The sequence below is a fragment of the Bacillus sp. 5RYD7K genome, from assembly GCF_059831465.1.
In genome coordinates this window covers 1,354,045-1,411,715 of sequence record NZ_CP191200.1, presented here as the reverse complement: position 1 = coordinate 1,411,715, position 57,671 = coordinate 1,354,045, and the positions used below count along the sequence as shown (strand labels likewise).

27 protein-coding genes (2 of these 27 only partly in view) are annotated in these 57,671 nt (G+C 41.0%); 4 read left to right on the top strand and 23 right to left on the bottom strand.

Annotated features, from left to right (window positions below):
* Positions 1 to 54 carry the 5' end (the start) of a CsbA family protein gene (locus ACQE26_RS06960; protein WP_003151438.1) on the bottom strand. The gene continues 183 nt to the left of window position 1, outside the view, so only the first 54 of its 237 coding nucleotides appear in the window; it begins with the start codon at positions 52 to 54; the stop codon falls past the left edge of the window.
* A gap of 298 nt (positions 55 to 352) precedes the next feature.
* Between ACQE26_RS06960 and ACQE26_RS06955 the strand changes: the two genes are divergently transcribed.
* The 3 genes from ACQE26_RS06955 (at position 353) to ACQE26_RS06945 (ending at position 4,858) form a co-directional block, all read left to right on the top strand.
* Positions 353 to 2,854, top strand: coding sequence for a PEP/pyruvate-binding domain-containing protein (locus ACQE26_RS06955; RefSeq protein WP_500471097.1), 2,502 nt, complete (start codon positions 353 to 355; stop codon positions 2,852 to 2,854).
* A 71-nt stretch (positions 2,855 to 2,925) separates the two neighbouring features.
* A complete protein-coding gene (locus tag ACQE26_RS06950) occupies positions 2,926 to 3,495 on the top strand; it encodes a TetR/AcrR family transcriptional regulator (RefSeq protein ID WP_438420732.1) in 570 nt (189 codons plus the stop codon).
* Between the two features lie 25 nt (positions 3,496 to 3,520).
* Positions 3,521 to 4,858, top strand: coding sequence for an MFS transporter (locus tag ACQE26_RS06945; RefSeq protein ID WP_500471095.1), 1,338 nt, complete (start codon positions 3,521 to 3,523; stop codon positions 4,856 to 4,858).
* A gap of 363 nt (positions 4,859 to 5,221) precedes the next feature.
* On the opposite strand, the gene ACQE26_RS06940 is transcribed toward ACQE26_RS06945, so the two are convergent.
* The 10 genes from ACQE26_RS06940 to ctpB form a co-directional block, all read right to left on the bottom strand.
* The gene (locus tag ACQE26_RS06940) at positions 5,222 to 5,995 is read right to left on the bottom strand and encodes a thioesterase II family protein (RefSeq protein ID WP_415305688.1); all 774 of its coding nucleotides are present in this window, start codon (positions 5,993 to 5,995) and stop codon (positions 5,222 to 5,224) included.
* A 50-nt stretch (positions 5,996 to 6,045) separates the two neighbouring features.
* On the bottom strand, positions 6,046 to 7,113 hold the full coding sequence (locus tag ACQE26_RS06935; protein WP_500471094.1) for a DUF3810 domain-containing protein: 1,068 nt from the start codon (positions 7,111 to 7,113) through the stop codon (positions 6,046 to 6,048).
* Positions 7,114 to 7,198: 85 nt separating this feature from the next.
* Positions 7,199 to 8,263, bottom strand: a complete 1,065-nt coding sequence (locus tag ACQE26_RS06930; protein WP_014418993.1) for a saccharopine dehydrogenase NADP-binding domain-containing protein — start codon at positions 8,261 to 8,263, stop codon at positions 7,199 to 7,201.
* A gap of 73 nt (positions 8,264 to 8,336) precedes the next feature.
* Entirely contained in the window at positions 8,337 to 10,079 is a 1,743-nt protein-coding gene (locus ACQE26_RS06925; RefSeq protein ID WP_500471092.1) for an ABC transporter ATP-binding protein, read from the bottom strand.
* A gap of 196 nt (positions 10,080 to 10,275) precedes the next feature.
* Positions 10,276 to 21,675 carry an amino acid adenylation domain-containing protein gene (locus tag ACQE26_RS06920; RefSeq protein ID WP_500471091.1) on the bottom strand — a complete coding sequence of 3,800 codons (11,400 nt, stop codon included), beginning with the start codon at positions 21,673 to 21,675 and terminating at the stop codon, positions 10,276 to 10,278.
* 11 nt (positions 21,676 to 21,686) lie between these two features.
* Complete coding sequence (locus tag ACQE26_RS06915; RefSeq protein ID WP_500471090.1) at positions 21,687 to 38,789, bottom strand: non-ribosomal peptide synthetase; 17,103 nt, start codon at positions 38,787 to 38,789, stop codon at positions 21,687 to 21,689.
* 505 nt (positions 38,790 to 39,294) lie between these two features.
* Positions 39,295 to 40,854 (bottom strand): Rossmann-fold NAD(P)-binding domain-containing protein, encoded by a 1,560-nt coding sequence (locus tag ACQE26_RS06910; RefSeq protein ID WP_500471088.1) that lies wholly within the window; start codon positions 40,852 to 40,854, stop codon positions 39,295 to 39,297.
* A gap of 354 nt (positions 40,855 to 41,208) precedes the next feature.
* Positions 41,209 to 42,399, bottom strand: coding sequence for a cell division topological determinant MinJ (gene minJ, locus ACQE26_RS06905; RefSeq protein ID WP_500471086.1), 1,191 nt, complete (start codon positions 42,397 to 42,399; stop codon positions 41,209 to 41,211).
* A 74-nt stretch (positions 42,400 to 42,473) separates the two neighbouring features.
* Complete coding sequence (gene swrA / locus ACQE26_RS06900) at positions 42,474 to 42,827, bottom strand: swarming motility protein SwrAA (RefSeq protein WP_012118562.1); 354 nt, start codon at positions 42,825 to 42,827, stop codon at positions 42,474 to 42,476.
* A 374-nt stretch (positions 42,828 to 43,201) separates the two neighbouring features.
* Positions 43,202 to 44,560 carry a carboxy-terminal processing protease CtpB gene (ctpB, locus tag ACQE26_RS06895; protein WP_416135394.1) on the bottom strand — a complete coding sequence of 453 codons (1,359 nt, stop codon included), beginning with the start codon at positions 44,558 to 44,560 and terminating at the stop codon, positions 43,202 to 43,204.
* 209 nt (positions 44,561 to 44,769) lie between these two features.
* On the opposite strand from ctpB, the gene ACQE26_RS06890 reads away from it, so the two are divergent.
* The gene (locus tag ACQE26_RS06890; protein ID WP_500471085.1) at positions 44,770 to 46,176 is read left to right on the top strand and encodes a right-handed parallel beta-helix repeat-containing protein; all 1,407 of its coding nucleotides are present in this window, start codon (positions 44,770 to 44,772) and stop codon (positions 46,174 to 46,176) included.
* A gap of 46 nt (positions 46,177 to 46,222) precedes the next feature.
* On the opposite strand, the gene ftsX is transcribed toward ACQE26_RS06890, so the two are convergent.
* From ftsX to ACQE26_RS06830, 12 genes are all read right to left on the bottom strand, one after another.
* Positions 46,223 to 47,113 carry a permease-like cell division protein FtsX gene (gene ftsX, locus ACQE26_RS06885; RefSeq protein WP_013353766.1) on the bottom strand — a complete coding sequence of 297 codons (891 nt, stop codon included), beginning with the start codon at positions 47,111 to 47,113 and terminating at the stop codon, positions 46,223 to 46,225.
* Positions 47,106 to 47,792, bottom strand: coding sequence for a cell division ATP-binding protein FtsE (ftsE, locus tag ACQE26_RS06880; protein ID WP_003151418.1), 687 nt, complete (start codon positions 47,790 to 47,792; stop codon positions 47,106 to 47,108). The genes ftsX and ftsE overlap by 8 nt, the downstream gene beginning before the upstream one ends.
* 218 nt (positions 47,793 to 48,010) lie before the next feature.
* On the bottom strand, positions 48,011 to 48,352 hold the full coding sequence (gene cccB / locus ACQE26_RS06875) for a cytochrome c551 (RefSeq protein ID WP_016937788.1): 342 nt from the start codon (positions 48,350 to 48,352) through the stop codon (positions 48,011 to 48,013).
* Positions 48,353 to 48,387: 35 nt separating this feature from the next.
* A complete protein-coding gene (locus ACQE26_RS06870; protein ID WP_060964157.1) occupies positions 48,388 to 49,236 on the bottom strand; it encodes a YitT family protein in 849 nt (282 codons plus the stop codon).
* Between the two features lie 170 nt (positions 49,237 to 49,406).
* A protein-coding gene (prfB, locus tag ACQE26_RS06865) for a peptide chain release factor 2 (RefSeq protein ID WP_500471084.1) occupies positions 49,407 to 50,508 on the bottom strand; the annotation gives its coding sequence in 2 pieces (ribosomal slippage) (positions 49,407 to 50,435 and positions 50,437 to 50,508; 1,101 coding nt in all).
* A 74-nt stretch (positions 50,509 to 50,582) separates the two neighbouring features.
* Entirely contained in the window at positions 50,583 to 53,108 is a 2,526-nt protein-coding gene (gene secA, locus ACQE26_RS06860) for a preprotein translocase subunit SecA (RefSeq protein WP_047475776.1), read from the bottom strand.
* 165 nt (positions 53,109 to 53,273) lie between these two features.
* On the bottom strand, positions 53,274 to 53,840 hold the full coding sequence (gene hpf / locus ACQE26_RS06855) for a ribosome hibernation-promoting factor, HPF/YfiA family (RefSeq protein ID WP_500471083.1): 567 nt from the start codon (positions 53,838 to 53,840) through the stop codon (positions 53,274 to 53,276).
* 194 nt (positions 53,841 to 54,034) lie between these two features.
* Positions 54,035 to 54,412 carry a DUF8042 domain-containing protein gene (locus tag ACQE26_RS06850; RefSeq protein WP_060964154.1) on the bottom strand — a complete coding sequence of 126 codons (378 nt, stop codon included), beginning with the start codon at positions 54,410 to 54,412 and terminating at the stop codon, positions 54,035 to 54,037.
* A gap of 9 nt (positions 54,413 to 54,421) precedes the next feature.
* Complete coding sequence (gene fliT, locus ACQE26_RS06845) at positions 54,422 to 54,766, bottom strand: flagella biosynthesis regulatory protein FliT (RefSeq protein ID WP_060964153.1); 345 nt, start codon at positions 54,764 to 54,766, stop codon at positions 54,422 to 54,424.
* On the bottom strand, positions 54,766 to 55,167 hold the full coding sequence (fliS, locus tag ACQE26_RS06840) for a flagellar export chaperone FliS (protein ID WP_045926616.1): 402 nt from the start codon (positions 55,165 to 55,167) through the stop codon (positions 54,766 to 54,768). Before fliS ends, fliT begins: the two co-directional genes overlap by 1 nt.
* Positions 55,168 to 55,186: 19 nt before the next feature.
* On the bottom strand, positions 55,187 to 56,707 hold the full coding sequence (locus ACQE26_RS06835; protein ID WP_500471082.1) for a flagellar hook-associated protein 2: 1,521 nt from the start codon (positions 56,705 to 56,707) through the stop codon (positions 55,187 to 55,189).
* 247 nt (positions 56,708 to 56,954) lie between these two features.
* Positions 56,955 to 57,671 carry the 3' portion of a flagellin N-terminal helical domain-containing protein gene (locus ACQE26_RS06830; protein WP_438420743.1) on the bottom strand. It continues 438 nt past the right edge of the window, so 717 of the gene's 1,155 nt are visible here — the last part of the coding sequence; its start codon lies off the right edge, out of view — the gene reads right to left on this strand; the stop codon is at positions 56,955 to 56,957.

Below are 57,671 nucleotides of genomic sequence, written 5' to 3'. Positions count from 1 at the left end.
AAGGACGACCAGCATAAAAGGGAAACATAATGCAAAAACGGCTTTTGTAATCACAAAAACCCTCCTCGGGAATTCTTCATCTCATCTGATTATAGTAAAAAATGAAGAATCGGACAATCGTTCCCCTGCTATCACAATACCCTTTTTCAGCAGTCTTCAATCATCTGTCAGAAAAAATGTGAATGTAAATCTATTGAACCATTAATGAAATGAACCAAATTGCCTTTCTTCAGCCGAAAGGAGGAGAAGGATTAGGTCTTTGTGTCTTTGACAGTTTCTTCCTCTCTCTTTACAATGTAATGATAGTGTTTACTATCATTTTCTTGGATGAAGAAAAAGGGGGTTATACCGCATGTATTCAGTACGATTTCAAAAAGCGGAAGAATCGAGCCGCTCAGCAGGCGCAAAAGGAATGAACCTGATTAAACTGACGAAAAACGGCCTGCCCGTTCCCGATGGTTTTGTCATTCAGACAAATGCCCTGACGCGTTTTATGGAAGATAACCGGCTTCAGGCAGATGAGGAAGAGATGGAGCGCGCCATTTTAAACGGCACGTTTTCAAAAGAGCTCCGCGATGAGCTGATTGCCTCTTTTTATGAATTGAGAGAATCATACGCCTCTGTTGCCGTACGTTCCTCGTCTGCGTCCGAAGATCTTGAAGGCGCTTCTTTCGCGGGCCAGTACGAAACCTATTTAAATATCAAAACAGAAGAAGAGTTTCTCGGAAAAGTGAAAGAATGCTGGGCTTCCTTCTTTTCGGCGCGGGTCAGCGGTTATAAAGAGAAAATGAACAATGACACTGCAGAACCGCTAATGGGTGTTGTCGTCCAAGGACTGATCAATTCTGAGGTGTCAGGGGTCATTTTCAGCCGAAACCCCGTCACACATGATGACGGAGAACTGATGATCAGCGCGAGCTACGGTCTCGGAGAAGCAATCGTGTCCGGAAGCGTGACACCCGACACATTTATCGTCAATAAAGACACATTCCGGATTGACAAAGAAATCGGCTTAAAAGAAATGTATATCGTTTCCCAAAAGGAAGGCGTGACCGAAAAAGAAACGTCCGCTGACATGAGAAACCGCTTCTGCCTCGATGACGAGAGCATCAAAGAACTTGCCATGCTGACGATAAAGACGGAAGAACTGTACGGTTATCCTGTGGATCTCGAATTCGGATTTGCCGAAAATAAGCTGTATCTGCTTCAGGCCAGACCGATTACAACGATCGCGCAGGATCAGAAAGCGGCAGATGAAGAACGGGAATTTATCATGACGCCTCGGGACCAGAAAGATTTTTGGATCAATATGGAGTCTAATATTGAAGGCCCAATCAGCCCGTTATTCGCCTCTCTCATTGTGCCTGCTTTAGAATACGGCCTCAAAGAAGGCACGAAGACATTCCCTGTGATGGGCATCGAGATTGAGCGTGTCAAGCTCCACCAGGGCCATGTTTTTTCCAGACAGCATAAGACGGACGATAACCTGCCCGCAGAACAGTTAGAAGCGCTTTTTCCCGTTTTGGCTGACCGCATGTATGATATTATTCATGAAACCTTTCTGCCTTTTTATCAAAAGCTGGACGGACTGGCGCATAAAAATCATACACCGGAGACTGCCCTTGAGGCGTTCCGAAACCTGAAAGAATTCTATTTAAAAGGATATGAAGAACATTTCAGCATTGTCTTTCCGCAGATTGCGTTAAATATGACACTGGAGTCCCTGTACGGACAGGTTGAGAAAGACAACGCCTCCCTTCTGTATGAAATGCTGGCCGGCGTCATGAATAAATCACTGGAAACCGACAGACAGCTTTGGCTGCTTTCCGGACAAGTAAAAGATAACCCTGAACTGTTGCGTGTCTTTACGGCTTCCCAGGCCGACGAGCTTCATCAGACGCTTCTGCAATCAGATGAAGGAAAACGCTTTCTCGAACAAGTCGGCGAATTTTTACAAGAATATGGCTGGAGATCAGTAAAAAGCCATGATCTGATCGAAGAAACGTGGGCGGAAAATCCTTATTTCGCATTGGCTAACATTCAAAACTATGTCCGGAACGGCTACGATTTTGACAGTGAGTTTCATAAAACGATAGAAAAACGCAAACAGCTTTACGCCGCCTTCATGAATAGAATTGAAGATGACGGCTTCCGAGAGACGTTTGACCGTTATTATCAGTGGGCGTTATCTGCATCTGTCATCATAGATGATCACCATTTTTATATCGATGCGATGCTGGACGCCAAAGCGCGCCTTTGTCTCTTGAAAATCGGCGAGTTGCTGCAAAAACAAGGCGTGATCGATGACCGGGAGGATATGTGGTACTTATACAGCGATGAAGTCGAGAAAGCGCTGGTGACGCCTGTTCCGATGAAGGAAAAAACCGCTGAACGTAAACAGCTTTTCCAGCAATATCAGCTGCTTGAAGCGCCCGCTTATCTCGGCACACCGACGCCCGAACAGCTGAAAGCCGCTGAGCAGGTTACAGGCTCCATCACAGAAGATGAAAAAAACACTGAACATCATATTTACGGACTTGCAGCGTCAAGCGGAATCGCAAGCGGCCCGGTGAAAGTCATTCGAGACGCAAGTGATTTTTCCCGTTTTTCATCAGGAGATGTGCTTGTCTGCAAAATGACGACACCGCTTTGGACCAGTCTGTTTCAGGATGCAAAGGCCGTCATTACGGATACGGGCGGCATCCTCTCACATGCGGCGATCATCGCAAGAGAATACGGGCTTCCCGCTGTTCTCGGCACACGTGTCGCGACTGACAGGCTCAATGACGGAGATATCGTCTCGGTAGACGGCACAAACGGACAGATTACGATAGTCAAACGCGCTTCATGCTAGGTTTCCCTCTTTATTGACGGGCAGGGCGGGTGTATACTTGTCCTGCCAGTATTTACGCGAGGTGAAACAAGTTGAGAACGACGAACAAGAGAATTCTTGACGCTGCGATGAATCTTATCATTCAAAAAGGATACCGCGCCGCGACAACAAAAGAAATCGCAGAAAAAGCGAATGTAAGCGAAGCAACGATTTTTCGTAATTTTAAAAACAAACAAGGACTAATGAAAGCCATGATTGAGCAGCACACGCCGGTTCCGGAAAGCGTGATCACCAAGGCGGAAGGCAATCTGTATGAGGATCTTCTTCATTTCGCCACGACCCTTTTGCAGCGATTGGAACAAAAAAAAGAGGTGTTCCGCATCTGCCTGCGCGAACCGGAATTATTCGAAGACGTCCTGCAGGATATTGTCGTATATCCGCAATCCGTGAAAAAGGATTTAATCGTTTACTTTAAGGAACTGACAAAGAAGAATAGTATAAGCCCCGGCAGCGAAGAAGCTAATGCAGACGTCTTTATGACGATGATTTTCGGTTATTTTATGCACCGGCTGCAGCTGGGGAAAAGAGTCATCACTCTTTCTGAAGAAACGATGCTGAAACACAGCACTGAGATTTTTATTAAAGGAATTATCAGCCGGTAATGTCCGGCTCCTAGGAGGATGAAGGATGAGTTCAAAGAAAGAATGGGCGCTGATCGTTTCGCTTTTGCTGGGAGCCATACTCGTTCCTATCAATTCGACGATGATCGCAGTCGCTCTTTCATCCATTTCCCGCTCATTCAGCGAATCAATTGCCAGCATCACATGGGTCGTGACGGTGTATTTAATTGTGATGGCCGTGACACAGCCTATTGCCGGCAAGCTCGGTGATATGTACGGAAACAAAAAAATGTATTTATGGGGTGTCGGCCTTTTTCTGATCGCTTCATTGGGGTGCGCCCTCTCGCCAAGTCTTTTCTTATTGATTTTCTTCCGGGCGCTTCAGGCTGCCGGCGGCGCTTTGCTTACACCAAACAGCATCGCCATCATCCGCCATGTCGTGTCCGAAAAACGGCTTCCGAAAGTATTTGGTTTTTTCGGCCTCGGTGCCGGGCTGGGCGCAGCTCTCGGTCCGTTTATCGGGTCACTTTTAATCGAGAGTTTCAGCTGGCATTCTATTTTTTGGGTCAACATTCCGTTTCTGGCGATCGCACTCGGGACGGCATTTATCATGTTTCCTAAATATAAAGAAGAAACCTCTGACGCGCCGCTTGATATCATCGGGTCCGTTCTGCTTGCCGGGAGCATTGTATCTATTATTCTTCTGACGAAAAATGAAAGCTCCTTGGGCTATTGGGTGTACGCGCTGCTCATTCTTTTATTTGTTCCGTTATTTTTCAGGCGGGAGCTGCGTACGAAACATCCGATTATTGATTTTGACCTGTTTAAAAACACAACCTTTACAAGCGCCAATCTGTCCGTTCTGTTAAGCAATTTAATGATGTATGCCGTGTTATTGATGATGCCGCTCTTTATGACCGGCCACTTCAGCATGAATACGTCGCACAGCGGTATGGCTCTTTCAGTCTTTTCCATTTTTATGTCCGCCAGCAACTGGGGCGGAGCTCAGCTGCATCACAAATGGGGCGCGCGAAGAATGATTTTTCTGTCGTTCGGGCTGATGGCCGGAGCCAATCTTTTATTTCTGCTTTTGGTTTATTCCCATTCCGTCCCGTTCCTTATGGCATCGCTTATTGTAGGGGGCATCGCGTCCGGTGCGGGGCTGACGAGCATGCAGGTGTCTTCTCTGGCGACGGTAGAACCGGGCATGTCCGGTATCGCATCCGGGATTTTTTCCACCTTCCGTTATTTCGGAAGCATTATTTCTTCAGCACTGATCGGTTTAATCTCCGGATTTCACATTCTGTTTATGATATTGATCGGCGTATCTGTGATCGGCTTGTTCGTATCGCTTGGAATTAAGTCCGGCGAAACCGTTGATACGAAAAAAAGCCATTCGGCGTAAACAAAAAAAGGTTCCGTGAGCATCCGCTTTCCGGAACCTTTTTTCGTTTTCCTTCTTATTTTTCTCTCTCGAAGTGTCACCGCACTCCCCCGGTGCATAGAGTATCGCAATGCCGTTTGCTCTATGAGAATCTTTTTATTTAAAAGAGAAAAGGGAAATGTAAATCGCTAAGAGCTCAGATCAAGTTCGGCCGCTTGCGCCGTAATCCGGCCGTAAAAAAAGCCCGGCCGCCGTGTTGTTAGCGGCGTAGAATCATACTTGTGGCTTCCCTTGTCAAAAGGCACAGTTCTTTTTTACACCACTACTTGAGACTTTAACGTTTCTCTCATTTGAATTAATTCAAAATAGAATTAATGGGGGAGATTACCCCCGTATTTCCAGGCGATCCAGGTGGGTGGCCTGGTAAATATTTTGAGTCTCTGTATCTTTAACAATAGTATTTACAATATCATTAGGATACCGATTCAAAAAAAAATGTTCTCCTTTAAACTTATGAAATTTCACGTTTCCTTCAACAACTTCACTCCATTTATGCATTTCATTGATATGAGTCGAAAAATCGCTATCCGCATAAAAAACGCTTACTCCACAACTTATTTTTTCTGCTTTGGACTGAAACTTATAATTGTCCAAAATTATAAAATCTGCTCGCAAAATCGGAAGAAACATATCCATAATCTCTTTTGTATAAAACTCCTCTGGTATTCCCCCATATTGTTCCACCTTTGTCAAGAAAGTTTCATTAGTCATATTTTCAATGTCTTCCCTCTTTTCAAAAATATGTGGAGCATCTCGCCCAGAAAAAAACAGATGCCTTGGTTCCTTAGTTCCCATTTGCTTAAGTTTATAATATATCTCATAAGTCAATAAGGCTCCCATGCTGTGTCCAAATATAACATATTCATCGTCATATTCTAATTGTTCACTTATTCTTTTGGCGATATCTTCACTTGCTTCACCAACAGACTGGTAACAAGGCTCTGTGAATCGAGTTCCTCTTCCAGCCAATTCACATATACACAATTCATATCTATCCGGCAGTAGTTTTTTCCATTCATAATATGCATTTACCGACGCTCCAGCATATGGAATAGGAAATACTTTTATTTTATTTATTTCACTCACTCCTATGTTCAACTTGAGCCCACTATCATTACTATATAAACCTATAAGTATTCAAGATACATTTAATTGTACTTCTCTATCTCTCGCTGCTCTGCCAGCAACAAATTCACCATATCACTATAGCTATTCAAACCGTCTGTCTGATTATTTGCCTTCAGATATACGTCATTTACATTTCTTGAAATACTTGAAATAACACCCTCATACTTATCCCGGTACTGCTCATTTTGTTCTATATCATGCCGCACCGCTTTGGACAGACTGGACATTATATCAGACGCCTGATCTGGATCCACTTTCTTTAGCTCAGATATAGAATAATCAAATGCCAGAAATAAACCACTGTATAGTATCATTGGATCATCCTGCTGCTTACATGCCAGATAAGCTATAAAATTAGCCTCATCCTCATGCATGAAACCACTCTGATGTGCCAATTCATGCGCCATAGTAGCAGGCACCAAAAAAACTGGCACATTAACATTGATATTGGATTCATAAGTAAAAGGGACAAAAATACCATGTATCCCTGCATGCGACATTAGTTTTGACATCACCACTGGTTTTGGTGTTGAATATGAATGCTCCAAAACAGGATATTTCTTTGATAACATTTGCATCGAGAACACTGCGTGTTGTGCATAATAATCAAAAACCTCTGGTACATGAGCCAAAAGATCAGTATCCGCTAACTTTTCCCTTGCCAATTCCATTTCAACGGCAAGTGACTTACTCAATTTGACCAGTTCCTCCTTGCTGTAGTTCTCTTCTTTATATTCGGTATAAGACAAAAAAGAATATCTGTAATAGTTTATTCCACCCAAAATAGTATAACAAAAATATATCACGCTACAGATCGTAACGATTCCTAGAGCACCACGATAAACTACCATCCTACGTGCACCTTTACTCATGATGACCTTGCGCACATAATAAACGATATAAAATAGAAATAGTAACACAACCAACACTACGAGCCATTCACTAACAGAAAATGTGACCCAAGAAGGTACAAGTCCTACTGTTTTTGACAATAACGGATATACAGACCTACTGTATTTCTCCGCCCAATCCTGATGGTTCTGCGCGTATTTTGTCAGTATATAAGCTATAACTCCAAGTGAGATCAACGGCAATCTCTTAAGTAAAAGCTTTTTAATAATGTACTCCTCCTATCCAATAAATATCAGATGTACGCCATGTAACCTAGTCATATCATTTCTTTATTTCAACATACTTTTCCTCATAAAAATCATGCTTATTAGAAAAAACATATTGATTCATAAAATCTATAGGAAGCACTTCATAAGCCCAGTAGGTACCATTAGGTCTATTACTCGAAACAGCTTGTCGGGCGATTTCGGCAGCCACTGTACCCGTTAACTCTGAACTCGTTTCCATTTGTAAATTCAATCTGCACCTAACATTCTTTCCATCTTTCACTCCTGTAGCATCAATGACTAAAGCTATCCATTCCTCTTTAGGTTGCTCCTCTAAGCTAATGTCTAGTTTTTTCATTGCTTCTTCAACCGAAGACTCAAGTTGCATTTGATAAAATTGCATTGCCAAACGGAAAATATAATCATTTGCCGCTATATTGTACCAGTGAAGTTCTTGTACCGAACTAACTTCCAGAATATCAATGATCTCTTGACTTAAATACGGTTTCTTATAGACAGGAACATCCACTTCAGGTACAAATTCTTTCTGCATCATATTTATATTTTCCGTTTTAACACAATGATCACTCCAATAAGAGTCTGTTTTTCCAATTACACTATGGCCACTCATTAATATATCTGAGATAGAAGTTTTCGTATAATGTTCCGCACCACCAATATAACAATTCACATGCTTAGTTTCGTCTAATAAATGATTTATCACTCGTTTTAATAGCAGACCTGTAATTCCAGGACAAAAACCAGCTCCTATGTAATTTACACCGTTAGCTTTAAGCTCTAGCTTTTGCTCCTGATTCAATAATAAAGCATTGGAAGCATCAACATATTTTGCTCCTACTTTCATGGCTGCCTGAGCAACTCTATCTTTAATTACAAATTCAGGCCCTGCACAATTAATGACAACCGTACAATCAGTACAGAACGCAATCAAGTTCTCCCAGTCAGAAACATCCAGGAATTGGTAGTTAAAATTATTAAGGTTCATTAATGCTGTAGGTTCACGCCGCTGTCCGCCCTTAACAATAAAGTCTTTACATAAGTTCTTACAGATGACTTCACCGATCATTCCGCCACACCCAACAACTGCGATTTGCTCCATCCGTACGACACCCCTTTCATCTTATACAAGCATCAAAACTGTCCAAAAACTTATTTCATACAACCATTGAGATTTAAAATACAAGACTAGTTATACCTTTCTCTATTAAAAGATCATTATTATGTCTACTCAACATACTCAATGCATAAAATCTTTGTTTGGCTTCCATTAATTTATGATACGTGCCGTGTTCTTCAATTTTCCCATTATTCAATAAGACAATTTCATCATATCCACTAAGAATTGATTCATCCAGCCTATGAGTAATGGAAATTCTCGTAATGCCCTGCATTTCACTTAACATACACTCAAGGTCACTAGCTGTTTGATTGTCCAACGCTGAAGTCGCCTCGTCCATAAGTAATATAGGTGATTTTCTCAGGAGTGCTCTTGCTATAGAAATTCTCTGTTTTTCCCCACCTGAAAAATGGATTCCATTTTCTCCACATAATACATCAAAGCCGCCTCTGTCATGAATCAATTTCTGTAACATACTCTTCTTTATGACTTGCTCAAACTCATCTGTGTCACATTCACGAAACAATTTAATATTTTGTTCAATCGTATCATCAAAGATAAAACAGTCCTGATGAATAAAACTAACATTTTGGAAAATGGACTGATCACTTATTTTCTCAAGATCAACCCCGTCATACCTGATATTTCCTTCATACCCATCATAAAACCCAGTCAACATCTTTAATAAGGTTGTCTTTCCACTCCCACTTGTTCCTACAATGGCATAAGACTTTCCATATTCAAATTCAAAATTAATATCATCTAAAATTTTTTTCCCATCTACGCTTAACGAAAGCCCATTTAGAGAAATTTTATTACTGAATTTAGGGATATCAATTCTTTGAGTTTGATCCGTTTTTGCCTCTCCAATTTTATTGAAATTCATTAATAAAGCCCGACTGGCCTGCCTTTTGGTAAAACCGGTTATGAGTCTATTAATGGGAACTGTTACGCAATTTAACAATTGAATAAAAGCCATAATCTCTCCTACTGTAATTTCTCCTTTCATTAGCTGCTGAGTACCCACAATAAATATGACTACAGCAACAAGAAAAGTTGAAATATCAGTAAGTGACATAATGAGTGACAACAGATTTTCGTATACCATTTTTGCTTTTTCCTGCTTGTTCGCCTTTGCCTTTGCCCTTTCAAAAATCTCCTTTTCGATGTTAAAGCTCTTAACAACCTGATTTCCAGACAATATATCTTTAATGAAAGATACATAATTTTTATTTTGCTCAGCCACTTCACCTTGTGCTTTTTGCATACGATTATTAAATATACTCGAAACTGCAAGTGGAATGATACAAGTGAGTAATATACTCAATGCAAGGAATGAATTAATGATAAACATCGCAAGCACTCCACCTACAAGCATAGCTAGCTGAACAAATATTTCCACGGTCCCTTTTATATAATCGTTTTGAATTATCGTTATATCATTTGACAATCGTGATATGTAGGTTCCATTACTCTCCTTGTTGAAACTTCTCATATCTAACCGCAAAATATTTTCAACAAGGGTATTTTTCAGGTTTAACGTTGCCCTTTTTGTATATAAATTTTTAACAGCATACCCCACATACATTCCCACTGCACCTAAAGGCAATAAAATAACTGAAACAGTAGTCACCTTAATGATATTGTCAATATCTTTATTAATAGAATAATCAATAAACTTTTGTAGTATAAACGCCAGTGCAATAAACAGAATAGATGTCACGATACCAAGTAAGCAGGACAAAATAAATAAGCCTATATTCTTTTTGTATATGCTTTTTGAAATATTTTCGTTCATACTATAAGCCCTCTTCTTATTAATTTCATTTAGAGCATGTCTAATTTACACTCCAATTGTTTATTGCTGGACCATGTGCATATTTCAGATATTTTGGGTGGGACCGCCACGAGCATATGCACATGATCCGGTATCATATGTCCTTTTATGCCCCCTCCACCTGCATAGCAGGTGGCTTTACGGGGAAGATCCAACATTAAATATTCTTCATGACATCATTAATGAGCTCTTCTTCAATTGTAATGCCTGAAACACGTGCACTCAGAATATCGTTATGAGTGTAGAAGTGCATTCCAACTCCGAGGTCTTCACCATCTACAACCATTGTTTCTAAAGAAATCTCCTCTGATAATATGACATCTTTACTTGCATATTTATGAAGTATTCCTTGATAGTTAATAATTGGAACTAGATTTATCATGGTATCAACACCATACTTTTGCGATATGAGCAACAGCTTCTCTGTGATTGCACGTTTATCAACACTATTTTTACCTAATGCTAATAGAACTTGCGCTTGCGTTTTGGTATTAATATCAAATAACAAATAATCCAAATTTAAAGATAATCCCAACATTTCCTTATTTAGATCGTTTCTGTTATGTTCCATAATGGCAAATGGTATTCTAGGTAATTTTTCAAATAAATCACTGTACATAAGCCCTGATAAGAATTCCATTGCTGTTTCATTAGGATATTCGTTAAACTTTTGGATTTGTAAATCATTTAGTTTTATATCAATTTTTGTAACTATTTTAGGATCTCTTCGAGAGTTCAACCTAGATGCCTTCTTAGCAACTTCAAGATATCTTTCAATCTCCATCTCTTGCTCCCCAGAGATTTCTAAACTCTTAACTTGATTTTGAATTATTTTGCAATAATTTATATAAGAATACTCTTTTTGCGTGTTAAATCTGTTCGTTAAAGCTTCATAAATCTTTGTCTGTAACAAATCTTGCGAAAATCCGTCCCATACAAGATGATGAATTGCACTAAGTACCAAGCAATTATTCTCATCTATTTCACAAATCAAGAATCTAGATAATAGCTTGCCATCTGCTAAAAAATCTAATTCATTAACAATTTTTTGGAGATTTTCAACAGATAATAACCCTAAACTACCTTTTATAATTGGAATTTCCCAATCATCGGTAAATTCGTATTCTTCTAAATAACGCATGTTCTGATTGAGCTTTGTTCTTAATGCACCATGCATGGAAATTATGCTCTTTATTGCCAAATAAGCACTTCTCGCACTGCTTTCTATGCTTATTATGTTAGTGATAGCCTCAGTATCTTGACGTAAAAACACTTCCTGACCAGCTAGTAATTTGCAAGTTGAAAAACAACGTGCTTTAAGATAATTTTTTCCATAATGATTCAATTCCTTCTGGATGGCGATCCTCCAATCACTGTCACGGTTATCCTCAAACCAATTATTATCGGTACATGTTACATCCGCTGAAGTTCTTGCTACTTCCTTAATATTTTCGCAGACCAGCCTTGCTGTCTGTTGATTCATTAAATCAGCGACAGAAAGTTCATAGCCTTGTTGCCGCAACTTCGAAACCACCCTGATTGCTTTGATTGAGTCTCCTCCCAGCTCAAAGAAACTGTCTTCAATGCTGATTGGTGACACACCCAAAATTTCTTCATATACCTCGACTACTGCTTGCTCTTTTTTAGTTCTTGGTGGCATATATTCACGTCCCGCCAACACATCCGGCTCAGGCAATGCTCTCCTGTCCAGCTTCCCGTTCTGGTTCAGTGGCATTGTCTCAATCTGCATCATGAACGCCGGTATCATATACTCCGGCAGTTCTTTTCTCAGCCCATCCCAGATTTTAGAAATGTCCAGTTGCTGAGTTCCGTCTGTCGCTACTAGGTATGCGCATAAGCTCTTGCCACCTGTCGCTTCCAACGCAATGACTGCCGCATTTGATATACCCGGCTGATTCCTTAGAACGCTCTCGATCTCGGACAACTCGATCCGGTATCCTCGGATTTTAACCTGTTCATCTATTCTTCCCAGGTATTCGATCTCCCCGTTAGGCAGCCATCTCGCCAAATCTCCTGAGCGGTATAACTTCCCTTCGCCATATGGATTGTCGATAAACTTCTGCGCTGTTAATTCAGGCTGGTTTAGATATCCCTTGGCTACTCCGTCTCCGGCGATGCATAGCTCACCAGGAATGCCAATACCACATAACTCCATCTCATTCAGTATATAGAGCTGCATATTGGCAATGGGACGCCCGATTCCTACACTTAAACCCTTATCTTTTTCGCTGGAATAGATATAGTCACAGCATCCTACGGTAGTCTCCGTAGGGCCATATTCATTATGAATCTTGACGCTGTCTCCTAATAGCTTCTGCGTTTTCCATGCCGTATCTGTGGTTAACTCTTCTCCACCGACAATCAGCGTTTCTAAATTCGGTACATCTACGCCGTCTGCATAAGTTTCCAGCATTTTTAAATGGGACGGAGTAAGTTTAAGGAAAGTTACCCTGTTATCTTTGAATGCTGCACGTAACCTTTCCTCCGTGTCTCCTCCCTTTAATAGAAGAGATCCACCACTAATCAGCGGTAAGAACAAGGAAGTTACGGAGAGGTCGAAACTTAAGCTTGTAATCAGTACCGTCGTACAAGCTTCTTTCTGGTACTCTTTATCTGCATACGACAAGTAATGATCCAAATTGCCTCGTGTCACCGCCACGCCTTTGGGCTTTCCTGTCGTTCCTGATGTGTAAATCACATAGGCGATGTCGTCTTTTTCAACGGCACACGCTGGGTTTTCCGCATTCTCGCCCAGGTCTTCCAGATTCATAGAGATGAATGGGATTTCCGTTTCCAGAGTCGTCTCTCTTATTAATATGACCTTGGGTGCTGCATCGTTCAGGATATGCTCTATTCGTTCCTTCGGAGTCGCTGGATCAATCGGGACATAGGAAGCTCCACTCTTTAGCACGCCTAAAATGCCAATGATCGTTTCCGCTTCCAGTGAAGCCATGATGGCCACTCTATCATTGGGCTGGACACCTAACGAAATCAGTTCCCATGCCAATGCATTGGCCTTTCGGTTGACTTCTCCATAACGAAGTACTCCCGTTTCGTATTCGATTACCGTCTTCTCGGGTGTCTGTTCCGCATGTTTCTCGAATCGTTCTACTACCGTATTATTCTGTGCATACTCCGTATGGGTATCATTGAAAACCGTTAGTATTCGTTGTTGTTCTACCTCACTGACCATGTGTAGTTCAGACAATTTCATCTCAGGGTTAGCTGCCATTATTCTAAGCAAAGTCGACATCCGATCAAGAAGGCATCTTACCTCGTCTAGTGCATATTTCCCCGAATTATACATTACAGCAAGTTGTAAAGTTCCCTGTGTAAACGCAGTCATGGATATATCATAATTGACCTCCTCCCTTTCACTCTCCAGTTCTATATTAAATCCAGATATTCCGTCATATGCTGATTCGTCAACATAATAATTCTCGAATACAAACAGCGTTTGTATCAAACTGTTTCCAATCCTACCACCGCTCTGTATTTCTGTCAGTGAACTGTACTCGTATTTCATGCTCTCGATTGCCTGTGCCTGCATCCCCTTGAGTAGTTCGCTCACTGTTTGCCCATCCTTACTCGTTATACGGGAAGGAATTGTATTAATAAACAGCCCTACCGCTTGATCAATCCCTAGTAGATTGGCGTTCCTTCCCGAGACAACCTTACCAAAAACAACGTCTCTGCTTCCATTATATTTCTGTAACAACAGCCCCCATGCCGCCTCAACCACAGTACTTACCGTTACATTTAGTTGACTAGCCATTTTCTCTATCGCCTTTGTTGTTTCTCCCGACACCGCCAATTCCTCAAGTCGAGATTCTGCTTCTTGATTATTCTCGATTCTCAATGGTGGGACTGTTATCACGGAGTTGTAATCTTCCAGCAACCTGTTCCAATACATACAAGCTTCTTTTTTGTTTTGTCTCTCAAACCATCTGATATACTCGCTGTATGGTAAAATTTTCTCCTTTTCTGCTTCCAACAGCTTTTCCATCTGTACCCTGCTAGCACCACCGTTTATCAGCTCGTAATACTTGATAAAGTCCCGAAACAGTAGTGACGTACACCATCCATCCATAATGATGTGATGTTTTGTCCACAAAAGTGTACATTGGTTTTCCCCCATACGCAAAACTGTAAGCCGCAGTAAGCTATCTTCTGTTAAATCAAACCCGCGTGCGATATCCGCCTTCTTTAACACTTCTTTTTCTTCCAGACTATAAACATTGACTTCACGGAGTTCTATGGGCCGATCCCGTACGACTACCTGCAAAGGCCTTTCAGCCCTATCTGTCAATATTTTCGTCCGCAATACCTCATATTTTCTTGCTAGAATATCAAGACTGAACCGTATACTTTCCATATTAAGATTTTCCTGGATATTAAGTACTGTCTGCAGCACATAGCTTGTGGCACTTTTATCAACCAATTTATGAAATAGAATTCCTTCCTGTAGTGGCGTCATTCCGTATATTTTTTCAATTTCACCAGCCACCGCAAGTTCTTTCAATTCCCCATATGACATATCGGGTATTCCATAATCCGATGGTGTTTTTACCACACCTTGTTTTGATAAACTCGTCTCAACAACATCCTTAATCGCTCTTTCATAAGCCGACACAAATGCCTGAACATCTTCTTCTGCATACAGTCCCATATCATATGTCAAATCAAATCTTAATCGTCCATTCAAAATAGCTCCATTCAGAGACAGTCCTGTTTCTTCTAAATTTTTTTCAGATATATTTCGGCCTAATGGCATTTCCGACATTGATATACCTTCATAGCTATCAAGTTCGTTATCCAGTGCTCCGAGATAATTGAACATTATCTCTGCACGTATGCCAAGTATTTCCTTGTTACTCAGATATTTCAATACCCCATATCCAAGTCCGTGGTTTGGAACCTGACGTAAGGCTTCCTTTGTCTCAATGATTGTTTCTTCTACCGTTGCCCCTGTCTTCAAGACCACATAATATACACTCGTAAACCATCCAACCGTGCGGTCTATGGCTATCTCTTTATCTATTGCCTCTCTACCGTGCCCTTCCATTTCTATGGTTATCTGTTTTGTGTTTTTCCATCGATTTATAGCAACTGCCAGTGATGCCAATAGTAAGTCATTTATTTCTGTTCCGTATGTCTTCCCTGCTTCAAACAGCAACTTCCACGTCGTTTCAGAATTAATTTCCACTACTTCGGTTTTGTATCGACCGCTCGCTGTTCCAATGCTCAGTGCCTCGGTGTTCTCCGATTTTTTTGCTATATTCCCCCAATATTCAGCCTCATCCAAGAGTGCTTCACTCTCAGCATATTGCGTCAAAGCCTCTGCCCAGTCTTTGAACGAAGCAGTTTTCTTTGGCAATGTGATTTTCCCCGTTTCCTGCATCTGCCGATATCCGGTAAACAAATCTGCCAGTATAATCCTCCATGACACACCATCTATTACCAAATGGTGTACACAGATCAGTAAATGATCACTACTATCTGTATGGAACAACCCTATTTTCACCAGAGGGCCTTCCGCAAGATCTATGCTTGCTTGTATTTTGTCACTTGCACACTTTATCTCTTTCGCTACATCTTCTGTGTTGGTATAATCATCCTCGTACCAGTCGTACAACTTGCTTTTTTCTATCGGTAAGGTGATTTGACGCTGTCCGTGGTACACATTCCTCAACACATCATGATGTTTAACAACCTCAGCAATTGCCTCTTTCAAGTAAGGTATATAAAACCTTTCCTTACTTTTTAACATTAACGCTTGATTGAAATGACCTGAAACCGCATGATTCTTGCTGAAAAAATCACGTTGTATCGGAATTAATGGAATTTCCCCATTGACTTCTCCTTGTTCATATACTTGACTTCCTTTGCTCACCTTCATATTTTCACAAATCAGCCTTGTTGTCTGTTGATTCATTAAATCAGCAACAGAAAGTTCATAGCCTTGTTGCCGCAACTTTGAAACCACCCTAATTGCTTTGATTGAGTCTCCTCCCAGTTCAAAGAAGCTGTCTTCAATGCTGATGGGTGACACGCCCAGAATCTCTTCGTACCCCTCGACTACTGCTTGCTCTTTTTTAGTTCTTGGTGGCATATATTCCTGTCCTGCTAATGCATTTGGTTCTGGCAGTGCTTTTGCATCCAGCTTCCCATTTGGAGTCAGTGGCAAGGCATCAATCTGCATCATAAAGCCAGGTAACATATACTCAGGCAGTTTGTCTCTCAAATCATTTTTGATTTCAGACATATCCAGTTGCTGCTCTTGATTTGTCGGGATCAGGTAGGCACATATACTCTTGTCACCGCCTACTTCCAATGCAACAACGGCTACATCAGATATACCCGGCTGATTCCTTAGAACGCTCTCGATCTCGGACAACTCGATCCGATATCCTCGGATTTTAACCTGTTCATCTATTCTTCCCAGGTATTCCATCTCTCCGTTAGGCAGCCATCTCGCCAAATCTCCAGAGCGGTATAACTTCCCTTCGCCATATGGATTGTCGATAAACTTCTCCGCTGTTAATTCAGGCTGGTTTAGATAGCCTTTGGCTACTCCGTCTCCTGCGATGCATAGCTCACCAGGAACGCCTACACTACATAACTCCATCTCATTCAGTATATAGAGCTGCATATTGGCAATGGGATGTCCGATTCCTACACTTAAACCCTTATCTTTTTCGCTGGAATAGATATAGTCACAGCATCCTACGGTAGTCTCTGTAGGGCCATATTCGTTATGAATCTTGACCCTGTCTCCTAATAGCTTCTGCGTTTTCCACGCCGTATCTGTGGTGAACTCCTCTCCACCGACAATTAGCGCTTCTAAATTTGGGACATCTACGCCGTCTGCATAGGTTTCCAGCATTTTTAGATGGGAAGGGGTAAGTTTAAGGAAGGTTACCCTGTTATCTTTGAATGCTGCACGCAGCCTTTCCTCCGCGTCTCCTCCCTTTAATAGAAGAGATCCACCACTAATCAGCGGTAAGAACAAGGACGTTACGGAAAGGTCGAAACTTAAGCTTGTAATTAATACCGTCGTACAAGCTTCCTTCTGGTATTCTTGATCTGCATACGACAAGTAATGATCCAGATTGCCTCGTGTCACCGCCACGCCTTTGGGCTTTCCTGTCGTTCCTGATGTGTAAATCACATAGGCGATGTCGTCTTTTTCAACGGCACACGCTGGATTTGTCTCCTTCTCACCCAGATCTTCAAGATTCATCGAGATGAATGGGACTGCCGTTTCCAGAGTCTTCTCTCTTGTTAATATGACCTTGGGGGCTGCATCGTTCAGGATATGCTCTATTCGTTCCCTCGGAGTCGATGGATCAATCGGAACATAGGCGGCTCCACTCTTTAGCACGCCTAAAATGCCAATGATCGTTTCCGCTTCCAGGGAAGTCATGATAGCCACTCGATCATTGGGCTTAACACCTAACGAAATCAGTTCCCATGCCAATGCATTGGCCTTGCGGTTGACTTCTCCATAACGAAGTACGCCCGTTTCGTATTCGATTACCGTCTTCTCAGGTGTCTGTTCCGTATGTTTCTCGAATCGTTCCACTGCCGTATGATGCTGTGCATACTCCGTATGGGTATTATTGAAAACCGTTAGTATTCTTTGTTGCTCTACCTCACTGACCATGTGGAGTTCAGACAATTTCATTTCAGGGTTAGCAATCACCCTGTCCAGCAACACCTTAAAATGCTCCAGGATGACCTGTGCTGAAGTCTTGGTAAATAAATCACTGCAATATACCAGATCTAAAGCGTACCCCTCTTCATACGCTGTAGCTTGTAAATCCAAATCAAATTTGGCATCAATGAAAGGAATGCCCAGCATGTTTACCTGGGCTTCGCCCATCGCCAGATGGATTTCCTCGTTATTCTGCATGGTAAACATAACGTCAAACAGCGGATTGCGTGACAGATCACGGCGTACTTCTACTTCCTCTACCAATTCTTCAAATGGGTATTCTTGATTCTCATACGCATTCAATGCCAGCTCTTTGATCTCGCTTAAAAATTCTAAGAATGTTTTTTCAGCCCTTGGATACCCTCTCATTGCCAGCGTATTGACAAACATGCCTGCGATCGTCTCGGTATCCGGATGCACCCTGCCTGAGATGGGTGTTCCTACCACGATATCTTGTTGCCTGCTGTATTTATGCAGTTCTATCATAAATACAGCCAGTAAGGTCATGTAATCTGTCGTTCCATGTTGTTTATTTATATTTTGAATGCCAGCTTTCTGCTCTTGGCTAAGCTGAACCGACACTTGGGCTCCTTTGTAGCTTTGGATTTTGGGACGGGGATAGTCCGTCACCAAGTCCAAAACCGGTGCCTCTTCTTTAAATACTTCTTTCCAATAGTCCCTCTGACTCTCCAGGTTTCTGCCACGCATCCATTCACTATAATCCTTGTATTGGATTTCAAGTGGTTGTAATTCTTCACCGTTATACAATCGTGAGAAATCTTCGATTAATAGATTTAGCGTCTGATGATCGGAAATAATATGGTGCATATCAAATAGTAAAATATAGTTGTTCTGATTTCTTTCTTTGACTACTTTAAAACGCATGAGCGGTGCTGTTCCGATGTCAAACGGGCGTACAAATTGTTCCATGTCAGCGTCACTGTAGCTGTCGGTCTCTTCATATTCCACTTGGTAGAATACCTCGTCTGCAATGACTTGATATGCTCCTTCTTCTGTCATGACAAAACTTGTTCGCAGCGACTCATGACGCTTAATCAGACGATCTATGGCTTGTTGTATTTTTTCTAAATCAAGGTTACCCGTTACTTCTAGCGCTGACGCCATGTTATATGCAGTACTGTTGCCTTCCATCTGATCCAGAATAAACAATCGTTTCTGTGTAGAGGATGCTGGATAAGCTTCTCTCTGTTCTGCTTGTGGTATTGGACTATATTCGCCTTCTCCCGCGGCCTCAATCTTTCTCGACAACATGACAGGAGTTGGTGAACTAAATATATCTTTGACTGGCAAACGAATCCCTGTCTTCTTCTCGATGGCATTAATGGCTGCCGTCGCTTTTAACGAATGTCCTCCCAGTTCAAAGAAACTATCCTCTATGCCGACTGGAGATATTCCTAGAATTTCCTCAAATACATCTACGATTGCTTGCTCCGTCTTATTACTTGGTGGTACGTATTTCGAGCTTTCTAACATATCTGGCTCTGGCAGCCTAGTTTTATCCAGCTTCCCATTTTTGGTTAGTGGAAATTCATCGATCTGGATCATAAAGGCAGGAATCATATACTCTGTTACTTCTTCTCTTACCGCTTCTTTAATTTGGGGTATACTTAGTTCCTGCCCCTTTTCTGCAATGAGATATGCACAGAGAATATCATCATTTCCAACTTCTTTTACAATAACGACAGCATCTGCAATATTACTCTGCTTTCTTAATACACTTTCAATTTCACCTAACTCTATCCTGTAACCACGGACTTTCACTTGTTCATCTATACGGCCTAAATACTCTATATTTCCATCTGGCTTCCAACGTGCTAAATCTCCTGTACGGTACAGTTTTCCCTCACCGAAGGGATTTTGAATAAACTTCTTATCTGTCAATTCTGGCTGATTCAAATAACCTCTTGCTAAACCATCTCCTGCAATGCACAACTCGCCAGGTATTCCAATACCGCATAGCTCCATTTCATTTAGAAGATATACCTTTGTATTTGCAATCGGACGTCCAATGGTAATGGAAGTAGAGTCTGTATTCACTCTAAAACTAGTTGCATTTACAGTAGATTCTGTAGGACCATATGTGTTTAGCACTTCTACCTTTTTCGCCCATTCTTTTAAAGTTTCTAGACGACCTGCCTCTCCACCTGACTCCAGCAAACGAAGCGTCGGTAATGCGTCAACACACAACCCGTCTATTAACTTAGGTGTCAATGAAGCTGTTGTAACATTATTTCGATCGATATATTTTTGTAGTTGCTCCATATCATAGGTTAAATGTTTTGGTACAATGCATAATGCCGCACCATTGCATAGTGCAGGGAAGATATCTCCCACCGCTTGGTCAAAAGATACATTTGCAAATTGCAGCACCGTATCCTTGTCGTTCAGTGCAAATGTTTCCTTATATGTGACCCACATATTGACCACATTTCGATGTTCAATTAAAACTCCTTTAGGGTTTCCAGTTGTACCAGAAGTGTAGATACAATACACTAAATCATTAGACCTGTTAACATGCAAAAGATTGTCCGTTTCATTAGCATAATTATTCTCATCTTCTAAATCTAATACCGGAATCCCTACCTTCCCTGGCAGCTTATTCTTATACGTCAATACAATCTTTGGACTACTGTCCTCCAGCATATAGTGAATTCTATTATCTGGATATTCCGGATTGATGGGTACATAAGCTCCCCCTGCCTTGATGATTGCTAATATTCCTACAATCATTTCCATGCTACGCTCTGTAACTAGAGCCACCAAATCGTTTGGAACTACTCCTAAATCCCGAAGAGTACGCGCCAACTGATTTGCTCTCTCATTCAGCTCGGCATATGTCATCTTATTATCATCAAATTTAAGTGCAATATTTCCTGCTGTTTTCTCTACCTGATTCTCAAATAAGCTGACAGCTGTTTGTTCTCGAGAGTATTCTACATTCGTTGCATTGAAATCAACCAAGACCTTCTCTTGTTCTCTGAGATCAAGCATATGCAGATCTTTAAGCTTTTTGCCTGGATGTGTTATGGCTTCCTCAAGCAGCGTTACATAATGCCTTGCCATATATTCAATCGTTTCTTGTTTGAATAAATCTATGCAATACTCAAAATCAATTTCATACCCTTCTGACACACATTCAACCAGAACGGATAAGTCAAACTTTGAAACATTTCTTTTAATAAATGCACTTTTTCCGCCCAATAGGCCTTGCATTTCCGTCGGTTTTTTCTTTTCTTTTAATCCGAACATAAAATCAAATATCGGATTTCTTGAGAGATCTCTTTTCTTCTCTACGGCTTCAACTAAATCTTCAAATTGGTATTCTTGGTTATCATAAGCCTGCAGACACTTCTCCTTCACAGCTAATATCAAATGCTCAAAGGTCTCATCCGGACTAACTTCTCCCTTGATCACCAGAGTATTGACAAACATCCCCAACATACCCTTAGTATCTGCATGAACTCGGCCTGACACGGTAGTTCCTACAATAATATCCTTTTGGCGACTATATTTGGCTAATAATAAAATGAACACAGATAGGGTAACCATAAATTCAGTAGCACCATGCTTTAGGGCTAGATTTTTAACCCCTGAGCTTAATGGCTCTTTTACCTTTGCTACAACATTGGCTCCCCTGAAAGACTGGATTTGAGGACGGAGGAAATCCGTCTTCAAATCCACCCTGGCAATTTCACCAGCGAATTCCCTCCTCCAATATTCTTCCTGTTTTGAGATATCATAAAAATTCTGCCATACGCTGAAATCTTTATACTGGATTCGGTTAGAATTTTTATTCATAAGTTCTCCTCTTATTCATGATCAATTTCATCATTTTCATAAAATTCGTTCACCTGATGCAGTATAACTGGCAGGCTTTCTCCATCACATATAATGTGATGAATATCAACAAATAGATAGGAGGCCGTTGTTGTCTTCATTAATTTCACACGCATCAACGGTGCTTCGGATAAATTAAACGGTTGTATAAATTTATCGTATTCTGTTTGTACATCTATTTCGTCCACTTCGCTGTAGTCTATTAAAACCCTTGCGTCTGGAGAAATCGTTTGAATAGGCTCACCGTCCACAACATGGAAACTAGTTCGCAAGATTTCTTCTTGCTTTAACAGCTTATCCAAAGCCTTCTGTAATCTTTCTTTATCTAGCGGTTCTTCATAAGCATAAACGTCCGATACGTTGTAGTTAATATTAGGTCCGGTCATCTCGTCCAGAAGATAGAGTCGTTTCTGAGCTGAACTTGTAGGGTAGTATTCAGCTGCTGAAGCTTGTTCTATTGCCACAAACATCTCGCTCTCAATCGACTCGATATTTCCCGCTATCTGCTCGGGCGTACCAAAAGTAAAAACATCTCTAATTGACAATCTTACTCCTATGGCCTTCTCCAATTCATTGCACAAGAGCACTGCTTTCAGTGACGATCCCCCTAGATCAAAGAAGCTATCAGTTACACTGACTTTTTCAATATCTAGAATGTTCTCAAATGCCTGCACGATCAGAGTTTCATATTCATTTCGTGGTGCAATATATTCCTTTGACTTATACTGCGGCTGTGGTAATGAGGCTTTGTCAAGTTTCCCATTACTTGTCAGCGGAATCGCATCAACCGAAATAATATGTGCAGGCACCATGTAATCTGGTAATACTTTGTTTAACTCAAACTTTACGTTCTTTTCTTCTATTTCTGTCTCAGCTATTATATAGGCGCACAAGTATTTCTCCTGCTTTTTGTCTTCTCGTACTACTACTATAGCTTCACTTATACCTTCAAGCTCCAATAAACGGCTTTCTACTTCTCTTGGTTCAATACGATATCCTCTAATTTTTGCTTGGTCATCCATCCGTCCAATATATTCAATGTTTCCGTTAGGTAACCAACGTGCCAAATCACCTGTCCGATACATCTTTCCGGATCCAAATGGGTTGTGTACAAACTTCTCGTCTGTCAGGTCTTGTCGATTTAAATATCCTTGAGATACACCCTCACCTGTTATACATAACTCACCTGGAACTCCAATTCCACAAAGTTCATTTCCATTTAACATATAAATCTTCAATGTTGGAAGTGGCTTTCCTATGTCGCTAATTCCTCTCTCGATGGCTTCAGCATCAATATCGCGATAAGTAGCGTATACCGTGGTCTCTGTAGGCCCGTACATATTAACCAGACGACAATGCCTATTGTTCTCATGCCATTTCTTCAAATGTGCTGGATAAAGTGCCTCTCCTGCAAAAATAACATATCGTAAACTATTTATTGTTTGTCCTGTCGTTGCATCGATCAACGCATAAAATGGCGAAGGTACCTGGCATAAGATTGTTACCGCTTCTTTTTGCAAAAGCTCTCCAAAAGCATATCCATCTTTTACCGTATCTTCAGAAGGAATTACAAGCTTTGCTCCATTCAATAGACTTCCGAATATTTCCCAAACCGAAACATCAAAACAATAAGAATGGAATTGAACCCAAATATCATTTTCATAGAAATCAAGCTTAAACTTGTCATTCTTAAGTAATCGCACTACATTTACATGCTGAACCATAACACCCTTAGGCCTGCCAGTCGTACCAGAGGTATAAATTACATACATCAAATCACTTGATTGATTTACATGGACAAGGTTACTGCATTCCATTTGATAATTTGCCTCATCATGAAGATTCATGATAGGAATGTCAGCTTCAGGTTCTTTTGTACCGCATAATACGACCTTTGGTTTACAGTCATTAATGATATAATTAATTCTTTCCTCTGGATAAGATGGATCAACCGGTACGTAAGCTGCTCCAGCCTTTAAAATAGCGTATATACCCACCACCATCTCCAAACACTTCTCTGTTGAGATCACCACAAAGTCATTGGGTTGAATGTTATAGTCCTCACGAAGCTTTCTTGCCAGAGCATTCGCCCGTTCATTTAATTGTGCATAGGTCAGCTGTTGTCCATTAAATGTAATTGCTATACTATTAGGTATTCTCGCAGCCTGATCTTCAAGTAACTGCACAATCGTCTTATTATCAGGGTATTCTGCATCCGTCATATTGAACTCATCCAATATTTTTGCTTCTTCGTTCATATCTACCATGGCAATATCCTGCAGCTTCTTTTCCGGAGACATTAAAACTCCTTCAATTAGTGTTAAGAAGTGTTTTGCCATGTACTCGATCGTTTCTGGTTTGAATAAGTCTGTAGAATATTCAAAATCAATCTTATAGCCTTCTGAATCACTTATCATGGTTAAGGTAAGATCAAATTTAGAAATACTTCCTTCAACGGATTCCCTCGTTCCAAATTGAATTCGATCCGAATAACTCTCTCTCTCATCGTCCTGCAATACAAACATCACATCGAATACTGGGTTTCTTGAGTAATCTCTCTTTACTCCCACTGCTTCAACTAAATCCTCGAACTGATAATCCTTGTTATCGTATGCCTGTAAACATTTCTCTTTTATACCTAATAATACATCCTCAAATGAATCATCGGAGCAGACATTCCCTTTGATTGCCAGAGTGTTTACAAACATGCCCAACATATTTCGGGTATCCGTATGGTTTCGTCCCGATATTGGAGTTCCTACTATAATTTCTTCCTGTCGACTGTATTTTCCTAACATAGAGAAAAAGATGGATAACAAAACCATAAACTCAGTTGCACCATACTTCTTCGCTAACTCTTTTACTTGAATACTCGTGTTTTCTTCTACCTGTGTTCGGAAATTAGAACCTCTAAAACTTTGTTTATGAGGGCGTGGATAATCCATGATTAAATCTAGGACTGGTATATCACCAGAAAATTCTTTCTTCCAGTACGCTGCCTGTTCTGTTATATCTCTAGCATTTTGCCAAACACAAAAGTCTTTATACTGTACTCGTGGTGTTAACAATTCTCTTCCTTCATATAACTCTTGTATTTTGTAGAGCATAATCGGCATGCTTTCTGCGTCACATAAAATATGGTGAATATCCAAAAATAAGTATGAATCATTTGGAGTATCCAGTATTTTTGCACGCATTAGTGGTGATTTTGACAGGTCAAATGGTTGGACGAAAGTATTATATTCATCCTGGATATACTGTGAATCTGCTGTATTAACTTCACTGTACTCCAGCACAATTCTTGCATCTGAGGAAATTTTTTGAATTGGCTCACCATTCACTATATGGAAGCTTGTCCTCAAAATTTCCTCTTGCTCTACTAATTGATCCAATGCTCTCTGAAGTCGCTTATTGTCTGGTTTAACTTTAAGCTTGATTACTAAAGGAATATTATAAGTTGTACCAGGACCTGTTAGTTGGTCTAAAAGATAAAGTCTCTTTTGAGCTGAACTTATAGAATAGCTTTCTGCTTCTGCTATTTCTGGTATTTCTTCAAACGTATTTACAACCTTTGAGTTTTTAATTTGTTCTGCAATATTTTTTGGTGTAACTAAATCAAAAATTTCTCTAAGTGGTAACCTTACCCCTGCACTCTTCTCTAATTCATTACACAGCCGGATTACATTAAGCGAGTATCCACCCAAATCAAAGAAATTGTCGTTTACACTTACTCTATCCACACCAAGTACATATTCAAATGCCTCTACTACCAATTTCTCCGTCTGGGTCCTTGGTGCCTCATAACCCCTGATCATCTGACTTTCTTCAATATTCTTTTCCGGGTTCGGCAATAATTTACGGTCTACCTTACCATTTGCAGATAGTGGAATCTCATCTACCTGTATGAATTGTGCCGGGACCATATAATCAGGCAGATATTTGGCTAACTCTCTTTTTATTTCTGCTAATTCTACTGTCTCATCGGCAACAATATACCCACACAGCTGCTTCTCTCCATGGGAATCACTATAATCAGCGACTACGGACTGGTGAATATTGGGCAAATGATTGATACAGTGTTCTATTTCTCCCAGTTCGACACGATGTCCACGTATCTTAACTTGACTATCTTTTCTTCCCAGGAAGTCTACATATCCTTCCGGACGCATGACACCATAATCACCTGTTTTGTACAGATAACCTAATCTATGGTTGATAAAGGCGGCCTTCGTCTTCTCTTCTTCATTGAGATAACCTGCGGCGACTCCTTTTCCACCAATATGCAGTTCTCCTGGAACGCCTATCGGGCATTCCTCTCCCCATTCATCCAGTACATAAATTTGTTGATTTTTCAGCGGATAGCCATAAGGGATACTTTTCCACTGCGGCTTCACTTCTGTGATTGGGAAATAGATGGACCATATAGTGCCTTCTGTTGCTCCACCTAACCCGATCACTTGTGCTTTTGGCATTCTTGTTTTGATTTTCTCCGGCAAACCAAGAGAAATCCAGTCTCCACTTAGCATCACCATACGTAAGCGTTCTGCTGCAGATCTCTGCACTGTATCTTGTTTTGTATTCTCCAGATACATATCCATAATGGCCGGAACCGAGTTCCATATCGTGATTTCTTCTTCGATCATGATCTGATGAATGCTGGCCACATCTAAGAGATCGGGAATTAATACTAACTTGGCTCCACTAATGAGTGCTCCAAAAATATCATAGACAGATAAATCAAAGCTCATCGATGATAGGGCAATGATTTTATCTTCGCTGCCTACTTTGAATCTCTCATTAATATCTAATAGTGTATTCACTACTGCCTCATGGGTGATCACAACACCCTTAGGCTGTCCAGTACTTCCTGACGTATAGATAGCATAGGCTCTATCCTGCTGGCAGCCTTCTAGCGATTCCAAGGCACCATCGTTATAGGTGGAAAGGTTCTCTTTTTCATATAAATCCGGATGAATCATGAGCTTGATATCACTATGCTCCACGATATATTTTATTCTTTCCTCAGGATGTTCCGGGTTCACAGGAATATAAGCATGGCCGGCTTTTAAAATAGCCACCGTATTTACAATGGTCTCGATTCGTCTCTCTGTCCAAACGCCAATATAAGAATTGTGCGCATAGTTTTGTTCTGCTAAATAGCGAGCGACCTGATTGGATTTTCTCGCCAACTCGCCATAGGTCAATGTATCTTGTCCTAATTTGACTGCAATAGCATCTGGAGTCTTCTGGCATTGCTGGTCTATTAATCTTTGCAGTAAATCCCCTTCATAATCTCCTTGTGTATCATTGTAATCAAGCAGTAGTTCAGACTGTGTTACAGGCAGCGGCATAGATGAAAGATTATTGTCTATAACTTGCTGCAATCGAAGTTGATACGTTTCAAACATGGCACGGATCATATCTTCATCAAGCAAATCCTCCACATAATCCCAAGTCATCATTAATTGTCCGTCGCTTTCCGCAACTTGGAAGTCCAAAAATACTTCAGGGGCCTGATTTATTCCGTATTTCAATTCTCCCCTACTGCCTATATTGGCATTGAAAGAATCCACTTCGCCACGAAGCATGCTTGTAAATATAATTGGCATTATAGCTTGAGCTTCTTGACCACGATGTTCAGCCAGATCACGCAGGAAATCAACCCCACTGTAAAATCTGTGGTTTAACGCTTCAAATAACCGATTCTGAATCTCAGTAGTTCTTTCCCAAAATGGTCTGTGAGATGATAAATCGATATCCAACAACAATTTTGATACAAAATCCCCCATCAGCGACATTCCATCTTGATGAAAAGGCTGATTACTAAACAGATTTAAGCTAAGTGCCATATTGGATTGATTGCTCCATTTAAATAGAACTTCCGCATATATTGTGCACAATAACGCAGATGGTGCAATTCTGTTATCCAAAGCTTTGTTTCTCACAATCGCCCAGTCTTTTGCAGAAATTTTCGTTTCTAAACGTTTTACTGTTGCGTTGTTTACAGCACTCCCATTAGAAAGAAGCGGTAACTGTGGTGCATCCGGGAAATCACCTACTTTCTTCTTCCAGTAGGCTTGATCTCTTTGATGCAATGCTTTCATCAAATCTGAAACTTGCCGTGCCAAAAGATCGGCATGATTATCAAGCTCTGCTTGGGTCGAATCTTTCTCCTCTTTCTTAACATCCTCTTTCTTAAGTAGCTTTTGCAAACGATCTTCTGGATTCTTGACAACTTCTGAAAGCAATGAAACATAATCATCCAACATTTGCTTTATCGTTTCCTGTTTAAATAAATCTGTAGAATACTCTAAATTGACCACATAACCCTCTGATGTGTGTATTACCATTAAATTCAGATCAAACTTAGCTACTTTTCCTTCCATTGGTACCCATGTTCCACTCATAATGCTCTTTGAACCAGACATAATTTCACTCTCTGGCATCATAAACATTACATCAAATAATGGATTTCTTGATAAATCTCTCTTTACATCTACTGCCTCAACCAAGTCTTCATATTGAAAGTCCTGATTATCGTACGCAAGAAGACATTTTTCTTTTACTCCTAGCAATACTTGTTCAAAACTCTCCTCTTGTTTCACATTTCCTTTGATAGCCAAGGAGTTTACAAACATCCCCAGCATGTCTTGTGTATCAACGTGGGTTCTGCCTGATACAGGAGTTCCGACTATAATTTCTTCCTGTTGACTGTACTTGCTCAATAGAAGCATAAAGGTTGATAACATAATCATGAATTCCGTAGCACCATGCTTCTTCGCTAATTCTTTTATTTCCATAAAAACTGGTTCTTCAATCTTAGTTTTTACGTCGGCTCCATTGAAGCTCTTTTTCTTAGGACGTTGGAAATCTGTATTCAAATTTAGTATTGGAATTTCGCCTGAGAACTCGTTCTTCCAATATGCCGCCTGCTTCGTAATATCCTGAGTCATTTGCCAAGCAGAGAAATCTTTATAATGAACCCTTGGCATTGATAAAGTATTTCCTTCATATAACTCGCTTATCCAGTTCATCATAATAGGCAGACTTTCTCCATCAGAAACAATATGATGAATATCCAGCATCAAGTATGAAGCTTGTGGCGTCTGTAGTAACTTAACCCGCATCAAAGGTGCTTTGGATAAATCAAATGGGCAAACAAAACGATCATATTCATCTTGAATATCTAGTGTATCTGCTTCTTTGTATTCTAATACTACTCTCGCATCTGGTTGAATCACTTGAACTGGCTCTCCATTAATAAGATGGAAGCTGGTTCTCAATACTTCTTCTCTCTCTAAGAGTTTATCTAACGCTCCCTGTAGCTGCTCTTTATCCAGAGTGTTTTCATATTTTATGACATTCGAAATGTTATAGGAAATACTAGGACCTACTATCTCATTGAGAAGATAAAGTCGCTTTTGAACAGAACTCATAGGATAGAACTCTGCTTTAGCTATTTTCGGTATTCCCGAAAAACTATCATATTGTAAACTTCCAATTCTTTCTGCAATACGTTTGGGTGTAGATAAAGCAAATATTTCACTAAGCTTCAGTTTTATACCGATTGTCTTTTCTAATTCATTACACAATAATGTAACTTTCAGTGAATGACCACCCAAGTCAAAAAAGCTATCATGGACACTAATTTCTGTTACTCCTAGGATTTTCTCAAATGCTTCAACTACTAACTTCTCTTCTCTATTTGTTGGTGCTGCATATTCCTTAGACTTGTATTCTGGTTTTGGTAGTGCCGCTTTGTCCAGCTTTCCATTATGACTTAATGGAATTTGGTCAATTCGAATAATATATAAAGGAACCATATAGTCTGGTAACTTCTTACGTAATTCACTCTTGATTGTATCTTCGTCTAATTTTTCTACTTCTGTATGAACGACTACATAAGCACACAGATATTTTTCTCCTTGCTTGTCTTGTCGTACTACAACGGCTGCTCCACTAACTCCTTCGAGTTCCATCAAAGTACTTTCAATTTCTCCTGGTTCGATTCTGAAACCTCTTATCTTAACCTGATCATCTATACGGCCAAGGTACTCAATATTTCCATCCGGTATCCACCGTGCCAGATCACCTGTTTTATACATCATTCCTGAACCAAAAGGATTTTTAATAAATTTCTGTGCTGTCAATTCTTCACGATTTAAGTATCCACGCGACACACTTTCTCCTGCAATACATAATTCCCCTGGTACACCTATTCCGGCTATTTTTTCATTTGATAATATATAAATTTGTGTATTACTAATAGGCTTACCAATCCATACTTTATCTACATTTAAGTCTGTTGGACAATGATATCCACTGGAATTAACTGTAGTTTCTGCTGGACCATAGAGATTCAGTAGTTCTGCTCTTACTTGTCCTTTTTCCCTTAATTGATTATAATGTCTCACACTTTCTGCATTCAGTTTCTCACCAATATTAATGATATAACGTAGCGTATTTATTCTCTCTTTGCTCATATCTAATTCTTCTAAGAACATATTGAACATTGAAGGAACGAACTGGATTGCATTGACTTGATAATCCTGAATTACCTTGATGATCTTATCACTTTGACTTTCTTCTCCTTGTTGCAAAATAACAAGTTTACCACCCGCTAACATCCACCAAAATACTTCCCAGGCAAAAACATCAAAGGCACAAGTGGTCTTCATTAAAAGAGATTCTCCCTCGTGTAATGGATATTCTCTTTGTGTCCACATCTGCTGATTGACTATATTCCGATGCTCTACCATAACTCCTTTTGGTTTTCCTGTTGTACCCGATGTATAAACCAGATAAATAAGATCATGAGGAGTATTTACATGTTCAGGATTCTCTGCACCTTCTTCATAATTGCTTGCACTATATAAGTCGACAACCTTTTCAGGGGAAATATTATACTTTCCATGACCAATTAAAACCGCTTTCGGCTGGCTATCTTCCAATATATACTCGATGCGTTCTTCTGGATAAAACGGGTCAATTGGTACATATGCTGCACCCGACTTCAGGATGGCATATAATCCGACCACCATCTCAATACTTCTTTCTGCTATAATCGCAACAAAATCATCAGGCTGGACATGGTATTCCCGTCGTAACTTTAATGAAAGCTGATTGGCACGAGCATTTAATTCAGCGTAACTCAATTGCTCATTCCCGCATACCACTGCTGTATTATGGGGTGTTCTTGCTACTTGTTCCTCAAATAATTGGACAATGGTCTTGTCTCTTGGATAGTCACGATCCGTTGCGTTAAACTGTACTAATTCTTTCATTTCTTCCGCTTCATTTGTCATGCCTAATTCGGTTAATTTCGTGTGTGGTGCTGTAATTGCTTGTTCCATAAGTCTTTGCAAATGGGAACCGATAATGTTTATTTCTTCCTTGTTATATAGCTTTGTACTGAATAGAATTCTAAAATGAAGACGATCACTCTTAAATGCTGTCATTCCCAAGTCATACCCGATTTGTTCGCGGTAATATTCAGATTCCACATTTAATTTACCATCAATATTGATACTTGTTCCTTGATAGCCTTCAAAGAAGAATAAGGTTCCAATTAGATTCCTTCCTAATAAAGTACGATTCTGTATTTCTGCTAAAGGAAGAAAATCGTGATCATTTGCAGCAATTGCTTGGTCCTGTAATGATTTCAACAAATCGGCAAATGTGTCTTCGTTTGTTGTCGATATACGTACAGGTATTGTATTGATAAATAAACCAACGATTTCTTCAATACCTTCAATCTCTGCATTTCTACCAGATACAACCTTTCCAAAAACGACATCATTGGTTGAGTTGTATTTTTCCAATAAAACGCCCCAACAAGCTTCTACTAGCGTGTTCAATGTTACATCGTACTTGGCACATACCGCTTCTGCTTGTTCGGTTACCTCCAAGCTTAACTTAAACTCTTGACTCTGACTCTCTTCTTCTGTTTCTTCTGGACGACCCATAGGTAGAATATCAGCCCTTGTCTCATATCCTTGAAGAAGGTCTTCCCAATATTTAAGGCTCGGCTCTTTATCTTTTTCATTTATATAATCTACAAATTTTTCATAGCTGCCCATTTTATTAGAAGCAGTCTTATTAGGTATTTTTAAACACTCTTCGTCTGTTGCCATATACGTATTAAACAAATCTCTACGCAAAATTGGCAAACACCAACCATCTAAAATAATATGATGGTTCGTCATGATCAACCGATATCCACTATTGTTTATTTTTATCAGATTCATACGAACTAGTGTATCTTCTTCTAAATCAAATCCACGTTTTACATCTTGTTCCTTTAAATCAAGATAATCGGATTCATTATCTACTTCCATATAATTAAATTCCAGATTTCTTTCTTTCAATACAACTTGTCTTGGCACACTTACTCCCCGATAACAGATCTTTGTACGTAAAATATCATGCTGTGTTGCTAGAGATTCAAAAGCTTTGTGCATCTTCTCTACATCTACTTCCGTCAATCGCAACGTCTGCTGAACAACATACTTCGTAGAGGATTCATCCAAAAGCTTCTCATAGAGCATTCCGTCTTGCACAGGAGCCAAAGGATAGATACGTTGAACTTCTTCGCCGCGGTTTTTGGCAGCTTCCTGTACATAACAAAATTCGCTATCTTTCCATACCCTCTCACCAAAATCACTTGCCGTTGACTCACTCTTCTGTGCATGGGAGCAATGTTCTGCGACCGCTATCAGTTCTTCTTCATATGCTTTTCCTATTTGCTCAATTTTCTCAGCTAAATAACGACTGCTGTTGCAGGTTACTGTCATAGATAAACTACCATTTTGCACATGACCTATGACGTTAATGGATGGTCCAAATTGATTGCGAGGATCCGTATCCTGTCCATAACCCAGTTGTGAAAACTCAAAATATGGATCGCCAGATTCTTTCTTTGTTCCTAGTTCTCCAAGATAATTAAATGATATATCTGGTGCCACTTCCACATCCATTTCTTCTGAATTAACCATGTCTGCATACTTTATGAGGCCATAATCAATTCCATGTGCTGGCACACGTCGTAGGTTCTCTTTCGTATTTCGAATATCCTGAGCAATATTAGTGCCTAACTCTTCTAAAACTACGGGATATATACTAGTGAACCATCCTATTGTCCTACCTAAATCAAAAGAGCCTACTGTTTCTTCACGACCATGTCCTTCCATCTGTATAGCAAGCGTTCTCTGACCTGTTACTTTGTTTACCGCACGTCCCAGTGCTGTTACAAGTAAGTCATTAATCTCTGTATTATAAGCATGTGCACTTTCTTTTAATAACTTTTCTGTGATCGTGGAATTAAGACATACCACGGCTGTCTTTGGTTCGAATTTATCATCAGTGCTATCTTCTTTTAACTTGCCATCAACCAATTTATTTTCTAACTCTGACCAGTAAGCTACCCTTCTCTTTAACTTTTCACTCTGGCTGTAACGAGCTAATCCTTCGCTCCATACTTTAAAGGAAACGGTTTTAGCTGGTAATGTTATCTCTTTCTGATTCAAAGCTTGAGAGTAGCCCTTCTCCAAATCCTCAGTTAAAATTCGCCAGGAAATCACATCCATTATCATATGATGAGCTAGCAACATCATATAATCTTGCTCCGGCGTACTAAATAAAACAGCCTGCAATAATGGTCCTTCCGCCAAATCCATCTTTACTTTCGTTGTCTTAATTTTTTCCTGAATCTCTTCAGATTCACATGCTATTTTTGTAAATCCGTACCATTTCTTATCTTCTACTTTCCCTATAACCTGTTTCTTATCTTTGTACGTAGCTCTCAACATATCATGATGCTGCACTAACGCAGATAAAGCTTTTTGTAGTGCCAGATCATTTAGTTTTTCACGAACCTTAAACACTTGGCATACATTAAAATGTTCAGGATCTATCATATTTTGTGCGAAGAAGTAGTTTTGAATTGGTGTCAGTGAAATTTCACCAGTTATTTCTCCTTGCTCCGCAGGCATAATTTCTTTTTTTGTGGATAAATTCATGGCTATTAGCTTTGGTGTTCTCTCCATCAAAAGATTTCGCATGGAGCTATCGTATCCAGCTTCTCTTATCTTGTTTAGAATATGGATAGCCTTAATCGAATCTCCACCCAAATCAAAGAAATTGTCATTTACACTTACTCTTTCCATACCAAGTACATGTTCAAATGCCTCTACTACCAATTTCTCCGTCTGGGTCTTTGGTGCCTCATAACCCCTTATCATCTTTGTTTCTTCAATAAACTGTTCCGGGTTCGGCAATAATTTACGATCTACTTTACCATTTGCAGATAGTGGAATCTCATCTACCTGTATGAATTGTGCCGGGATCATATAATCAGGCAGATGTTTGGCTAACTCTCTTTTTATTTCTGCCAATTCTACGGTCTCATCTGCAACAATATACCCACACAATTGCTTCTCTCCATGTGAATCACTGTAATCAGCGACGACGGACTGGTGAATATGTGGCAAATGATTGATACAGTGTTCTATTTCTCCTAGTTCGACACGATGTCCACGTATCTTAACTTGACTATCTTTTCTTCCCAGGAAGTCTACATATCCTTCCGGACGCATGACACCATAATCACCTGTTTTGTACAGATAACCCAATCTATGGTTGATAAAGGCGGCCTTCGTCTTCTCTTCTTCATTGAGATAACCTGCGGCGACTCCTTTTCCACCAATATGCAGTTCTCCTGGTACGCCTACTGGGCATTCTTCCCCACATTCATCCAGTACGTAAATTTGTTGATTTTTCAGCGGATAGCCGTAAGGGATACTTTTCCACTCTGGCTTCACTTCTGTGATTGGGAAATAGATGGACCATATAGAGCCTTCCGTTGCTCCACCTAACCCGATCACTTGTGCTTTTGGCATTCTTGTTTTGATTTTCTCCGGCAAACCAAGAGAAATCCAGTCTCCACTTAGCATCACCATACGTAAGCGCTCTGCTGCAGATCTCCGCACTGTGTCTTGTTTTGTGCTTTCCAGATACATATCCATAATGGCCGGAACCGAATTCCATATCGTGATTTCTTCTTCGATCATGATCTGATGAATGCTACTCATATCTAAAAGATCTGGAATTAATACTAACTGGGCTCCACTAATGAGTGCTCCAAAAATATCATAGACGGATAAATCAAAGCTCATCGATGATAGGGCTATGATTTTATCTTCGCTGCCTACTTTGAATTTCTTATTAATATCTAATAATGTATTCACTACTGCTTCATGGGTGATCACAACACCCTTAGGATGTCCAGTACTTCCTGACGTATAGATAGCATAGGCTCTATCCTGCTGGCAGCCTTCTAACAGTTCTAAGGCGCCATCGTTATAGGTGGAAAGGTTCTCTGTTTCATATAAATCCGGATGAATCATGAGCTTGATATCACTATGTTCCACGATATATTTTATTCTTTCCTCAGGATGTTCCGGATTAACAGGAATATAAGCATGGCCGGCTTTTAAAATAGCTACCATATTTACAATGGTCTCAATTCGTCTCTCTGCCCAAACTCCAATATAAGAATTGAGCGCATAGTTTTGTTCTGCTAAATAACGAGCGACCTGATTGGATTTTCTCGCCAACTCGCCATAGGTCAATGTATCCTGTCCTAATTTGACTGCAATAGCATCTGGAGTCTTCTGGCATTGCTGGTCTATTAATCTTTGCAGTAAATCCCCTTCATAATCTCCTTGTGTATCATTGTAATCAAGCAGTAGTTCAGACTGTGTTACAGGCAGCGGCATAGATGAAAGATTATTGTCTATAACTTGCTGCAATCGAAGTTGATACGTTTCAAACATGGCACTGATCATGTCTTCATCAAACAAATCTTTTGCATAATCCCAAGTCATAATTAATTGTCCGTCTCTTTCCGTGACTTGGAAATCTAAAAATACTTGAGGGGTCTGGCTTATTCCGTATTTAATTTTCCCTAATTTCGTCAACGTATCTGCAAATTCCGATTTATCGAATAACATACTAGTAAATACAATTGGCATAATCGCTTTACTAGTCATTTCTCTCTTACTTGCAATATTTCGTATAACATCAACACCACTATAAAAACGATGGTCTACTGCTTCAAATAATATATCTTGAACCATAGATGCTTTCTCCCAAAAAGCACGATGAACAGATAAATCAATATCTAACAATAAAACTGATGTAAAATCTCCAATCAACTTCATTACGTCTGGATGAAAGGACTGTCGATTAAATAATGTTAAATTAAGTGCCATTCTGGATTGATTGCTCCATTTGCACAAAACTTCCGCATAAATTGTACATAAGAATACAGATGGTGTTACACCGTACTGAGTTGCCAGGCCCTTCACAATATTCCATTGATCAGTTGTCAGACTTTTCTCCATTCGCTGAAATATTGGTTTCTCTATGAATTCTGGCTCACAAACTAATGGTAGCTGAGGTGCATAGGGAAAATCCTCTATTTTGGCTTGCCAATAGTCTTGAGCTTTTTGATAGGCGGAAGATTCACGAAAGCTCTCCAATGCCCTTACATAATCTGAGAATTGGAATGTTAAAGGTTTAATCTCCATATTCGGTTTCTCATAATAATCCATTATCTCTTGTATTAAAATTAATAAACTGCCTCCATCAGCAATTAATAAGTCAATATCCAGGAAGAGATAATTTTTCTTCTCGCCAAGAATAAATGCAGACAACTCAAATAATGGCCAATGATCTTGTTGAAAAACAAAATGTGACCTGTGATTTCTTTTTTCCAATATACGTTTTTGTTGATCCTCTAAAGACAAGTCTTGTAAATCTTCAATACAAATATCATAAGAAGAATTAGAACGCCGAACTTTTTGCATTCCTGTATCATCAAAAATAGTACGCAGCATAAGCTGACGCTCTAAAACTCGATTCAATGCATCGTTTAAGCGTTTAATATCTAATTCTGTTTCAAACTCATAATAGGCATGTGTGGAGATGTTGCCCATTTCCATAATATTTTGTCTTCCAACTAAATAGGCTCCTTGTATTTCTGTTACCGGAAATGGCTCATACCACATGTCTTTATTCCCTGTTAATTCAGATGTTTGGACATCCTCTACCTGTAGTTGTTCCCCTACAATCATAATTATTTGTTCTAGAGTAGACATTTTGAAAAGGCTTACAATGGGGATTTCAACTTGAAATCGTTGATTGATTTCATCCTGGAAACGAATCAACGTTAACGAACTAACTCCCATCCGAGAAATCGTATCGTCTACTTTCAAAGAAGGGATAGAGAATACTTCTTTTGCAATTTCAACGATTTGATTTTCAATCTCCGCTTTGTTCCATGCTGGCTTCTTTGCAGATTCCTTGCTACTCTCATAATAATATGGAGCTATTGCGATAACATCATCAAACTCATGATTCTCAAATCGCTCTATTAAAAGAAAACGTTGCACCTTTCCACTTGTTGTTTTCGGTATCGTTTTTATTGGAATTACATAATCTGCAGCTATTCCAACCCGTTCTAATACCATATCCTGCACTTGATGGGCAAGTGGCAAAAATGCCTTGGCATCTTTTCGATTATGTACAAATACTATAATTTCATCCCTGATCGATGACGGATTGCGAACACCACACACAACGACTTGAGACAACTCTGGGATCGCCAATGTTAACATATTTTCTATATCGCTAGCATAATAATTCTGACCATTTACAAACAGAATATCCTTCTTTCTGCCCATTACAATGAGTTCTCCATTGCGTAAAAGTCCTAAATCTCCTGTACAGAAGAAGCCCTGTTCATTAAAAGGGGAACTATCATGATTCATATATCCCTCAAATACATTTTTCCCCTTGATCACTATATTGCCTATGTAATTTTCCCCTAAGATGTGGTCTTCATCATCTACAATCAATATTTCTAATTCATATAATGGTTCTCCTACTATGGCAAACTCTGCTGCATTTGGCTCCTTCGTTTCTATATACTCCACTTCTTGACCAATACGAGCTTTATGACGGTTAATACATACACTTCTATTATGTCCTTCTTCAGGAATAGTAACAGCCAGACTAGCTTCTGCCATACCATAGACTTGATGGATCGTATTTTCACGCAAGCCAGAAGACGAGAATTTTTCATAAAATCGTCTAATGGTATCCATTGATATTGGTTCTGCACCACACATTATGTTTCGCACACTAGATAAATCAATATTTTCTAAATGTGAATCCTTTACAGTCTTTATCATCCAGTCTAATCCAAAATTCGGACTTACAAGCACCGTTGCTTTTAATTGCGCACATTTTTGAAGATATAGCCAAGATTTCTTTAAAAATGTACCCGAATTTAGAAGGGAATGAGATATACCCGCAAATATCGGAGTTAAATGATAACCGATCAAGCCCATATCATGTGTCAATGGTAACCAACTAGCCATGACATCATTTGTGTCTAGTTTCAAACGATCTACTATCTGTGCCAAATTATAAACTAGATTTTCATGTGTTAATTTTACTCCTTTAGGGTTACCTGTGCTGCCAGACGAATATTGTATATACGCTAAGTCCTGACAATCTACTGTAACGCATTGCCCCTCTTCCATATTACATGCTAAGGTTTCATACTCTAAGTATTTCAAATTATTGGCTTCATAACTTTCTCTAAACGTATTTAAATTTCTTTCATCAGTAATTATCCACGCATTCGGCAACTGCTCACTTACTTTCACTAACTTCTTGAAAGCTTCAGTGTCAGGCGATGCAATTAGCGGTACAGACAGAGGAACGGGGATCATGCCTCCTAAAATACAACCCCAAAACAACCTTATAAAGAATAAATTATTGTTTGTCTGAAAGATAATATAAGAGCCCTTCTGAAATCCCTGCTTTTGTAGTGCCCCTAAGATGGATTTGGCATTAAAATAAAGACTTTCATAAGACTCAAACAATTCAGAGCCATCGGATTGAGTAAAGTAAACTCCCCTTGATTTCTCGTTAGCATAAATTCCAAGTAATTGATCTAGTGTTATATTAACTCCATCCTCTAATACTGATTTTGTATAGGGTTTCATATTTCACCTCTTAAAAAGTTATTGTTTTTATGCTGCGATATTATCTTTGTTACAATTGATGCAACGTCTTGATCTTGCCTCTTTAATATTAAAATTTATGTTGAGAATTATTTATGTATATTGGCTTCTATAATTCTATTATATTATATTTAAGGATTATATCAACAAAATTCTTAAAATTTTTCCAGTTCAAAGGGCGTGGTTTAAACCCACCGCCCTTAGCCTTCGGGTTGGATAGTAATAATCAGAATCACTTAAAAAAACACTCAATAATGCCCCCGTTGTCAAGACACGATTTTTTGAGGAAAAAGTTATGTCCTTCTTATCATGTCATGTAGCATTTCAGGATGCAATCTGTTCTCAATATTCATTTTTTTACATTTTCCAATTTAATAGCGTGCAGAAAGGCAAACAGCCTCTGCACGCTTGTGTATAAATCTTAAATTACAACTTATATCTTATATCATACAGCAGTCATTTTCTTGATCATCCAGACGGTGCCACATCAAATGCTCATCGGTTTCCCTTGATAGTCAACGAAAACAAATTCACTATCGATACGAACTTGTCGATTAATGAGATTATAAATATCTTCTGCTGTTTCTTTTGGATGTGTCGGGGCTATCATTCCTCCCATATCCGTCCTTACCCACCCTGGATGGACGGAAAGGACTTCAATGCCTTCATTCTTTAATGCTACATGGAGCTTCTCGGACAACATATTTAAGGCAGCTTTCGTTTTGGCTGCATCTTTAATTGATAATATAATTTTTTTAGGATTATCCTTACGATAATTTTCTATAACCATTTCAATATCACTTTTTAAAAATAGCAATGTTCTTAAACCTCTATCCTTCACTCTTCTCTTAGGCCGTACCGTCCCCTCAAATATAGCCCTAAAAAAATAATTCAGCTCAACTTTGCTAAACTTGATGTTTCTTAAAGCTTGATTAAATACTATTAAATCGTCCGTAATCTGATCTGTCTCTTGTAAATATATTTCCATCTTTAATAGAAACTCTTTTATACTTATTGCAGAATATATTTTTCTTTTCCTTAACCCTTCCAAATCGTGTATTCTTCTAATATATCCTTGCTCATCTAATATTTCTAAAATTGGCAGTTCAGTCCCTAATAATTCTATTACTTGAGTTGTAAATAGATAATCTTTCTTTCTTATCAGATACTTAGACAATGTAGCCGTTTTAATTGAAGTATGGACATAACCTCTTTTAGAAGTTTTAGATTCCAATATGCCCTTGCTTATTAAATGATTTAACACTCTTCGATCAATTTTTAAAACCTTCATTGCCTGTTCTCCAGACACAAACTCATTATTATATAAATCTTTTTTTCCAAGTTCTACTGGTTTATGCCAATTATCATTTATAAAGTTCTTGAATTCATAGCACAAAAATTCAAAAGAGTCACATTCATACTTTTTTATTAACTCCTTATAAAACCTACCAAATGCCTTACTTAATCCTTCTCCTCTAATATAAATTTTATCTAAGAAAGCATAAAATTTATGTGGCCAATTTGTAAATATCTCATAAATCTGAAGAATAATCTTTTTTTCTACTTCATTTTGCATTGAAAAATCAACAATTGGCCTCTTCTCTTTATTATACCCTCCTATCCTTAACCAAATTGTAATCATTAAATTAAGTAATTCTACAAATTTAAGGTTCCATATCGCATCTATTTGAGTATCAAAGGTTTTAATTTCATAACATAAATTATAAAAAAAATGAACAAAACTAATACAATCCTCTTCTATCTTTACATGATCTAACAATTTCAGTTCAAATCCACAGTTACATTTTTTTAATGTTTTTCTTATCGGAGATATCTTACTGTTACATCTTGGGCATTCATTAACCAAATACAAATTATGTATGGGACAAATAACATTAACTGTATAGTTCCAAATTTTCTTCTGATAAAAATTCTCATTAAAACAAGCTGGGCAAATTTTATCAGCATATAAATTAATACCTAACTTAAAGCCCGTCCTTATAAATCCAAGATTAGTGGTATCCATAATTTTATCATTAAAAGTCATACTCCATAATTCTCTTTCAGTAATACCAGTAATGTTGCTCAGTAACTCTAAACTTATCTTACCCGCATCACCTCTAACAATTTTCTTTTTTTATCTGAGCCATAGTATATATCCAACTAGAATTTTCATAACCATTATAATCAGTTATTCTTAATATATATCCTGCTAAAGATTCATCTTCTAAAGGTTTTGGAGTTAGCAATAACCTTTCCAATAAGCCATACCTCTCCTTCATTTATTTTTGTATTATTTCAAAATAAAACAGCTAAGAAAATATAATTTTCTTAGCTGTTTTATTTTGAAATCTAGTTTAGGAGTTCTTGAAACTATTCCGAATAATTATGAAAAATCACATTATAATGCTGTCATTTCTTCTTGTTCATGTTCATCCTGAACGAATAAAATACCTAATTCATGATGTTCGCCTTCATAGGACGCGCGCTGATCAAACCGGAGCTCACCATTCAGGCCGATGATCTCCATTTTTACAAATGCGCGGTTTTTTTGAAGTGCTTCGTAAAAATCCGATACATGCTTCACGGGAATGCCGTTTACTTTCGTTATAATCTCACCGATCTTCAGCTCAAGATCTTCTGCGGGCGTATTCGGAATGATGCCGAGCACCATTAAGCCCTGATCCCGCTTAGAGAAATAAAACGGAGCCGCGTTATCGTTCAGCCGCTGTCTCAATGATAAGAACAGGCGTCCGAGCACCGCAATACAAGCGGCAGCACCGGCAAGCGGACTCCACCAAAGGGCCGCTGCCCCGAATGCGGTGACGATAATCCCGAGAATCATGACACGTTTCGCCGTTATCCGTATGCTGACTTCCGGAAGGGATCCCTGCACACGCTGTCCGAAGCCGGCGATATAAGGAATCCAGATCAAATGGAAAGAGCCGCCCGGCACGGTAAAGACAGGCCACCAAGAAAGGTGTGACTCAAGCCCGCTGCCCGGCACCAATAAGAAAAGCGGAAGCAGCCATGCGCGATTCGCCAATTGACGGCCGATGGGCAGACCTCTGCTGCTGACGACAAGCGCCGGAGATGTTTTCAGGTGCGCTGAACGGTAAGCAGCCGCTCCCTCCGTGATGATCAAAAGGCCCATAAACACGGCCGCTGATGCCCAATTCACGCCGAATGCCTGCGGAAACCGATCCGCAAACGGCACTGTGTGGGTATACTGAAGGATAAACGCAATCAACATGCCGGCGCTGACAATATAAGCTGATGACAGCCAGTTCATACGGAACGTCAGCGATGCCAAAGCCGTCACAGCCGCAATTATGCCGAGAAGACCGAATGGAATCGAAATTCCCAGTCCAAAAAATAATATGGAGAGAAGAATACCCGGTATAAGCCCTTTTATGTATGTAAAGATAAGCTCGTCATACATATCTGCGATTTTTGTATGAAACGTATGGCGTTCACGTTTAATCCGCAAATATCCGCAGGCGAGACTTATGATGATAAAAAACCAAAACATCGGGTGCAAAAAAAACAGACCGATACTTTTCAGAAGTTCAATTCCCCATTGAACAGACATTGCTTTCACCGCCTCAAGCCAAACATTTTAATTCTATTCTACCAAATAATCATTGGCTTGAATATCTCAAACGTCTATCTCTCTTCCGTCATCCACAACGTCACATTTGAGAGAGAGAAATCTTTCAGATAGTGGTCGACTTCCACCTCGATTACACCGCTGATCAAAAGCATGGACCGTTTAATATCCGTCAGATTGATTCCTAAACGTTTATGGTTTTTCATTAAGTAGGTGAAATAATGCTTTGCACACTCCTCATTGATATCGTGAACACATTCAACATTTGTGTAATTGACCAGGTATCTGCTGAACAGCATAAGAAGACTTAGTGCTTTTGTTGATGAAAATGTAACGTCTTTTGTTCGGTCTTTTAGTTGTTCCACTAATTCATAATATTTTTTTTCACGCACAATACTTGCCCTCTTCAATTGTGAACCCCCATTTTTTTATCCAGATAAGCACGGGTGATTACAGCTGCCGTGCTGAAGCGCCGCAAACACTTCTGCTTTCAATACTGAAATGCAGCTGCCAAACTAAAAAACTGTTCTCTATTAGAACCTTCTTTTATTGTAAGAACTAAAACTGACTGAGGCAACTTTCAAAAGTTTCATTTTGAATACATATTAACTCGGCATAAAGTCTCTCTTCCCTATAAATATCGGGTAATGTTTGTCCTTTATAAATGTTTAAATGTGAAAATTTTTTTAATATCTTGTCAAAATCGTCATAATTATATGTCTTTTGGTTCATTTGTGAAACATGACAAAAGAAACAGGAGGCTTTAAAAAAACCTCCTTTTCATTTATTTAACAAATAATGATTTTAACGCCATTTGCAGCTGTATATCATTTTTTTCGTCAGATTTCTTCTCATTCATCAGCTGATTCATTTTTTCCGCTGTTTGTTTGTCAATGACAGCTGTTTTATCAAGTTTGTACCGATCTTGGAACGCCATGACGGCTTTTTTCATTGTGCCGCTGAAATAGCCGTCCGCCCTGCCCGGGTCGAAACCCAAACCTTTCAGCAGGATTTGTGCATGTTTGACATCCGCGCTGTTCATATCAGGCTGAAGCGGCTGTTTCAGCTGAAGCGGTCCCGCCGCAAAATAATCCGGCTGGCTTACGGCGATTGTCGGAGTAATGCCTTTTTTGTGAATCCAATTGCCTTTCGGCGTCAGCCATTTGTAAAGTGTCAATTTAATGTTGCTGCCGTCTCCCATCGGCACGGCCTGCTGTACCGTTCCTTTACCGAAGGAGGTATCACCGACAACGTCATAATGCCCCGCTTCTTTCAGCGCGCCCGCAAGAATTTCGGAAGCGGAAGCGCTCCCTTTATCCGTAATGACATTAACGGGATACGGCTTTTTATGTTTTAAAGTTGAGAAATATTGTTTTTTATCTCCGTTGCGTTCCGCGATTTGGATATACGGCATGTCTTTTGTGACGAAATGCTTTAAAATCTGTTCGACGCTTTGAAGGTAGCCGCCGGGATTCCCTCTTACGTCAAGAACGAGTCCGTCAATCCCTTGTTTCTCAAGCTTTTTCAGCGCCGCGGCGAAGTCCTGAGCAGTATGCTCGGAAAATGTCGATATAGCGATGTAGCCGACATGATGCCCGCCTGATTCCTTACGGGAAGCAAATACGGTTTCCAGCGGGATTTCCGCTCTTTTAATCCGGAATGACAGCTGTTTTTCAGTGCCCGGACGATGTATTTTAATAGAAACTTTCGATCCTTTTTTCCCTCTGATTTTCAGCACGGCTTCATTTAAATCTTTCCCGTTCATTGACTCGCCGTTTATACTGATGATTTCATCATTCGGCTTGAGGCCTGCCTTTTCAGCCGGAGATTGCTTAAACGGTGATACGATAATGATTTTATTCTCTTCCATACCGACTTCAGCGCCGATCCCTTCAAAAGATGAATCCAGAGAATCGGAAAACTGCTTGGCGGTCTGCTTGTCCATATAAACGGAATAAGGGTCGTTTAATGTAGACAGCATCCCCTGAATCGCTCCTTCAAGAAGCTTTTCTTTATCCACATTTTCCACGTATTCGTTCGAGATCAGCTCATATGCTTTTTCGATTTTTTCCATTGCCTGGCTTCTTTCTGCTTCTGATGATTTCGGCTGTGCCGCCCCGGCAATATGGGCTCCGCCGCACATGATGCTGACGGCCGCTATCGCTGCGATCATTTTCTGCTTCATCGTTTACCTCCTCTTAGTCCTTTTACGAAAACCTGGAGATAGTATGTGTAAACCGAAAAGAATTCATGTAACGGCAACAAAAAAACGGAACCGATAGATTGTTTCATATAAATGGGTAACGTATAATATTTTGTATGCAATTCATTAAATATACAGGAGAATGCGATATGAACATAAAATTGTCGATTTTATCCGCGGCGGTGCTGGCCGCAGGCATTACCGCCTTTGTCTGGCATAAAACAGAGGCCAATGAAAAATCACAGGCTGACGCTCTGTATGTTTCTCCCGCGGGAAACGATCAAAATGACGGAACGAAAGAAAAGCCGTTCCGCACATTGAAGCATGCGGCGGAAAAGGCTGAGGCCGGAACAACCGTATTGATTCGGGGAGGAACGTACGACGAAACATTTGAAGTAAAGCACAGCGGGACGGCGAAAAAGCCGATTACATTTCAGAACTATCAGAATGAGCATGTCGCCATCAGCGGCAAATCTGCGCCTAAAAGCGATTCTGAAACACCGTTAATTCAAATCCGCAATAAACAGTACATTACCATTCACGGCATTACGCTTGAAAACCTATCCGTCTCATCAGAAGATGCGACAGCCATGGGCATCTACGTCACCGGATCAAGCAGTCATATCGCCATTGACGGCAACCATATCCGGAATATTAAAACAACGGCTGATGAGGGAAATGCACACGGCATCGCGTTTTACGGCTCGGGCGCCATGAAGGATGTCAGCATCACAAATAACACGGTTGAAAAACTGACGCTCGGCGCAAGCGAAGCGGTTGTGCTGAACGGGAATGTTGACGGATTTAAGATCGCCGGCAATACCATCCGGAACAACAACAATATCGGGATTGACGTGATCGGCTATGAAGGAACTTCCAAGCAAAACGACTATGCGCGAAACGGCGTCATTGAAAACAATACGGTGAGCCATAACTCTTCTTACGGAAACCCCGCCTACGGCAATGAATACTCTGCTGGCGGTATATACGTTGACGGCGCAGAACATGTGGACATTAAGAAAAACACCGTTTACAACAATGACCTCGGCATTGAAGCCACTTCCGAGCATAAAGGAAAGTACGCACAAGATATACGGATTACGGATAACAAAGTGTACAACAATGCTTACACGGGTATTTCAATCGGGGGATATGACACAAAACGAGGCGGCACAATCAATTCCGTGATCGCTCACAATATCATGTACCGAAATGACACAAAGGACCTTGACGGCGGCCAGCTGCTGCTCCAGTACGATACAAAAGGGAACACCATCGAAAAGAACATCTTGACGGCAAGCGGTTCACGGATTTTTATCGCAAATGATTATACGAAAAACGAAGGCAATACCGTTAATCATAACGTCTATCACAAAGAAGCGGGAAAAGACGGCATTTGGAATTGGAAGAACAAAGAATATGATTCATTCGCAGCTTACAAAAAAGGAACGGCAAACGATTCGAATTCCATATATGCCGATCCGATGTACCGTGACGAATCGTCTTATGACTTTACACTAAAGCCGGGATCACCGGCCCTGCCCGTCATTCAATAACAGAACCATCAAAAAAAGCCAGTCTCACAAAGACTGGCTTTTGCATTTATACACGAAGGAATTTCCGGATGGAAGTCAAGCTTCCCCATACTCCGATAACCGCGCCGATCAGAATGAGCACAAGTGATACTTGGAACACAAACGGACTGTACGGCAGGAGTGAAACAAATGAGCCCTGAACTTTCGGAGCCACCCAAGCGACCATTGACTGGTACGTGCTCAGCACGAGAGCGATCGGTATGACAGAACCGAATACCCCAAGCAGCAGCCCTTCAAGGAAAAACGGCCAGCGGATAAACCAGTTTGTCGCGCCGACAAGCTTCATGATTTCAATCTCTTTTCTTCTGGCGAAAATCGTGATTTTAATTGTATTTGAAATTAAGAACATCGCCGTGAACAGAAGGCCGATGATTAACGCGATCCCGATGTTGCGTGACACTCCGACGATCTTGAACAGACGGCTGACTTCTTCTTTCCCGTATGTCACTTTATACACATGATCCAGCTTCTCAATTTTTTTCGCGACTTTCGGCGTATCATGCGGATCTGTCGTTTTGACGATAAACGCGTTGTTCAGCGGGTTTTCCTGATCTTGCATTTTCATGGCCTTGCCGCTGTCGCCGAAGCTTTTGACCAATTGATCAAGCTCTTTATCTTTAGATGAAAATTCTACGCTTTGGATTCCCGAGATGTCTTTAATCTCATTCTGCAGCGTATCCTGCGTTTTCTTATTTGACGTCAGATCAATTAATACTTTAATTTCCACTTCTTTTTCAGCATTTTTAGCCATGTTGTTTAAATTCAGCATAATGACTAAAAACACGCCGACCAAAATCAATGTAACGGTAACGGCGCTGATGGATGCAAAAGTCATCCATGTGTTTCTTCCGAGAGATTTAAAACTCTCACGCAAATGGCGCCCGAGAATTTTAATCATAAGAACCATACTCCCCTCTTGACTCATCACGCACAATAATTCCGTCTTCGATCGCGATGACCCGTTTCTTCATGGTGTTTACTATTTCTTTATTGTGTGTCGCCATCACGACGGTCGTTCCGCGGTTGTTAATCTCTTCCAGCGTCTTCATGACTTCCCATGATGTTACCGGATCAAGGTTGCCCGTCGGTTCGTCAGCTATAACGACGTCAGGATTGTTGACGATGGATCTTGCGATGGAAACACGCTGCTGTTCTCCTCCGGAAAGCTGGTCGGGAAACTGCCGCGCTTTATGCTTCAGCTGCACAAGGTCGAGCACTTCGAGCACGCGTTTTTTAATGACTGACTGCTGCTCTCCGATAACCTCAAGCGCAAACGCTACGTTTTCAAATACCGTCAATTTCGGAAGAAGTTTAAAATCCTGGAAAACAACACCTATTTTACGCCGCACGAAAGGAATCTCTTTTTCTTTCACAGCCGCGAGATCTTTATGATTAATCAATATTTGCCCTTTTGTCGGTTTTTCTTCTCTGTAAATCATTTTAATAAAAGTAGATTTACCGGCTCCGCTCGGTCCTACGACATATACAAATTCTCCGGGATGAATCATGACTGACAGCCCGTTAATCGCTTTTACACCGTTCGGATAGGATTTATATACTTCTTTCATCTCTATCATGAAATCACCTAATCTTTTATTTATGTCTTGCAGCCATAGAGTTCGCAAAAATACTGCGGTTTATGGCCGGCTTACCAGGAAACAGATGAAAAATCTGAAAGTTCCTTTTCCTCAGTACACTTCATTATACGTCAAATTTAGACATATTACTATTACAGTTTCTTTTCATTCCCAGGCCGTGAAAAAACCTTGCCCCTATAACAGGCAAGGTTTTTCTGTTATTTTTTCTGTGACAGCCATTTTGCGATCTTCGCGGCTTCCTCATCATTTACAAGATGGCTCGGCATATTGCCCCGTCCGTTTTTAATGATGCTTTCAATTTTGGCTTCATCATATTTCCCGCCGACTTCCTGTAAATTCGGACCTCCGCCGCCTTCTAAATCTTTACCGTGACAGCCGATACAGCTTTGCTGATAAAGCTCTTCGCCCGCTGACGCAGATGCTTTCGATCCGCCTGAGCTGTCAGAGCTTTCTTTTTTCGATTCATTGGCTCCGCCGCATGCCGCCAGCAGGACGGACATGGTCAGAACCAGCGCCAATAGCGCCCATTTTGATTTCATATGTAAGATGCACCCCTTCGCTATTATAACCCTGTTTATGCGCGTTTGAAACCCTCGCCGAGCACCTCGCTTGCGTCTGCGACAATGACAAAGGCTGACTCATCAATTTGTTTGACGATTTGTTTCAGTTTTGTGAATTCGGTCTGGCCGACGACACACATTAAGATCGGCCGGTCATGTTCCGTATACCCGCCGACTGCGGAAATCTTCGTCACACCCCTGTCAATTTCCGTAAACACAGCCGACCTGACGGCTTCTTCATGCTGCGTAATGATTAAAGCCATTTTGGAGCGGTTGAACCCGACCTGCACGACATCAATCGTTTTGCTTGAAATAAATACCCCAAGCATCGCATACAGTCCCTGTTCCACTCCGAAAACGAGCATCGCGCTCAGCACAATTAATCCGTCCATGATGGCAAGGCACGTTCCCAGTGAAAGCCCCGTGTATTTGTGGATAATCTGCGCCGCCAGTGCCGTTCCCCCCGTGGAGCCTTTGCCGAGATACACGATACCGATCCCCGTGCCGATCCCGACGCCTCCGAAAATCGCCGCCAGCAGTTCATGGGTCGTCGCGGCAGGCAGGTCTCTCGTTAAAAAGACGGCAAGCGGCAGAACGATGGAACCGACAAGTGTCTTCATTCCGAATTTCCCGCCGAGAATGATTACGCCGGCGATAAACAAAGGGATGTTAATGATCCACTGCACGTAAGCCGGCTCAAAACCAAATGTCTCCAAAATGGTGCTGATTCCGCTTACTCCGCCCGCCGCTATACGGTTCGGCAGCAAAAATACGTTAAACACGACCCCTGTAATCGCCGCGCCGATCACGATATATATGTAATCTTTGATCAGACGGAGCGGCTTATTGTGATTCACATCCATGCAAAAATCCTCCGTTCTCCGATTTTCTCTCGATAGCATTTTAAGTCTTCCCGGCTTAGAAGTAAATAACAGCCAAATACCGTATTAATTTGCTAAAGCGCTATTGTGAAAAATGGAAAAAGAGAACGGATAAAAAAACACACCATGCCAAAGGCAGGTGTGTTCCCGGATTAAGACAGTTTAGAGCGTAAGTAGGCATCAATGAAGATATCAATATCTCCGTCCATAACCGCCTGTACGTTCCCCATTTCCGTATTGGTCCGGTGGTCTTTCACCATGGAGTACGGATGGAATACGTAAGAGCGGATTTGGCTGCCCCAGCCGATTTCTTTCTGTTCGCCGCGGATTTCGTCAAGCTCCGCCTGCTGTTCTTCAATTCTGCGCTGGTACAGCTTCGCTTTGAGCATTTTCATCGCTCTGTCGCGGTTTTTGATTTGTGAACGTTCCGTCTGGCATGTAACGACTACATTTGTCGGCAGGTGGGTAATCCGAACGGCCGAATCAGTCGTGTTGACGTGCTGTCCGCCGGCACCGCTTGCCCGGTACGTATCAACTTTAATGTCTTCAGTCCGGATTTCAATGTCAATTTCCTCATTGAATTCAGGCATGACTTCACATGACACGAATGACGTGTGGCGGCGGCCAGATGAATCAAACGGAGAAATCCGCACGAGTCGGTGTACGCCTTTTTCCGCTTTTAAATAGCCGTATGCATTGTGGCCCTTAATGAGCAGTGTGACCGACTTAATTCCGGCTTCATCACCTGGCAGATAATCAAGCGTTTCAACTTTGAATCCGCGTCTTTCCGCCCAGCGAGTATACATTCTGAGCAGCATGGAACCCCAGTCTTGGGATTCTGTACCGCCTGCACCCGGGTGAAGTTCTAAAATCGCGTTATTTTTGTCATATGGTTCACTGAGCAGCAGCTGAAGCTCAAATTCATTCAATTCCTTCGTTAATGACTTCAGCTCTTTCTCAAGCTCCTGCTGAAGATCCGTATCGGGTTCTTCTTTTAAAAGATCATGTGTCATTTGGAGCTCTTCATGAGACTCGCTCAGCTGATGGTAGGAGTTCACGTAGTCTTTCAGACCGTTCGCTTCGTTGATGACGGTTTGGGCCTTCTGCTGGTCATTCCAGAATTCCGGTTCCGCCATCTTTTCATCTAATTCTGCAATGCGGGCTTCCTTTGATTCGAGGTCAAAGAGACCCCCTGAAGTCCGCTAAACGAGAAGCCATATTTTCGAGCTCTGCCCTGATTTCTGATAATTCCATTCCATTCACCTCATTAAAAGATCCGGGGCGCCATAAGACGCAGACCCGGTCATGTTCGATGCATACAGTCGTGACTATTCTGTCCGGCCGCAGCAATTTTTATATTTTTTTCCGCTTCCGCAATGGCAAGGTGCGTTGCGTCCGATATCTACGACTTTGCGTACCGGCGCTTTTTTCGCTTGTTTGGCCTCATCGCCGTCCTGCGGCTGGTGAGCCGTTGTTTGGCCCTGAACAACTTCTTCGCGTTCCAGATTGCTTTCAATCTCGGCCTTCATGACGAATTTCGCAACCTCGTCCTCAATGGACTCAATCATGTGCTCAAACATAGCGAAACCTTCCATTTGGTATTCACGCAGCGGATTTGTCTGCGCATAGGCGCGAAGGTGAATCCCTTGACGCAGCTGATCCATCGCATCAATATGATCCATCCATTTTGAATCGACGGCACGCAATACGATGACTTTTTCGAATTCACGCATCTGCTCTGTGCCGAAATTCTCTTCTTTTTCATTATATTTTGTCATGATGCGGTCCATGATCATCTCATGCATTTCATCCGGTTCTTTTCCGAAGATATCGCTCTTTTCAAGCGCGCCTTCATCAAGATACGTTGTATTCACGAGCTCCACGAGGCCGTCAAGATTCCATTCTTCCGGAAGCTCCTCTTTCGGCGTATAAGCGGCAATTGCACGCTCCAGTGAAGACTTGATCATGCCTTCCACAATGTCACGCAGGTTTTCAGAGTCAATGACTTCAAAACGCTGCTTGTAAATGACTTCGCGCTGCTGACGGAGCACGTCGTCATATTGGAGAAGCTGTTTACGTGAATCGAAGTTGTTTCCTTCGACACGTTTTTGAGACGATTCCACGGCGCGTGACACCATTTTGCTCTGAATCGGCGTGGAGTCATCCATACCGAACCGGTCAAGCATCGCCATCGTCCGTTCAGCTCCGAAACGGCGCATCAATTCATCTTCCATTGAAAGATAAAATTGTGTGATACCCGGGTCTCCCTGGCGCCCTGAACGTCCGCGGAGCTGGTTGTCAATCCGGCGGGATTCGTGGCGTTCCGTACCGACGACTGCAAGGCCGCCAAGCTCTTTTACGCCTTCACCGAGTTTAATGTCGGTTCCGCGTCCTGCCATGTTGGTTGCAATTGTGACAGCGCCTTTTTGTCCCGCTTCTTCAATGATCTGAGCTTCACGCTCATGGTTTTTCGCGTTCAGCACCTGATGCGGAATTCCTTTATTCTTCAGAAGTTTAGAAATCAATTCAGATGTTTCAACGGCAACCGTACCGACAAGAACAGGCTGTCCGGTCATGTAGCGCTGGGCGACATCCTCCGCCACCGCCTTGAATTTCCCTTCCATTGAGCGGTAGATCAAATCCGGACGGTCTTCACGGATGACCGGCTGGTTGGTCGGAATGGACACAACCTGCATGTTATAAATATTGCGGAATTCTTCCTCTTCCGTTTTTGCGGTACCGGTCATGCCGGCAAGCTTTTCATACATACGGAAATAGTTTTGGAACGTAATTGTTGCCAGAGTCATGCTTTCATTTTGAATCTCCAGGCCTTCTTTCGCTTCAATCGCCTGGTGAAGGCCTTCGCTGTAGCGGCGTCCTTTCATCAGACGGCCGGTAAAGGAATCGACGATGACGACCTGGCCGTCCTCAACAACATAATCCACGTCTTTCTGCATCGCCGCATGGGCTTTTAAAGCCTGGTTGATATGGTGGTTCAACGCCACGTTTTTGACATCAAACAGGTTGTCGATGCCGAACGTTTTTTCAGCCTTCGTCATTCCTTCTTCCGTCAGCTGAACGCCCTTCGTTTTGACGTCATACGTATAATCCTGATCTTGCTTGAGTGTGCGGACAAACGCATTTGCCTGCACGTACAGTTTTGTGGACTTCTGAGCTTGTCCGGAAATAATCAATGGCGTTCTCGCTTCATCGACTAAAATGGAATCGACTTCATCAATAACAGCAAAATGAAGCGGGCGCTGCACCATTTGTTCTTTATAAAGCACCATGTTGTCACGCAAATAATCAAAGCCGAGTTCATTATTCGTTGAATATGTGATATCGGCCGCGTAGGCTTCGCGTTTTTCGTCTTTTGACAACGAATTCAGGTTCAGGCCGACTGTAAGCCCGAGAAACTCGAAAATTTCTCCCATTTGCTGGGCATCACGGCTTGCCAGATATTCGTTGACCGTTACGACGTGAACGCCTTTTCCCGTCAACGCGTTTAAATATACCGGAAGGGTGGACGTCAGCGTTTTCCCTTCCCCTGTTTTCATTTCGGCGATGTTCCCCTCATGAAGGGCAAGGCCCCCCATCAGCTGCACTTTAAACGGAAACATGCCGGTTACGCGGCGTGAAGCTTCACGAACGACGGCAAACGCTTCGACAAGAAGGTCATCCGTCGTTTCTCCTTTTTCAAGCCGCTCTTTAAATTCTGCCGTTTTTTGTTTAAGCGCATCGTCAGAGAGATTTTCATAATCTCCTTTTACAGCATCAATGTCATTCGCTATTTTTTCGTATTTGTTCAGCGCACGTTTGGTCGGATCAAACATTTTATTTAAAATCCCAAGCATCTATAACGCTCCTCTATGTTCACATGCAGATTTCGCATGGAATAAATGATAATTTTCTGTCCATGTATACCTCTCATTATCATAACATACCTTTTGCCATTTCCAAAGAATTTGCAGATAAAGAAAGAGAAAAACCTTCCGCGCGTTCACGGAAGGCTGGATGGTTTATTCAGTCGGTTCAATTAATCCGTATTTGCCGTCATTCCGGCGGTAAACGACATTTGTCAGATTCGTTTCCGCGTTGGTGAATACGAAGAAATTATGTCCGAGCATATTCATTTGGAGAATCGCTTCTTCATTATCCATCGGTTTTAAATTAAAACGTTTCTGACGGACAATTTCCGGGCTGTCATCTTCAATTTCGTCCTGAACCGCTACGTTTGTTTCAGCTGAGCTTCCGTTCTCGAAGTAATGTTTCGGAAGACCCTGCTCGCGGAATTTTCGGTTGACTTTTGTTTTATGCTTTCGGATTTGACGTTCCAGCTTGTTTGTTGCGAGATCAATTGCATTGTACATATCCTCGTTATGCACTTCAGAACGAAGCGACAGATCAGTCATCGGAATGGTGACTTCAACTTTGGATTCCTTATCATTATAGAATTTTAAGTTGACGTTCACATCGGCATTGACGCTCTGCTCGAAATATCGTTCCAGCTTGCCGATTTTTCTTTCCACATGATCCTTTAACGCAGGTGTAACCTCAATGTTTTCTCCTCTGATATTGTAGTTCATCAAAGAACGCCTCCCTTTATCTAAGGATATGTAACTATTTCTCTTTTTCCCCTTCTGATCCCTGCTGAAACGTTAAAATAATGTGTAAATTCGGTGAACGATGACGAATAGTGTCGGCTTATATCCGCTGCTTCCGGCAGGATTATCAGTATATGCAGAAGACGCAGGCAAAAGACCTGCCGCTTGCAGCAGGTCTAGTGAAGAACATACGGTTTGATGCAGTCGTGCGTCTGCTCCATCCACACCTTATAATGCGGCAGAAAGATGGTTTTTAAAAACTCCTGAAATGGAGCGGACGGGAAATCATAATCATTTAACATGCTGAAATCCTGAAAAATCTCGTCAAATGACCGAATCGCCGTCTCCACGCATTGGCACTCAACGATAGACAAGAGAAGCGCATGAGAGGAATCGAGATGAAAAAAAGCCTGAATCAAATCGTTGTAAATCCGTTCGCCCTCCGTCTTAAAAAAATCATCCTGTGTATCCAATAGGTAGCAAAGCCCCTCATCAATGGTAAAAAGAAGCTGGTAGTATGCTGACACCAAATGGTAATCGTTCAAACTTCTCAAAACACTCACCTATTTGCGTTTGTCGTAATAACGGCCGTCACTTGTCGTTTGATGATACGGATTAAAATACGTATTATGGTACACCCGTTTTTTCTTGAGAGTTTTTATTTCATTTCGGATGCCATCCTGGAGCCGTTTCACTTCTCCGGTAATCAAGCGGTCCATCGCAGCCACCTGCTGAAGCAGCGTTTTTTCTTCTTCGGAAAAAGGCGGCTTTATGCCCGCAAGCATCTCCTCCCTTTTCTCCGTAAATGCCGTAAAGCTGCTGATGAGGCCGTCGCTTTCCGGGGCATCCTTCAGTGCGGCGTGCATGTTCTTCGTTTCGTTATACAAAGAAAGGACATTGCTGTTCATCAGGCAAGGCCGCCCGCGCCATGGCTGTTTTTCCGTTCGCTCTGCATGGCTTGTTTCCACGTATCGCGAAATTCAGTAACAAGCTTTTCCGCTTCATCTAACAATCCTTCATTATTCTGCACGTTCGCTTCAATCAGGCGGCGGCGGATGTAATCATAGATTGATGACATTTGTTCAGAAATCTCAATCTCCCGGTTTAACGTGATGCTGAGCTCTTGGATGATGTTTTGCGCCTTTACGATATTTTCATTTTTGGCTTCAGGGTTGTTTTGCTTCATTGCCTGCCTGGCCAGCTTAATGAATCGCAGGCAGCCGTTATAAAGCATAAGGGTCAGCTCTTCCGGAGCGGCTGTAAAGACGGATGTCTGCTGATAAGCAGCAAAAGGATTATTTATTGCCATTTTTATGAAACCTCCAAGATTATGATGTTGAAGATCCTAACATTGACGTGAGATATGAAGATTGGCTGTTCAATTTCTCCAATGCCGTATCCAATGCGCTGAACTTTTTATAATATCTCGTCTCGATGTCATCCAGCTTTGTTTTCATATCGGAAATATTTTTATCTACTTCGTCCAGGCTTTTTCCGATAGCAAAGCTCGTTGATACTGAGCTTTCCGTGCCCGCTTGTTTCGAAATTTGAGTCTGCATTTTGTTTAATGTGTCTTTTAATCTCCGGGCAATCCCCTGCTCTTCCGGGTTTTTGGTTTTCGCTGTATCAGGGCTGTCCGCATTAAACAGCTTAGCCACGAGAGACGGATTCTCGGTAATTTTCTGTTTCAGTTTTGCTTCATCTTTAATGACAAGCTTTCCTTGATCGGTGTAGTTATCAGACGTTTCGATTCCGAAATCCGTGAGCTGATATTTTTTTCCGTCAATCGTAACCGTCGAGTACAGATCCAGCCGCATCTCCGCCAAACCGTTCTGCAGGGTGCTGTCGCTCCGTAATAAACCGCTTTTGGCTTTTGCCTCCCACTGCTCAACCTGCTTATCAGTCATCGCTTCTCTTTGTTCATCGGTTAGCGGCGTATAATCACGGTATTTTGATTCCGTCACCTTCGCGTTTACGCTTTTAATTAACGTGTTGTACTTATCAACAAAATCTTTAATGTTATTAAAAATCCCGTCCGTATCAGTCGTGCTGTTGATCGTAACCGTTTTATTGCTTTCCGTCACGCTGTTCAGCGTATATTTGATGCCGTTGATCGTAAAGTTATTTGACGTTTTGGTCATTTCAAGCCCGTTGAACGTAAACTTCGCGTTTTTCCCTTCGGCATTGGCCGTAAGTTCATTCGTTGTATCATCAACGGCAAAACCGAGCTGATCTTTCAGGAAGCTTTTAGTTGCGTCATCACCTGCGGCAAGGGCAAACCCTTCTCCCGTTTTATTGGAAGTGAACGCAATCGTATCCACATAATCCGTGCCGTTGGAAATCTTCTCTTTTAAAGCCGTCACCCCGAGGCCTGAGCTGTTCAGTTTGGTGACCACATCATCAATCGTATCAGTTGCAGCGATCGTGACGTTTACCTCTGTCGGCTTCGTTTCACCCGGATTTGTGACATTGAATTTCAATGTCTGGCTCTGGCCTGAGGTGAAATGAATTGCGCCTGAAGATTTATATGTCGTCGGCGTGGCCAGCTGCTGAACAGACATGCTCGTTGAAATATTTTGCTCAGCACTGACAGCCGCCGCGCTGACACTGGAATCCGAACTTGTTACTGTTTTTTTATTCCAGTTTGTGGACATCAGCATATTATTAAATGTAGTGGAATACATGTCGGCAATCTGGGTATTCATTTCCCGATAAGCATCGCGCTTCCATTCAAGCGTCTGCTTTTGCTGGTTTAATTTATTAAGCGGCTGCTTTTCGGCATCCATCATTTTTTTCACCAGAGAATCTACATCAAGACCGGAATTAAGGCCTGTGATTCTTGTGACCATATGTACCCTCTCCTTTTCGGCGTTTAGTCGTAGACGGCTCTATGACAACAGTGAGTTTCCGACTGTTTATCATATCACAGCTCCATAAATGTATGATCTTATTCTTATATCGGTCAGATTAAAAGGTTTTCAATAATTTAACTGCAAAATATAATGTTTCATTTTGTCAATAGGGTTCTTTGGCATGATGAGGGGGAAAAGCTGCAGAAATAAAAAAAGACCCTGGAGAACCAGGATCTTTCCGTCATTAACCTTTAAGCAATTGAAGAACTTGCTGAGGCTGTTGGTTAGCTTGCGCAAGCATTGCTTGAGAAGCCTGAGTAAGGATGTTGTTTTTCGTGTACTCCATCATCTCAGAAGCCATGTCTACGTCACGGATACGTGATTCAGCAGAAGTCAGGTTCTCAGAAGAAGTACCAAGGTTGTTGATTGTGTGCTCTAAACGGTTTTGAACCGCACCAAGTTTAGCGCGCTCGCTAGATACTGTGTCGATAGCTGTTTTGATTGTTGTAAGAGCTGAAGACGCAGCTTTAGCTGAAGATGAGATGTCGATACCTTTTGTAGCGTCTTTAGTTACTGTAGTAGAAGTTGTAGTGTCAGCTCCCGCAGTAGCTTTTTTAGTTAAGTCTGCGCCATCAATAGCAGTAGCTTTAACAGCCCCTGTTTTATTTAAAGAATTTAGAACGTCTTCTTGTGAAGCAGTAATAGTACCATCAGCTTTTTGCGCTAATGTTACAGTTACAGTTTTGCTAGTCTCATCATAAGACGCAGTTGTTTTATCTACATCAGAAGTTCCAGCCGCAGTGAATGAAATTTTCACGGCTTCACCTTGATCGTTTCTTACTTCGAGTTCAGAGTTTCCATCAAGTGCTGTCTTTTCGCCAACTTGGCCAATAACTTTTAAAGAATCAGCGTTCATGTTGTTGATTGAAAGGCTCATTGTTTGGCCTTCGTTAGCACCGAT

Coding starts and splice junctions, on each gene's coding strand:
- ACQE26_RS06925 (WP_500471092.1), bottom strand. CDS start 10,079: ATGAACGAAAATATTTCAAAAAGCATATACAAAAAGAATATAGGCTTA.
- hpf (WP_500471083.1), bottom strand. CDS start 53,840: ATGAACTACAATATCAGAGGAGAAAACATTGAGGTTACACCTGCGTTA.
- ACQE26_RS06870 (WP_060964157.1), bottom strand. CDS start 49,236: ATGGATGTGAATCACAATAAGCCGCTCCGTCTGATCAAAGATTACATA.
- ACQE26_RS06945 (WP_500471095.1), top strand. CDS start 3,521: ATGAGTTCAAAGAAAGAATGGGCGCTGATCGTTTCGCTTTTGCTGGGA.
- ACQE26_RS06920 (WP_500471091.1), bottom strand. CDS start 21,675: ATGAATAAAAATTCTAACCGAATCCAGTATAAAGATTTCAGCGTATGG.
- ACQE26_RS06890 (WP_500471085.1), top strand. CDS start 44,770: ATGAACATAAAATTGTCGATTTTATCCGCGGCGGTGCTGGCCGCAGGC.
- ACQE26_RS06955 (WP_500471097.1), top strand. CDS start 353: ATGTATTCAGTACGATTTCAAAAAGCGGAAGAATCGAGCCGCTCAGCA.
- ACQE26_RS06915 (WP_500471090.1), bottom strand. CDS start 38,789: ATGAAACCCTATACAAAATCAGTATTAGAGGATGGAGTTAATATAACA.
- cccB (WP_016937788.1), bottom strand. CDS start 48,352: ATGAAATCAAAATGGGCGCTATTGGCGCTGGTTCTGACCATGTCCGTC.
- fliT (WP_060964153.1), bottom strand. CDS start 54,766: ATGAACAGCAATGTCCTTTCTTTGTATAACGAAACGAAGAACATGCAC.
- secA (WP_047475776.1), bottom strand. CDS start 53,108: ATGCTTGGGATTTTAAATAAAATGTTTGATCCGACCAAACGTGCGCTG.
- fliS (WP_045926616.1), bottom strand. CDS start 55,167: ATGGCAATAAATAATCCTTTTGCTGCTTATCAGCAGACATCCGTCTTT.
- ACQE26_RS06835 (WP_500471082.1), bottom strand. CDS start 56,707: ATGGTCACAAGAATCACAGGCCTTAATTCCGGTCTTGATGTAGATTCT.
- ACQE26_RS06910 (WP_500471088.1), bottom strand. CDS start 40,854: ATGACTTTTAATGATAAAATTATGGATACCACTAATCTTGGATTTATA.
- ACQE26_RS06930 (WP_014418993.1), bottom strand. CDS start 8,263: ATGGAGCAAATCGCAGTTGTTGGGTGTGGCGGAATGATCGGTGAAGTC.
- ctpB (WP_416135394.1), bottom strand. CDS start 44,560: ATGTGCGGCGGAGCCCATATTGCCGGGGCGGCACAGCCGAAATCATCA.
- ftsE (WP_003151418.1), bottom strand. CDS start 47,792: ATGATAGAGATGAAAGAAGTATATAAATCCTATCCGAACGGTGTAAAA.
- ftsX (WP_013353766.1), bottom strand. CDS start 47,113: ATGATTAAAATTCTCGGGCGCCATTTGCGTGAGAGTTTTAAATCTCTC.
- minJ (WP_500471086.1), bottom strand. CDS start 42,399: ATGTCTGTTCAATGGGGAATTGAACTTCTGAAAAGTATCGGTCTGTTT.